This is a genomic window from Streptomyces sp. ISL-36 (genome assembly GCF_018614205.1).
Classification (GTDB): domain Bacteria; phylum Actinomycetota; class Actinomycetes; order Streptomycetales; family Streptomycetaceae; genus Streptomyces.
Genome location: NZ_JAGGOS010000007.1, coordinates 1 through 57,671 on the forward strand (window position 1 = coordinate 1; position 57,671 = coordinate 57,671).

The following is a 57,671-nucleotide window of genomic DNA, read 5'->3' on the forward strand; positions in this document are numbered from 1 at the left end:
ACCGGATTCACCGCGCCCCGGGCGCTGGCGGCGCTGGTCCGGCTGCGGTCGGCCGACAACCTCGCCCCGGCGACCGCGGCGGCCAACCGGCTGCGGGACACCGCGGGACCCGACGCCGTCGCGGGCATCGCCGAACCGCGGCGCGGACTCCCCGCCCTCGACGCCGCCTGGCACGAGGCCGCCGCGTCGGCGCGAGCAGCGATCGCCCAGCCCGCGCTCGGCCCGCTCGCCCGGTGGGCCGCCATCGGACCGTACCGGCTGCTCACCGGCCTTCCGACGGCCGAACCCGACCCCGCCGTCCGCGCCCTGCTCGCCCCTTCCCACGGCGAGCTGGCCCGTACCGCCGAGGTGTTCCTGGACCACGCGGGGCAGGCAGGGCGCACGGCGGCGGCCCTCGGCATCCACCGGCAGACGCTCTACTACCGCCTCTCACGCGTCGAACAGCTGACGGGACTCGACCTGGACGCGGGCGAGGACCGCCTGCTCCTCCACATGGCGCTCAAGGCGGCGAAACTGTAGGAGCGGCGGCGGCCGGAACCGCCACCGACGACCCTCACCGCTTGGCCGGATCCGCGCCGGAGCGGGCCCGTCGCCACAAAACCCTCCGGTAACCTGGGGCTTTCCCCCAGGAGGAGTTGCCCAGTGGAGTTCCGGCTGCTCGGAGCGGTTTCCGTCGCCACCGGGGCCGGTGAACTGCCCCTGGGCCCCGCCAAGCGGCGCAGCCTCCTCGCCGCTCTGCTGCTGAGGCCCAACCGCCCGGTGCCGGTCGACCAGTTGACGGACGCCCTGTGGGACGAGGAGCCGCCGCCGCGCGCCCGCAGCGTCGTCCAGGGCCATGTCTCGCGCCTGCGCAGCCTGCTCGCCGACGCGGACGCCGAATCGTTCGGCGTCGAGCTGGTCACCCAGGGCACGGCGTACGTCCTGCGGATGCCCGAGACGCTGCTGGACGCCCACCGCTTCGAAGAGCTGGTCACCCTCGCCCGCGACCAGGCCGCACCCGCCGACGCCGTGGCGATGTACCGGGAGGCGCTCTCGCTCTGGCAGGGGCCCGCGCTGACCGGCGCGTATCCGAGTCAGCCCCTGCAGGCCGCCGCCCACGCGCTGGAGGAACTCCGGCTCGCCACCGTCGAATTGCTCGCGACGGCCTATACGCGGCTGGGCGAGCACGCCCGGGCCGCGGCCGTGCTGCGCGCGGAGGCGGAAGCCCATCCCCTGCGCGAATCGCTGTCCGCCGCGCTCATGCGGGCGCTGCAGCGTGCCGGGCGCCGCTCGGAGGCGCTCGACTGGTTCCACCGCACCCGCCGGCTTCTCGCCGACGAACTGGGCGTCGACCCAGGGCGGGAGCTGGCGGACGCCTACGCGGTGGCACTGCGCGGGGAGGAGCACGACGCGGCGGACCCGACGGGCCGGGCCTCGACGCCGGCCACGCAGGGCCGGCGCGTCCCGCCGGACACGCACGGGCAGCCAGCCGCGCCGGGCACGCACGGGACACCGCAGGCCGCTGACGGGACACCGCAGGCCGCGCACGGGACACCTCCGGCCCCGCACGGGCCGACCCCGCTCACCGCGCACGGGCCGTCCCCGCTCCTCGCGCACGGGCAGCCCACCACCCTGCCTCCGGAGGCGGTCGATCTGCTGCCGCGCATGCCGCGCGGCTTCCACGGGCGCGCCGGCGAGCTCACCGCACTGTCCCGGGCCGCCGCCGGCGAGGCGCCCGTCTGCCTGGTCACCGGACCGGCGGGGGTGGGAAAGACGGCCCTCGTCGTCCACTGGGCGCACCGCAACCGCGCCCTGTTCCCCGGCGGCCTGCTCTACGCCGACCTGCGCGGCTTCAGCGACACGGGCGAGCCGACCCACCTCGAAGTGCTGCGCGAGTTCCTGCTGGCGCTGGGGGTCGCGCCGCGCCGGATCCCGGAGTCGACGAGCGGCGCGTCGGCGCTGTTCCGGTCGCTCGCCGCCGACCGTCAGCTCCTCGTCGTCCTGGACAACGCACGCGGCTCGGAGCAGGTCAGGGAGCTGCTGCCGGGGGGTACCCGGTGCGTCACCGTGGTCACCAGCCGGTACCGGCTGCGGGGCTTGATCGCCTCCGACGCGGCCCGTCCCGTTCCGGTGGACGTCCTCGAACCGGAGGACGGCACGGCGCTGCTGGCCGCGGTGCTGGGCAAGGAGCGGGTGCTCGCCGAGGCCGTGGCCGCCCGGCGCCTCGCCGAGCTCTGCGGCGGGCTCCCGCTCGCGCTGCGGGTGGCCGCCGCCCGACTGGCGGACCAGCCGGAGTGGTCGGTGAACGCGATGAGCGCCGAACTGTCCGACGAGTCCCGGCGTCTGAGCCTGCTGGCCGTGGAGGACACCGGCGTACGGGCGGCGCTGAGGCTCACCGTGCGCGGGCTGCCCGAGGAGATCGCTCATCACTTCGCCCATCTGGGCCGCCACCCGGGGACGCACGTCGACCGGTACACCGCGGCGGCGCTGGCCGGCACGGATCCGGCCACCGCCGAGGCCGCGCTGGACGTGCTGACCTCGGCCCATCTCGTCACCAGGACCGCGCCGGGACGCTGGACGCTGCACGATCTCGTACGGCTGTACGCGCGTGACCTGGACGCAGGGCCCGACGCGGTGCTCCGCGTCCTGGACCACACGATGGCCACCGCGCTGGCCGCGGCCGACGCCGCCGAGCCGGGCGCCGAGTCGTGCTTCTCGCTCCCCGAGGACTTCCTTCGGCCGTCGGCCCTGCGGGAGTTCACGAACCCGGAGCAGGCGATGGGGTGGTACACGGCGGAGCGGGACGACCTGGCCCTGGCGGCGGCCGCGGCGCACGCGGCCGGACTGCACAGCAGGACCTGGCGGATCGTTCTGGCCATGTGGCCGCAGATGGTGTGGCGGGTCAGGGACGGCTGGACGCCTCTGCTGGAGATGGCGCTGGAAGCGGCCCGCGCCGATGGCGACGCGCGCGCCGAGTCGCGGGTCCTGGCCCTTCTCGGCTGGGTCCTGACCGAGGAGGGCCGTACCGAGGAGGCGCTGATCCACCTGGAGGCGGCCCCGGCGCTGGCCGCCCTGGCGGGCGATCCGCGCGGCGAGGCGACGGCTCTGGTCAATCTGTCGCTCGCCCAGGCGGCTCTCGGCAGCCCGGAGGAGGCGGCCGAGGGATGCGTACGGGCGGCCGAACTGGCGCGCGGCGCCGGCGACCGGCACACCGAGCGCCTGGCCCTGCACCACCTCGCCCGTCATCACCTGGACACCAGGCAGTGGCAGCGGGCCCTCGACACCTCGCTCGCCGCTCTCGCCCTGGACAGCCCCTGGGACGCGTCGGCGGCTTCACGGGTGCTGCTGCTCACCGCGGCCGGGGAGGCGCTGCTGGGGCTGGGCGACGAGGCCGAGGGCATCCGGCGCCTGGAGGGCGCGGCGCGTGAGGCGGAGTCGTTCGGCTACGACGAGGGGACGGTACGGGCGCTCGGCGCGTTGCTGCGAGTGTCGGCGGACGTGGGGCTGCGGGCACGGTACGACACGGCGATGGTCCGGCTGATGGCCCGCACCTGAGCGGGCGCCTGAGCCCCCGGCACCTGATCCTCTCGGGTGAGCGCGCGCCTGAGCCCCCGCTCCTGAGCCTCGCGGGTGAGCCCGGGCCTGAGGCCCGCGTCCGAGCCCCCGCGCGTGAGCCTCGCGCGAGCGTGCGCTTGAGCCGCCGCACCTGAGCCTCGCGGGTGAGCCCGGGCCTGAGGCCCGCGTCCGAGCCCCCGCGCGTGAGCTTCGTGCGTCAGCGCGCCCGTGAGGCCGGAGCCCGCCTCAGGCGCTTGCCCCGCGTCGCCCCCCGTTCACCCGTTCCCTCGGTCCCGCTCCCCCATCAGGACCTTGAGCCCCTCCGTCAGGTCGTCCGCCGTCGGGGCCGTCTCGGGGTCCACCATCCACTGGATCATCACGCCCGTCGCCAGCGCCTGACAGAGCAGCCCCGCCACCCGGGCCTTCTCCGGGTCGGCCTCCGAGTCGAGACCGAGGAACACCTCGGCCATCCCCAGACGGCCCTCCCGCTGCGGCTCCTTGATCGCCTCACGGAGCTTCTCGTCGTCGTCGAGACGGGTGACGACCTCGGTCTGGAGCTTCCAGACCGGCCGGCTGGCGTCGGCCGCCGCGATGACCTGCTCCCAGACGGCGTGGAAGCGCTCGTACGGGTCGGCCGGCAGCGCCTTCCGGTCCTCGCCGCTGCCCGCCGGTCCGACCTGGTCGCCCCACTCCTCCGTCACCGCGAGGAACGCCTGCTGGAGCAGGGCCTCCTTGGAGCCGTAGTGGTAGCCGATGGAGGCGAGGTTGGTGCCCGAGGCGGCGACGATGTCGCGGGCCGTGGTGCGGGCGTACCCCTTCTCCAGGAGGCAGCGCTTGGCGCCTTCGAGCAGATCTTCACGATGTCCCATGACAGCACTGTACCCGGGTGATAGACAACCGTGTAAGACGATCGTCTATCACCCGGGTACGGGAGCTGAAAGGCGTCAGACCAGGTTGACCGAGCGGGCCGAGGCCGCGCCGATCTCCTCGGAGATCTCCGCGAGCACCGCGGCCGGGACCGTGTCGTCCACGGTGAGCACGACGAGCGCCTCGCCGCCCTCCTCGGCGCGGGCCACCTGCATGCCGGCGATGTTCAGACCGGCCTCGCCGAGGATCCGGCCGACCGTGCCGACGACACCCGGGCGGTCCTCGTAGCGCAGGACGACCATGTGGTCGGCGAGCGCGACGTCGACGTCGTAGTCGCCGACCGCGACGATCTTCTGAAGGTGCTTGGGGCCGGCCAGCGTGCCGGAGACCGCGACCTCCTCGCCGTTCGCGAGCGTGCCGCGCACGGTGACCACGTTGCGGTGGTCGGGCGACTCCGAGCTCGTCGTCAGACGGACCTCGACACCGCGCTCCTGCGCGAACAGCGGGGCGTTGACGTACGACACGGTCTCGTCGACCACGTCCTCGAACACGCCCTTGAGCGCGGAGAGTTCGAGCACCTTGACGTCGTGCTGGGTGATCTCGCCGTACACCTCGACGTCGAGCCGCGCCGCGACCTCGCCCGCCAGCGCGGTGAAGATCCGGCCGAGCTTCTCGGCGAGCGGCAGACCGGGCTTGACGTCCTCGGCGATGACACCGCCCTGGACGTTGACCGCGTCCGGGACCAGCTCGCCGGCGAGCGCGAGGCGCACCGAGCGGGCGACCGCGATACCGGCCTTCTCCTGGGCCTCGTCCGTGGACGCGCCGAGGTGCGGGGTGCAGACGACCTGGTCGAGCTCGAAGAGCGGGGAGTCCGTGCAGGGCTCCTTCGCGTACACGTCGAGGCCCGCGCCGGCGACCCGGCCCTCCTTGAGGGCGGAGAACAGCGCGGCCTCGTCGACGATCCCGCCACGGGCGGCGTTGACGATGCGGACGCTCGGCTTGACCTTGTGCAGCGCCTCGTCGCCGATGAGACCGATCGTCTCCGGGGTCTTCGGCAGGTGGACGGTGATGAAGTCGGCCACCTCCAGGAGCTCGTCCAGGGAGAGCAGCTTCACCCCCATCTGGGCGGCGCGGGCCGGCTGCACGTAGGGGTCGTACGCGACGATCTTCATGCCGAACGCGGACATCCGCTGGGCGACCAGGACACCGATGCGGCCGAGGCCGACGACGCCGAGGGTCTTCTCGCTGAGCTCGACACCCGTGTACTTCGAGCGCTTCCACTCGCCGTTCTTCAGGGCGGTGTTGGCCTGCGGGATGTTGCGGGCGGTGGCGACCAGCAGACCGCAGGCGAGCTCGGCGGCGGTGACGATGTTGGAGGTCGGGGCGTTCACGACCATCACGCCGGCCTTGGTGGCGGCGGAGACGTCGACGTTGTCGAGGCCGACACCGGCACGGGCGACGACGCGGAGCTTGTTCGCGGCGGCGATGGCCTCGGCGTCGACCTTGGTCGCGGAGCGGACCAGGATCGCGTCCACATCTGCGATGGCGGGGAGCAGCTCGGCGCGGTCGGCGCCGTTGCAGTGCCGGATCTCGAAGTCCGGGCCCAGCGCGTCGACGGTGGCGGGCGACAGCTCTTCAGCGATGAGTACGACAGGTTTCGAGCTCACGTGGGTCCTCACAAAGGCAGTGCGGACGGCCGTCCCGACGGCCGCAGGCGGTGGAGGGGGCTTGCCGCGTGAAAGCGCACGACGCTGTGGGCCAGACGCGATGTTGTTCAGAAGTGTAGTGGTGCAGGGGCGCACTTCCTGCGCCTCGTTGGAAGGATCACCCGTCCGTGGTTGGACGGGGTGTCCAACGATGTGGGACGGGGCCGGACAGACTGTCCGGCCCCGCGCCCGAAGGCTTACGCCTCCTCGTCGTTCACCCAGCTCATGAGCTTGCGGAGCTCCTTGCCGGTGGTCTCCAGGAGGTGCTTCTCGTCCTGGGTCTTGTACTCGTTGTACTTCTTCAGGCCGCCGTGGTACTCGTCCATCCAGTTCTTGGCGAACGTGCCGTCCTGGATCTCGGTGAGGACCTTCTTCATCTCGGCCTTGGTGGCGTCGGTGATGATGCGCGGGCCGGTGATGTAGTCGCCCCACTCGGCGGTCTCGGAGACCGACCAGCGCATCTTCTCCAGGCCGCCCTCGTACATGAGGTCGACGATGAGCTTCAGCTCGTGGAGGCACTCGAAGTAGGCGATCTCCGGCTGGTAGCCGGCCTCGACCAGGGTCTCGAAGCCCGCCTTCACCAGCGCAGAGGCGCCACCGCAGAGGACGGCCTGCTCACCGAACAGGTCGGTCTCGGTCTCCTCGGTGAAGGTCGTCTTGATGACGCCGGCGCGGGTGCCGCCGATGGCCTTGGCGTAGGAGAGCGCCAGGGCGAACGCGTTGCCCGTCGAGTCCTGCTCGACAGCGGCGATCGCGGGGACGCCGCGGCCCTCCTCGTACTGGCGGCGGACCAGGTGGCCCGGGCCCTTCGGGGCGACCAGGGCGACGTCCACGTTGGCCGGGGGCTTGATGAAGCCGAAGCGGACGTTGAAGCCGTGGGCGAAGAACAGCGCGTCGCCGTCCTCCAGGTTGTCCTTGATGGACTCCTCGTAGACCTGGGCCTGGATCGGGTCCGGGATGAGGATCATGATCACGGAGGCCTCGGCGGCCGCCTCGGCGGGCGTGACCACGCGCAGACCCTGCTCCTCGGCCTTGGCCTTGGACTTGGAGCCCTCGTGCAGACCGACGCGGACGTCGACACCCGAGTCACGGAGCGACAGCGCGTGGGCGTGGCCCTGGCTGCCGTAACCGATCACCGCGACCTTGCGGCCCTGGATGATGGACAGGTCGGCGTCGTCGTCGTAGAACAGCTCGGCCACTGGGAATCTCCTTGATGTGCTGGTGTTGCGTCCCACCGTACGGCGGGGAGCGGAAGGAAAGTTTTCGGGTCTCGCCAGGCGGACCACCGGACGGAACGGCGGTTGACCGCCCGGCGGCCGCGTGAGGGGTCAGGCGCTGCGGTCGAGGGCGCGCAGCGACCGGTCCGTGATGGACCGGGCACCACGCCCTATGGCGATCGTGCCGGACTGCACGAGCTCCTTGATGCCGAACTGCTCCAGCATCTTGAGCATCGCGTCCAGCTTGTCACTCGAACCGGTGGCTTCGATGGTGACCGCCTCGGGTGAGACGTCCACGGTCTTGGCGCGGAACAGCTGGACGATCTCGACGATCTGGGAGCGGGTCTCGTTGTCGGCGCGGACCTTCACCAGGACGAGCTCGCGCTGGATCGCGGCGCTGGGCTCGAGTTCGACGATCTTCAGGACGTTGACCAGCTTGTTGAGCTGCTTGGTCACCTGCTCCAGGGGCAGGTCCTCGACATTGACCACGATGGTGATGCGGGAGATGTCGGGGTGCTCGGTGACACCGACGGCGAGCGAGTCGATGTTGAAGCCGCGGCGGGAGAACAGTGCGGCGATCCGCGCGAGGATGCCGGGGGTGTTCTCCACCAGGACGGAGAGCGTGTGCCTAGTCATGTGCGTCGTTCCTCTTCCTACGGCTCTCGGTCTCAGTCGTCTTCGTTGTCGCCGAAGTCGGGGCGGACGCCCCGGGCGGCCATGACCTCGTCGTTGGAGGTGCCGGCGGCGACCATCGGCCAGACCTGGGCGTCCTCGTGGACGATGAAGTCGACGACGACCGGGCGGTCGTTGATGGCGTTGGCCTCGGCGATGACCCGGTCCAGGTCGGCCGGGTCCTCGCAGCGCAGCGCGACGCAGCCCATGGCCTCGGACAGCTTGACGAAGTCCGGGATGCGGGTGCCCTTGGAGGGCTCCAGGCCGGTGGCCTCCGGGCCGGAGTGCAGCACGGTGTTGGAGTAGCGCTGGTTGTAGAAGAGGGTCTGCCACTGGCGGACCATCCCGAGGGCACCGTTGTTGATGATGGCGACCTTGATCGGGATGTTGTTGAGCGCGCAGGTCACGAGCTCCTGGTTGGTCATCTGGAAGCAGCCGTCGCCGTCGATCGCCCAGACCGGGCGGTCCGGCATGCCGGCCTTGGCGCCCATGGCCGCCGGGACCGCGTAGCCCATCGTTCCGGCGCCGCCGGAGTTCAGCCAGGTGGCCGGCTTCTCGTAGTCGATGAAGTGGGCGGCCCACATCTGGTGCTGGCCGACGCCGGCCGCGTAGATGGTGTCGGCGGGGGCGAGCTGGCCGATGCGCTGGATGACCTGCTGCGGCGAGAGGCTGCCGTCCTCCGGCAGGTCGTAGCCGAGCGGGTAGGTCTCGCGCCAGCGGTTGAGGTCGCTCCACCAGGCGCTGTAGTCGCCCTTGTTCCCCTCGCTGTACTCCGCCTGGACGGCCTGGACCAGGTCGGCGATGACCTCGCGGGCGTCACCGACGATCGGGACGTCGGCGGCGCGGTTCTTGCCGATCTCGGCCGGGTCGATGTCGGCGTGGACGATCTTGGCGAAGGGGGCGAAGCTGTCCAGCTTGCCGGTGACGCGGTCGTCGAAGCGGGCTCCGAGGGCGACGATCAGGTCGGCCTTCTGCAGCGCGGTGACGGCGGTGACCGCACCGTGCATGCCCGGCATTCCCACGTGCAGCGGGTGGCTGTCGGGGAACGCGCCCAGCGCCATCAGGGTGGTGGTGACGGGGGCGCCGGTGAGCTCGGCGAGGACCTTCAGCTCGGTGGTGGCGCCGGCCTTGAGGACGCCGCCGCCGACGTACAGGACAGGGCGCTTGGCGGCGGTGATGAGCTTGGCGGCCTCGCGGATCTGCTTGGCGTGCGGCTTGGTCACCGGGCGGTAGCCGGGCAGGTCGGTCTGCGGCGGCCAGCTGAAGACCGTCTTCGCCTGGAGGGCGTCCTTGGCGATGTCGACCAGGACCGGGCCGGGCCGGCCGGTGGAGGCGATGTGGAACGCCTCGGCGATCGTCCGCGGGATGTCCTCGGCCTTGGTGACCAGGAAGTTGTGCTTGGTGATCGGCATCGTGATGCCGCAGATGTCCGCCTCCTGGAAGGCGTCCGTGCCGATGGCCTTGGAGGCGACCTGGCCGGTGATCGCGACCAGCGGCACGGAGTCCATGTGCGCGTCGGCGATCGGCGTGACCAGGTTGGTGGCGCCGGGGCCGGAGGTCGCCATGCACACGCCGACCTTGCCGGTGGCCTGCGCGTAGCCCGTGGCGGCGTGACCTGCGCCCTGCTCGTGGCGGACCAGGATGTGGCGGACCCGCTTGGAGTCCATCATCGGGTCGTACGCGGGGAGGATGGCGCCGCCCGGAATACCGAAGACGGTGTCGGCCCCCACTTCCTCGAGAGAACGGATGAGGGACTGCGCACCCGTGACGTGCTCGACGGTGGTGGCGGTCTGTCCGCCGCTACGGGCCCGCGGCTGCGGATGGTGCCCGGTGGCCTGCTCGGTCATCAGCATTCTCTTCTCGAAGCAGAGGGTTTTTGCGAGGGTTTGGGGGGAGCCGGTGCAACAAAAAACCCCTCGTGCCGGGAGGCAAGCGAGGGGAGCGCGTCGGGAGCGTTCAAGCCGGGCCGTCATGGCCCTGCTTCAGCCGACGCGCTTTCCAAGTACGAGAATTCGGGTGCGCATGGCACTGACCCTCCCCCCGACGCACTGTCAGTGTCAAGTGGGTGGGACAGGCGTCTCAGTATTTGAGCGGAACGGGGGACGGTTCCCGGCCGGGACCGGCACCGCCCCGGGGAGCGGGTACTCGTTCCGGACGAGCGCGCGGCGCAGCCGGTACTCGTCGAGCGGGCCCGAGAAGGCCATGCCCTGGCCGTGCGTGCACCCCATGGCGCGCAGGGCGAGGACCTGCTCGGGGACGTCCACGCCGTCGGCGACGGACTGCAGCCCGAGGTCGGAGGCGATCCGCAGCAGCCCGCTGGTGATCTTGCGCAGCCGGGCGGACTCCACCACGCCCTCGACCAGCCCTCTGTCCAGTTTCAGTACGTCGACGGGGAGCCGACGCAGCGCGTTGATCGCCGCGTAGCCGCTGCCGAAGCCGTCGAGGGCGATCCGTACCCCGAGACGTCGCAGCGCCACCAGACGCTGTTCGAGTTCGTCGAAGGAGATCCTCGGGTCGCTGTCGGCCAGCTCGATCATCAGGGATCCGGAGGGGAGGGCGTGCCGGGTCAACAGGGCCTCGACGGAACCGAGCGGCAGGGAGCGGTCGAGCAGCCGCCGGGCGGAGAGCCGGATGGAGATCGGTGTGCGATGGCCGATTCCGGCCCGTTCGGCGGCCTGCTCCACGGCCTGCTCCAGGAGCCAGCGGCCGAGCTCGGCGGTGCGCTCGCTGTCCTCGGCGACGCGCAGGAACTCGGCCGGGGTGAAGAGGATGCCCTGGGCGGAGCGCCAGCGGGCCTGGGCGGCGACGGCGGTGATCCGGCCGGTGGCGAGATCCACCACGGGCTGGTGGAGCAGGGCGAACTCTCCGTCGTGCAGCGCGCTGCGCAGCCGGGTGGCCAGCTCGGTCCTGCGGACGACCTCCGCCTGCATCTGAGGGGCGTACATCTCCACGCGGTCCTTGCCTGCGGCCTTGGCCCGGTACATGGCCAGGTCGGCGTTGCGCAGCAGGTCCCCGGCGCTGATGTCGGGCTCGGCGAAGGCGACACCGATGGAGGCGGCGACCCGGACCTCGTTCCCGCCGTCGAGGCGGTACGGCTGGGAGAGCGTGAGGCGCAGCCGGTCGGCGATCTCGTGGACCTGGCACTCGCGGGCCGAGGGGTCGCGGCCGCCGTCGCCGAGGATGAGCGCGGCGAACTCGTCACCGCCGAGGCGGGCCGCGGTGTCCCCGGCGCGTACGGAGTCCTGGAGACGGCGGGCGGCCTGGACGAGCAGCTCGTCGCCGGCCTGGTGGCCGAGCCGGTCGTTGACGCCCTTGAAGCCGTCGAGGTCGATGAAGAGCACGGCGGTGCCCGGGTCCGTGGAGCGGCGGCCGGCGAGGGCCTGGCGGACGCGCTGGGTGAACAGCGCCCGGTTGGGCAGGTCGGTGAGCGGGTCGTGCTCCGCGTTGTGCTGCAGCTGGGCCTGCAGGCGCACCCGTTCGGTGACGTCACGGCTGTTGAAGATCAGGCCGCCCTGGTGGCGGTTGACGGTGGACTCGACGTTGAGCCAGTCCCCGCGACCGGAGCGGAAGCGGCATTCGATCCGGGTCGTGGGCTCCTCCGAAGGAGAAGCGGCCAGGAACCGGCGCACTTCGTGGACCACGCCGCCGAGGTCCTCGGGGTGGATGAGGGAGGCCAGCTCGGAGCCGACCAGCTCCTCGGCCTCCCGCCCGTAGACCCCCGCGGCGGCGGGGCTCACGTAGCGGAGTATGCCGGAGGGTGCGGCGATCATGATGACGTCGCTGGAACCCTGCACCAGGGACCTGAAGTGGTTCTCCTTCTGGGCCAGTTCATGGGTGAGGGCGATGTTGTCGAGGAGCATGATGCCCTGCCGTACGACCAGGGCGAGCACGACCGTACAGCCGGTGAAGACGACCACGCGGTCCACTCTGCGTCCCTCGACGACGTTGTACAGGATGCCGAGCGTGCAGACCGCCGCGGCGAGATACGGGGTGAGCGCGGCCAGGGAGCCGGCCACCGGGCGGCTGTGGAGGCGCTGACCGCGTACGGGGACGGCTGCGTCGACGGTGCGGCGCGCGCCCCACGGGGCGTACGCGAGGAGCAGCGAGCCCGCGAACCACCCGGCGTCGAGCAGCTGGCCCGAGGTGTAGTTCTCGCGCAGCAGCGGGGAGGTGAACAGGGCGTCGCACAGGACGGTGAGGGCGAGGGCGGCGATGGCGGTGTTGATCGCGGAGCGGTTCACGTGGGAGCGACGGAAGTGCAGGGCGAGGACCATGCTGACGAGGACGATGTCGAGCAGCGGGTAGGCCAGCGAGAGCGCGGCCCGGGCGACGCTCTCACCCTGGAATTGCGCGGTGTGCGCGAGGGCGAGGCTCCATGAGAGGGTCAGCAGCGAGCCGCCGATGAGCCAGGCGTCGAGGGCGAGGCAGACCCAGCCGGCCCGGGTGACGGGCTTCTTGGCGAGGACCAGCAGGCCGACGATGGCGGGCGGCGCGAAGAGCAGGAAGAAGAGGTCGGCGACGGACGGGCTGGGCACCTCCCGGTGGAGCACGACCTCGTACCACCCCCAGACGGCGTTCCCTGCGGCGGCCATGGCGGAGGAGAAGGCGAAGAGCAGCCAGGCGGGGCGGAAGCGGCTCTCCCGGACACAGGCGTAGAGGGAGCAGGAGACGCAGGCGGCGAGGGCGGCGGCGCTGAGGCCGAAGTCCCCCATGAAGAGCGCCAGTCGCTCGGAGCCCCAGCCCAGGGCGGCTCCCGTCGCGTACGCCGCGCAGACCAGCCCGAGGACGACCTGGGCGAGGTTCGCGGTGGTTCCGGAGCCGGCGGGGCGCGGGCCGGGCGGTCCGCCCGGACCACGACCACTGCGACCACTGCGACCACTGCGACCGGCGGCCGCCGGGGCGCCGGACACCGCCGCGCCGGCCGCGCCTCCGGTGGCACCCCCGCCGCCCTTTTCGCTCGTGGTGCCCTTGACGCACTTGTCGCTCTTCTCGCTCCTGGAACGCTCGGCGCCTTCGCCGTCGGCCCTCGCGGGGTCGCGGCCGACGAGTGCCCCGGGGGCGCTCATCGGGACGTCCCCGCGCGCACCGTCGTCCTCGGGCGCCCCCTGTGCCGGAACGGGGCGTGCAAGGGTCGTCGACGACGGTCCCGCCGCGTCGGATCGTCGGTCCATCGGCCGTACTTCACCCGTCGCCCCCCTCGGACTCTGATGATCCGTCACGTCACTCCCCGGCGTCATCCTGTACTCGACGCAGCCCCCCACTTCGGGACGATACACCAGGACCGTCACTCAGGGACAGGGTTGCTGTACTCTCCGTGACGGGCCGGAAGCTCGCGGCGGGCGCACAGAGGGGCGCACGACGCGCACGGCCTGCTCAGGTGGTGTGCACCACGTTCGCCAGCCGCTCCCCCGCCGCGAACCGGGTCAGCTGTGCCGCGATCAACCGCTTGGCACGCGGCATGAACGCCGAAGTGGAACCGCCGACATGAGGGCTCACCAGGACACCGGGAGCGTGCCACAACGGGTGGCCGGGCGGCAGCGGTTCGGGATCGGTGACATCGAGCGCGGCGCCGATCCGGCCGCTCTCGACCTCCTTGAGCAGCGCGGCGGTGTCGACCACCGGGCCGCGGGCCACGTTCACCAGAAGGGCGCCGTCCTTCATCCGGGCGAGAAACCCCGCGTCGGCGAGGTGCCGGGTCTCGGGGGTGAGCGGAGTGGACAGGACGACCACGTCCGCCTGCGGCAGCAGGGCGGGCAGCTCCGACAGCGGCCGCACCGGACCGCGCTCCGTGGTGCGTGCGGAGCGCGCGACGCGTACCACCCGCGCGCATTCGAAGGGTGCGAGCCGGTCCTCGATGGCGGCGCCGATCGACCCGTACCCGACGATCAGTACGGACTTGTCGGCGAGCGCCGGATAGAAACCGGCGCGCCACTCCTCGGCGTCCTGGCCGCGGACGAAGCCGGGGATACCGCGCAGCGAGGCGAGGATCAGCGCGAGGGTGAGCTCGGCGGTGCTCGCCTCGTGGACGCCCTTGGCGTTGCACAGCTCGACTCCCGGGGGCAACCAGCCGAGTCCGGGCGTCACATGGTCGGTCCCCGCCGAGAGCGTCTGCACGGCGCGCAGCGACGTCATCGCGGCGAGCGGCTGGACGGCGATCTCCGATCCCTTCATGTACGGGACCACGTAGAAGGCGCAACGCGCCGGATCGGCGGGGAAGTCGGGACCGCCGTCCCAGAGGCGGTAGTTCAGCCCCGACGCGCCCGGCGCGGGAAGCCCTTCGATCTCGTCCGCGGGAATCGGAAGCCACACGTCAGCGGTCGTGTCATCGAGTGTCATGACCGGGAGGCTATGCGAAGAATCCGGGACGTCATTCGTTACTTTGGGGGACGGCACAGGGAGGGGTACCGGCAAGGTGGAGCGCAGGACTATCGGGGCGGCGGCGCTCGACGTGGGCGCGGTCGGCCTGGGCTGTATGCCGATGAACTGGGCCTACAGCGGTTCCCAGCAGCGCGGCGACCGCTCGCTGCGCACCGTGCACGCGGCACTGGACGCCGGGGTGAGCCTGCTCGACACCGCCGACATGTACGGGCCGTTCACCAACGAACTGCTGTTGGGGCGGGTCCTCAAGGAGCGCAGGGCCGACGTCTTCGTGTCGACGAAGTGCGGCCTGCTGGTGGGTGACCAGCATGTGGTGGCCAACGGCCGTCCCGGCTACGTGCGGCGGGCCTGCGACGCCTCGCTGCGGCGCCTGCAGACGGATGTGATCGACCTCTACCAGCTGCACCGGGCGGACCCCGAGGTGCCGGTCGAGGAGACCTGGGGCGCGATGGCCGAGCTGGTCTCGGCGGGCAAGGTGCGGGCGCTCGGGCTGTGCGCGGTGGGGGCCCGGGCGGCTCGGCGGGGCGGCGCCGATCTGTATGAGGGAACGATCCGCCAGTTGGAACGCGTCCAGCAGGTCTTCCCGGTGAGCGCGGTGGAGGCGGAGCTGTCGGTGTGGTCGCCGGAGGCGCTGGATCGGCTGCTGCCGTGGTGCGAGGCGCGGGGCGTGGGGTTCCTGGCCGCGATGCCGCTGGGGAACGGGTTCCTCACGGGGACGCTGACGCCGGGCGGCGGCTTCGAGCCGGACGACCTGCGGGCCCGCCACCCCCGCTTCACCGCCGAGATGATGGCGGCCAACCAGCCGCTGGTGGCGGGGCTGCGGCGGGTGGCGGCGCGGCACGGCGACGAGGTCACTCCGGCGCAGGTGGCGCTGGCGTGGGCGCTGCGACGCGGACCGCACGTGGTGCCGATCCCGGGGGCGAAGCGGGAGCGCTGGGCGGTGGAGAACGCGCGGGCGGCGGAGCTGGTGCTGACACCGGCGGATCTGTCCGAGATCGCGCGGCTGCCGCCGCCGCGGGGGTCGTGGGACTGAGCCCGGCGCGGCGCGGGCCGTGGACGGGAACCTGATCGGATCGGGCGGTGTACTAGAGGTGAGAGGGATGCCGCCGGAGATTCGGGAAGGGGGTCGGAGCCGTGATCCGACGTGCGGGGAGAGTCGTGTGGGGGGCTGCCGCGCTGGTGCTCGTGGCCGGGTGTTCGTCGGGGGGTGGGACCGAACCCCCGGCCGGGACGTCCTCGCCCGCCGTGTCCTCGCCGGCCGTCACCTCGCCCTCGGGCTCGGGCTCGTCCGCGGCGTCGCCCGCGGGCCCGGCGGTGCGCGTCGCCGGGACGCTCACCGGGGATCTGAGGTCGCCCTGGGGTCTGGCCGCGCTGCCCAGCGGTGATCTGCTCGTGTCCTCGCGGGACGAGCGGACGATCACCCGGGTCGACGCGGAGACGGGGAGGAAGACGCTCGTCGGAGAGGTGCCGGGGGTGGTTCCCCGGGGTGAGGGCGGCCTCATGGGCCTCGCCTGGCGGGACGGCCGGCTGTACGCGTACCTCACCGCCGAGGCCGACAACCGCATCGTCCGGATGCGGTACGGAGGCGGGGACGGCGACCGGCTGGGGCCGCCCGAGGCGGTCCTCACCGGCATCCCGAAGGGGACCGTGCACAACGGCGGGCGGATCGCGTTCGGCCCGGACGGGATGCTGTACGCGGGGACGGGCGAGCGGGGCGAGACGGGTCTCGCGCAGAGCGTGGAGTCGCTGGGCGGGAAGATTCTGCGGATGACACCGGAGGGGAAGCCAGCGCCGGGCAATCCGTTCCCGGGCTCGGTGGTCTATTCCTACGGTCACCGCAATGTGCAGGGACTGGCCTGGGACGCGGACGGACGGCTGTGGGCGGCCGAGTTCGGCCAGAACACCTGGGACGAGCTGAATCTGATCGAGCCCGGCAGGAACTACGGCTGGCCGAAGGCGGAGGGCCGCGCGGGGGTGTCCGGCTTCGTGGACCCGGTGGCCCAGTGGAGAACGTCCGAGGCCTCGCCGAGCGGGATCGCCTACGCCGAGGGCGCGATCTGGATGGCCGGTCTCAGGGGTGAGCGGCTGTGGCGCGTTCCCCTCTCGGGCGCGGAACGCTCCGGGGACCCCCAGGCGTTCCTCGTGGAGGAGCACGGCCGCCTGCGTACGGTCCTGGCGGCGGGTGACGGCCGGCTCTGGCTGACCACGAGCGAGACCGACACCCGGGGCACCCCGGAGGCGGGCGACGACAAGATCCTCCGGCTGGAGGTGAGGTAAGGGCGGCGGACACCATGTTCAACCTGGCGGAAGAGCTCTTCGCACCGGGCCGCAAGCACACCGACGACGAACGCCGGCGGCTGGCCCTGACCAGGGAGGACCCCGGTGACGGGGACCCTTCCCGGGGGCCGATAGACCTCTCCTCGGGCCGGGTGACGATCCGCGTACCGAGCGAGGAGGACCGCGAGGGCGCTACGGACTCCGGGTCCTGGCACCTACGGACTCCAGGCACTGAGCGCACCGGGGGCCTCTCCGGCTCCTAGGCGTCCTGGGGTGTCGGGTCCAGGAGGCGCAGGCGGTGGGCCAGTGCGGCGGCCTCGCCGCGGCCGGAGACGCCGAGCTTGGCGAGGATGTTGGAGACGTGGACGCTCGCCGTCTTCGGGGAGATGAAGAGCTCCTCGGCGATCTGACGGTTGGTGCGGCCGGCGGCGACCAGGCGCAGGACGTCCTGTTCCCTGGGGGTCAGGCCGAAGGCGTCGTCGCCGGACTCCGGTTCCGGGGCGTGGTCGGGGGTGGTCAGCGAGAGGCGGGCGCGGGCGGCCAGGAGTTCGACGTCCTCGCGCAGCGGCTGCGCGCGGAGGCGGACGGCGGTGGCGTGGGCCTCTCGCAGGAGCGCCGCGGCCTCGTCGCGACGGCCGCCCTCGGCCAGGAGGGCGTCGGCGAGGCGGTGGCGGGCGAGGGCGAACGGGTAGGGGCGCTCGGCCTGCTCGTAGGCGGCGACGGTCTCGGCCCAGCGGTCGACCGGTCGGCGGCCCTCGGCGCGGTCCAGCTCGGCGGAGACGTGCAGGGAGTAGGCCGCCCAGACGGGTGCGGGGGTCGCAAGTCCCCGTACACAGCGGCGGATCAGGGCGATCGACTCCGCGCGGCCCTCCTCGGCGGCGGGCAGGCCGAGGGCGTCCGCCTCGGCGGTGGCGGCGATGAGGAGCAGCGGCCAGCCGTCGCGGTGGGTGCCGGGCGGGAAGCCGGCCTCGGCGGCGGCGGCGAAGAGGGTCCGTACGTCCTGGATCCGTCCAGCGGCGGCGGCGATGCTCAGCTCGACCTGTCTCGTCGGGACGGTGTACTGCGGCATCGGGTCCGCCTCGCCGAAGTGCTCGCGTGCCGCGGCCAGCTGACGGGCGGCCGTGGTGAGCTCGCCCCGTCCGACGGCGAGTTGGGCGAGACGCAGCGCGGCGGAGCCCCGCGGCTTGGACCTGGCTCCGGCCACTTCCAGCCACTCGCAGTTCCGCTGCGCCTCGTCCCAGAGCCCGAGGGAGAGCTGCGACTCGGCCTGGTTGGCACGGACCCAGCCCTGGCTGTCGAGGAGTCCGTGGTCGCGGGTGAGCCGGATGCCGTCCTCGGCGAGGTCGACGGCCTCCTGGGAGCGGCCGAGGTTCTCCAGGACGTGGGAGAGGTTGATGTGGGCACGGGACGACTCGTGGTGGAGACCGAGGGCGCGGGTGCGGTCGCGGACCTCGTGCATGGTGGCGAGTCCGGCCTCTCGGTCGCCGGCGGAGACCTGGAGGGTGCCGAGGGTGAGGCGGGCGCTGAGCTCGATGGACTCGTCCTTGACGAGTCGGGCGTATTCGACGGCCCGTTCGGCGGCGGCGAGGCTCTCGGGGCCGGGCTTGTGCAGCATGCCCCACCCCGCGGCGACGGCGAGGATCCGGGCGTGCACCCCGGTCGGCGGGAGACCCTTGACGAGTTCCTGCGCGGTGGCGATCTCGGCCCAGCCGTCGGAGCGGCCGAGGCTGGAGACGATGCGGGAGCGCTCGGTCCAGAACCAGGCGGCCCGCAGCGGGTCGCGGTCCTCGCTCTCCTCGCTCTCGAGCAGCCGCAGCGCCATCTTGCCGATCTTCAGGGCACGTTCGCGTTCGCCGCAGAGCCGGGCGGCGTAGGCGGCCTCGGCCAGCAGGTCGAGGTAGCGCAGCGGCGTGGTCTCGGGGTCGCAGCCGCACGGAGGGTAGGCCTCGGCGTAGTCCATCGGCCGCAGCGAGTCGCGCACGTCCGCGGGTACCTCGTCCCACAGCTCCATGGCCCGTTCGAGGAGCCGCAGTTGCTCGGCGTAGGCGTAGCGCTTGCGGGTCTCGACGGAGGCGCGCAGGACGGCCGGGAGCGCCTGGGCGGGGGCGTGCGCGTGGTACCAGTAGGTGGCGAGGCGGGTGGCCCGTTCGTCGGCCCGTACGAGGGAGGGATCGGCCTCCAGGGCTTCGGCGTAGCGCCGGTTGAGGCGGGAGCGTTCGCCGGGCAGCAGGTCGTCGCTGACGGCCTCGCGGACCAGGGAGTGGCGGAAGCGGTAGCCGTCGCCGTCCGGGACGGCGAGCAGGATGTTGGCGCCGACGGCGGCCCGCAGCGCCTCGATGAGGTCGTCCTCGGAGAGCCGGGCGACGGTGGCGAGCAGTGCGTACTCGACGGTGGAGCCGCCCTCGGCGACGATTCGGGCGACCCGCTGGGCGTCCTCGGGGAGCGCCTCGACCCGGACGAGCAGCAGATCGCGCAGGGAGTCGCTGAGGGAGCCGGGGGCGCAGCCGGTCTCGTGGGAGACGACGAGCTCCTCGACGAAGAAGGCGTTGCCGTCGGAGCGGTCGAAGATCTCGTCGACGAGGGCGGCGTCGGGTTCGGCGGCGAGGATGCCGGTGAGCTGGCGGCGTACCTCGGCGCGGGTGAAGCGGGAGAGCTCGATGCGCCGGATGGTCCGCAGGCGGTCCAGTTCGGCGAGGAGCGGACGCAGCGGATGGCGGCGGTGGATGTCGTCGGCCCGGTAGGTGGCGACGACGACGATCCGGCCGCGGCGCAGGGTGCGGAAGAGGTAGGCGAGAAGGTGCCGGGTGGAGGCGTCGGCCCAGTGCAGGTCCTCCAGGACGAGCACGATCGTACGGTCGGCGGCGAGCCGCTCCAGGAGCCGTACGGTCAGCTCGAAGAGGCGGGCGGTGGAGTCCTCGTTGGAGGGTTCGTGGCTGCCGACGTCGCCGAGTTCGGGCAGCAGCCGGGCGAGCTCGCCCTCCTGGCCCTGGGCCGCGGCGGCGAGCTCGCCGGGGAGCCGGCGGCTCAGGGAGCGCAGGGCGGTGGAGAAGGGGGCGAAGGGCAGTCCGTCCGCGCCGATCTCGACGCAGCCGCCGACGGCGACGAACGCGCCGCGGTCGCAGGCGGCGTCGACGAACTCCTCGATGAGGCGCGTCTTTCCGACGCCCGCCTCTCCACCGACGAGCAGCGCCTGCGGCTCACCCGTGTGAGCGCGGGCGAGCGCGTCGGTGAGGGCGGTGAGTTCGCCGGCCCTGCCGACGAAGACGGGGCTGACTGACGTGGTCTCCACGTCGTGGAGCATCGCACAGGCGTCCACGGTGCTGCCTGTACGGGGGTCACGCGGCCCGGGCGAAGCGGCCTCGCTCGGCCCCCACCCGTCCCTCGGAATCATGGCCTGCGGACCGGCGGCCGAAGCGGCGCGAGCCCTTGGGGGCCCGGCCGGCCTCGGCGGCCTCGCGGGACAGCCGCTGGGCGGCGGCCTCGCGGAGCAGCTCGGAGTGGTGCAGGCGGTGCAGTTCGTACGCGAACATGTCGTTCTCCCTGGTGTCGGTATCGCTCCTTGCGATGCCTCCACTCTCGTCGCCCAGGGGGTGGGGCCACATCGGGCGAGTGCCGCATGTTCGGTGTACGGGGGGCCTTAGGCGGTCCTGAGGGGGTACCTAGTTCTAGGACGCCGTCGGCAGACTCAGGAACAGGTCGAAGTACATCCCCACGGAGAGGAAGAGTCCGATTCCGCCGAGGACGGCTCCGGCGACGGCCACGGCCCGGACCCAGGCGGGGCGCTGCGGGCGGGTGAGGACGACCACGGCGGTGATCAGGGCGAGGAGCGCGAAGACGCCGTTGACCAGGGCGGTGGTGTGCCAGGCGTCACCGTAGATCTCGGAGATCTGCTGGGCAGCGGTGCCGCCCTGTGCCTCGATCTGCCCGATGAGCGTCTCGCGCTCGCTGGCCACCTTCCCCGTCCAGGTCCCGGTCAGGGCCGCGAGCCCGAGGCCGGCGGAGACGACGGCCGCGGCGCCCGCTGCGACACCCGAGGCCACGGCGGGGCCGGCCCCGGCCACCTCTGCCGCGTCCTGCTCGTCGTCGGCCTCGCCGGTTTCGTCGGCCTCGTCGGCCTCGTCGCCGTCGGCCTCGTCGCCGTCGGCCACAGCGGCTCCGTCGGCGAGTTCGTCGTCGAGCAGGCCGACCGCCTCGCCCGCGGTCGTGCCGTCGATCTCGTCAGTCTTGGGATTCATGGAGCGCACGCTAGGTGGCCCCGATGAGAACGGCCTTAACTGATCGCGGTTGGTCCTGGGCCTTGTGTGTCAGCGCCCCTCGCTATCGTCCACGCCATGACCTCAAGTGATCGTCTGCTCGCCCTGATCCAGAACACCCCGGACATCCACGGGTTGCTGCGATCACCCTTCGGTTTCGACATCGGCAGGAAGGCGTACGGCGACGGCTTGAGGCTTGCCTCGGGTGCGCCGCTGGAGCCGATCGCCGGGGAGTCCGCCGGTGGGGCGTACTTCCTGTGTGCTGAGGAGGACGGCCGCCGGCCAGTGGTGTTCGCGAGTTCCGAGGGGGAGGGTGGGCTGATCGCCGATGACCTGGCGGACGCGCTGGAGATCATCATCGGGCTCGAATGGCAGGACTGCCTCAGGTTCTCCGGTGGCGGCGACGTGGAGGTCATGCAGCTCTCTGCCCAGCACCTCGAACGGTCTCTGGCCAGGGGTAATCCGGAGATCGCCACAGAACGTGCCCAGGTGGCCGCAGCCCTGTCGCTTCGTCTCGTGCCCGTCGCCGACCTCGTCCTTCGGCTGCAGGAAGCCGCCTCAAGAACCGAGCCCGACTACGTGGTGACCACCGAGGACGGGGAGGCGTACGACCCACCGTTCGGCGAGCTCTCGGAGCCTCGCCACGGGGGATGGCGCTGAACCGACCGGCCCTTGCTCGCCCGTACGACCGGCATCGGCAGCTGACGACGGTGCAACGATCAGTAGGACGTCCGCCCGGCCTTCGCCGACGTCCACTCCGGCGCGAGCACCGACCACACCTCCGCGTCCTGGCGCTGACCCCGGTAGAGGTAGCTCTCCCGCAGGACGCCGTCCTTCGTCATCCCGAGGCGCCGCGCCACGGCGATGCTGGCCCCGTTCTTCGAGGACACCCGCCACTCGACCCGGTGGATGCCGCGCTCCTCGATCGCCCAGTCGATGATCACCCGCGCGGCCCGGGTCACCAGGCCCCGGCCGACCGCCGACGGCTCCAGCCAGCAGCCGGCCTCCGCGGTGCCCTGCGCCACGTCCATCGTGCGGAACAGCACGCCGCCGACGAGCTTTCCGTCGGTCCGGATGCCGTAGATGCGGCCGGTGTCGGCCGCCGCCTTCTCCGCGTACGCCTGGAGGAAGGCGCGGGCGGAGTCCAGGTCCTGGACGGCGTCGGCCAGGAGGATGTGCTGCCCGATGTACTCCCGGCCCCGGTCCATGTGGGCGAGGAACTCCTCGGCGCGGGAAGGCTCCAGGGGCCTCAGCTCGGCGCCGTCGTCACCCAGCGATATCGCGAACATCCTTGTCGTCCTCCGCCCTTGGAACCGTCACACGCTGCCAAGGGATCTTCGCATGCGCGGCGTCCGGTTCGCCGTCCCGGCCGGCGTCCTGGGTGTCCTCGCGTGCGTCGGCCGCCGCACGGCACTCCGGGGTCTCGATGCTGATCCGCGGCAGTCGGCGGTCGAGCCAGCGCGGCAGCCACCAGTTCGCCCCGCCGAGCATGTGCATCAGGGCGGGTACGAGCAGCGTCCGCAGGACAAAGGCGTCGAGGGCGACGGCGGCGGCGAGCGCGATGCCGAACATCGCGACGACCCGGTCACCGGAGAGCACGAAGGCCAGGAAGACGGAGATCATGATGACCGCCGCGGAGTTGATCACACGGCTGGTCTCGGCGAGGCCGACCCGGACCGCCCGCCGGTTGTCGCCGGTCTCCAGCCACTCCTCGTACATCCGGCTGACCAGGAAGACCTGGTAGTCCATGGAGAGCCCGAAGAGCACCGACACCATGATCACCGGCAGGAACGGTTCGATCGGGCCGGCGCTGCCCAGCCCGAGCAGCTCGCTCCCCCACCCCCACTGGAAGACCGCGACCACGATCCCGAAGGAGGAGGCGACGGCGGCCACGTTCATGACCGCCGCCTTCAGCGGGATGCCGAGCGAGCGGAAGGCGAGCAGGAGCAGCAGACAGCCGAGCGCGACGACGACGCCCACGAAGAGCGGCAGCTTGCCCACGATGATCTCGGCGAAGTCGTCGTAGGAGGCCGTGACCCCTCCGACGTGGACGTCCAACGAGGTGCCGTGCTCGGCCGTCGGCAGGACGTCCTGCCGCAGCCGGTCGACGAGATCGCTGGTGTCCTTCGACTGCGGCGCGGAGTCCGGTACGACGATCAGGACGGCCGTGTCCCCGGAGCCGTTGTACGTGACCGGGGAGACGGACTCGACCCCTCGGGTGTTCGCCAGCTCGGCCGGCAGGTCGCCGAGTGCGAGCCGGTCGTCGGCGCCGTCGATCTGGGCGACGAGGGTGAGGGGCCCGTTCACGCCCGGCCCGAAGCCGTCGGCCAGCAGGTCGTACGCCTGTCGGGTCGTCGACGTGGCCGGGTTGTTGCCCTGGTCGGAGGTGCCGAGGTGGAGCGAGAGCGTCGGCAGGGCCAGGACCAGCATGACGACGGCGGCGACGGCGCCGAGCAGCTTGGGGTGGCGCTCGACGAAGGCGGACCAGCGGGCGGCGAAACCGGTCGGGAGCTCGGGCTGTGGACCGTGTTCGGCGAGCTGCCGCCGCTCGCGCCGGCTCAGCGCCCGCATCCCGATCAGGGAGAGCAGCGCGGGCAGCAGGGTGACGGAGGCGGCGACCGTGAGGACGACGGTGAGGGAGGCGGCGATGGCGACGCCGTTGAGGAAGCTCAGCCGCAGGATCAGCATGCCGAGGAGGGCGATGCAGACGGTCGCGCCGGCGAAGACGACGGCTCGGCCGGTGGTGGCGACGGCGATCCGCGCGGCTTCGGGGACGGGCAGCCCGCGTTTGAGGCCCTTGCGGTGTCTGGTGACGATGAACAGGGCGTAGTCGATGCCGACGCCGAGGCCGATGAGCAGGCCCAGCATGGGGGCGAAGTCGGCGACCGTCATGACGTGGCCGAGGAGCACGATCCCGGAGTAGGCGGTGCCGACGCTGACGAGGGCGGTGGCGATGGGGAGCACGGAGGCGGCGAGCGAGCCGAAGGCGAGGAAGAGGACGACGGCCGAGACGACGACGCCGACGGCTTCGGCGACATGACCGCCGGAGGCCTCGGTGAGGGCGATGGCGCTGCCGCCGAGCTCGACGCGGACGCCGTCGCCGGCGGCCGCCTTGGCCGTGTCGACGAGCGCCTGGGCCTGGCTCGGGGGGAGGTCGTCGGCCTGCTCGTGGAAGTTGACGGCGGCGTAGGCGGTGCGGCCGTCCTCGCTGATCCGTGCCTGGGCGGCCGGGCTCTCTCCGTACGGTGAGGCGACCGCGGCGATGCCGGGCAGGTCGGCGACCTCGTCGAGCATCTCGGTCATGCACTGTTCGACGGCGGTGGCTCGGACGCTGCCCCGGTCGGTGTGCCAGACGATGGTGTCGCTGTCGCCGCCGGCTCCGGGGAAGCCCTGTTCGAGGAGGGCGGTGGCGCGGCCGGACTCGGTACCAGGGGCTTCGTAGTCGTTGGAGTACGCGCTTCCGGCGACCGCCGCCGCCGTGGTGACGCCGCCGAGGGCGACGAGCCAGAGCAGAACGGCGACGAGGCGGTGCGTGACGCACCACCGTGCGATGGCTGCCAAAGGACGTGCTCCCTGGGTGGTTCGTGGATCTTTGATCGGGAACAGCCCGCAAAGAACGCATGACCTACATGAGGCCACTCTCGCAGCCTTAAGAGATCCTTTGCCCTTTTCGTGGCGTTACTCACAGCGGTGCGCGGGAGCTCAGGCCTCTCGTCCTGTGCTCCCGCGCACCGCGGCGGCGTGGCGTCCTCAGCCGGAGACGCTCGCGCGGCCGTTCTCGATGTGGCCCATCAGTCGTCGTCGGAAGCCGCCGGGAGCCGTCACCTCGATGTCGTACCAGCCGTGCGCGTCGGAGGCCGAGTGGACGACGGTACGGCTCCTGCCCGGCTTCACGGTGACCGTGCGGGTCCAGCCGTCCAGGTCGTCCTCGTCGACGTAGCCGAGCGGCCGGACGGTGAAGGTGAGCGGCGCCGTGGAGGTGTTGCCGACGGTGATGTGCAGGTCACGGTCGTGGTGGTCGATGTGCGAGGTGACGTCGGCGCCGCCCGTGGCGGGGCCCTCGAACTCGCGGCGGAAGCCGTTGGGGCCGGTGATCGTGAAGCGGTAGTGATCGCCCGTAAGGGGTACGGCCCATTCGTCCGTGCCCTTTACGTCCCGGTGCTGAGGGACGGCGTACTCGCCCGCGTACGGGTAGAGGGCGAAGTGCGCGCTCGCCCGGCCGACGTTGCTGAGGGCCACCGTGACCGTGCCGGACCCGACCTTCGCGGAGGCGTCCGGCTGGTACGGCAGGGGCCGGGCGGGGCGGCTGCCCGGCTCCTGGAGCGGCATCCGCTGCACCAGCGGCGGCTGCGGCCGCCAGCGCCCGCTGAAGGGCGGGATCGGGCCGGGCTGCTCCACCCCGGGCTGCCGGTGGGCGCGCCGGAAGTCGAAGGCGGAGGTGAGGTCGCCGGTGACGGCTCGCCGCCATGGAGTGATGTTGGGCTCCTGGATGCCGGTGAGGCGCTCCAGGAAACGGATCACGGACGTGTGGTCGAAGGTCTCGGAGCAGACGTAGCCGCCGACCGACCAGGGAGAGACGACGAGCAGGGGGACGCGGATGCCGAGGCCGGTGGGCTGGCCCTTCCAGCGCTCGTCCGTGTTGTCGGCGGGCGGCACGGGCGGCGGGACATGGTCGAAGAAGCCGTCGTTCTCGTCGTAGTTGATCAGGACGACGGTGTGGCGCCAGACGTCGGGGTGCGAGCCGAGGGCGTCGAGCACCTTGTAGACCAGGGTGGCGGAGGCGATCGGCGAGGAGGAGCCGGGATGCTCGGAGTCGATCGCGGACGGGACGAGGTACGAGACCTCGGGCAGCGAGCCGGCGGCGACGTCGGCACGGAAGGCGTCGGCGAGCTTCCCCGTCTCGACACGGCGCAGCCCGCGCTCGAAGAGCGAGCGCTCGGCGTCGCTGAGGCCGGCCACCCCGTCCTCCAGCGCGGCGAGCAGGCGGGCCCGCTCGGCGGTGTCGTCGGTGTCGCGGACGGCGGCGTAGAAGGACTCCATGAAGGTGTGCCCGCCGGTGGGGGCGAGCGCCTTGCGGGCGATCTTCTTGAAGGTGGTGAAGAACTCGATGTTGTTGTCGGTGAAGTTCTCCCACTCGGTGTACGTCTTCCAGCTCCGTCCGGCCGCTTCGAGGCGCTCGGCGTAGGTGGGCCAGGGGTAGCCGGGGTGCGTGCCCTCGGCGTACGCGGCGTTGCTGACGGCCCGGCTGCCGTCGGCCTCGTAGCCGGTCCAGCCGGACCAGAGGTGGTTGCGGTTCGGGCTCGTCGAGGTGTGGATGGACGAGTGGTAGGCGTCGCAGACGGTGAAGGTGTCGGCGAGTTCGTAGTGCAGGGGGAGGTCCTGCCGGTCGTAGTACGCCATCGTCGCCGCGGTCTTGGCCGAAACCCAGCCGTCCATCCAGCCGCCGCGCCACGCCTTGCCGCCGCCGCTCCAGGAGTGGTCGAGATCGCCGATGTACTGGAGATCCTTCTTCTGGGTCTCGGCGGCGCCCCGGATCGGGAACGGCAGCACGGTCCGGCCGAGTGCGGCGGGCTGTTCGAACACCAGCTTTCCGGAGGGGAGTTCAATGGCATTGCGGTCGCCGAATCCGCGGACGCCGCGCAGGGTGCCGAAGTAGTGGTCGAAGGACCGGTTCTCCTGCATGAGGATCACGACGTGCTTGACCGCCGACATCCCGCCGGGCGGAGGCCCCGCGGCCATCGCGGCCTGCAGCGAGGGCGGGAGCAGGGAGCCGGCCGCGGCGGCGCCGAGGGCGCCTCCGCCCAGGGCGAGGAGCCTTCTGCGGGACATCTCGGGTGACAAGACCGACCTCCAGTCGACGGCCAATGGTTCGCCTTCGAGCCATTGGGTGGTTCGAACGGGACGGTAGTGAGGGCGGATGACGGCGAGAAGACCCGGTGACGTCCTGGTGGTGAACGTCCAAGAGGACAGGCCGAAAATCCAAGCGTTTTCCGGCCATCGGCGGCGGTGCGCGATGCTGTCGGGATGAATGGCGATCGCATCAAGGTCTGGTTCCGCTTCGTGCCGCGCGAGGGCTGGCTGCCCCAGGACACGGAGGGGTTGTGGGCGACCCCGGTCGGCGCCGGCACGGCACGGGTCGACAACGTCCCGTTCCTCCAGAACGGCGTGGCCCAAGGCGACGTCGTCCGCTACACCACCGCCGCCGACGGGACGCACTGGGCCACGGAACGGCTCACAGCCTCCGGCAACTGCACCCTGCGCGTCCTCCCGGACCCCAGCGGCCCCCTCGGCCCCAGCGCCCGCGCCGTCCACGAGCGCCTCACCCCCTTCGCGCTGGGCGGCGAGTCCTTCAGCGCCGACTTCCCGCTGCTGGCGGTCAACGTCCCGGCGGACGCGCCGTTCGGGGAGATCAAGGAGCTGCTCGCGCAGGGCGAGGAGGAGGGGTGGTGGCACTGGGAGATGGGGTGCGCCACCGAGGAGTGGGCGGCGGCCTGACCTCGGGCCGGGGGGTCACCCGGCCGAAGCCCGGCGAGACCGCCGGGACACGCCCTAGGAGTTCCGGAGAAGCTCGGTGAGCAGGATGACGACGCCGGGGACGGCCTGGCCGAGGCCGCCGCGCCAGAGTTTCGGTGCGGAGACGACCAGAGTGATGCCGCCGGCGACCATGAAGGCGGCGAGGTAGACGATCAGGGTCCGGCCGACGGTCTCGTGCCCCAGGCGCAGCGCCACGAACCCGGCGATCATCCCCAGGGCGAGGAACAGGTTGTAGAAGCCGACGTTGAACCGCCAGAGCCTGACCTCGGGTGCGTCGGCCGTGCTGCCGGTGAGGAAGACCCGGACCCAGGGGCGCCGCTCGTAGAGAAAGCTCTCCAGAGGCCAGACGGAGACATGGACCGCCGCGGCGATCAGGGCGAAGACCTGGCTGACGACGTGCATGGGCACCATGGTTCCCGCACGACCGGGGCCGGGAACGGACAGCCCGCTCCCTTCACCCGCTCGCCGGAGCACGAGCCCCGACGGGGCTCCCCGCGCGTTGACCCCGAGCGTCCCCGAGCGGCAAGCTGAGCCCCTGTCAATCATGGTGCCCTGGGGGGACATTGAGCAGCACGGCACACCACATCGGCCCTGACGCGGCGCCCGACCGCTATCGCCTCCTTCGGTCCATCGGGCGGGGCGGCGAGGCCGTGCTCTATCTCGCGGAGATCGAGCTGGCCGGCGGTACGGAGCCGGTCGTCGTCAAGGTGCTCGACTCGAAGACGACGATCACGCCCGAGGTCTTCGAGCGCATCAGCCACAAGTGGAACGAGCAGGCGGAGCTGCTCCGCTTCGTCCACCGGCCCGGCGTGGTCGGCGTACGGGAGCACTTCCAGGGGCCCCCGATCCATCCGTCGGGCGCGGCCGGGACCGTCACCGGGCGGGCCCTGGTCCTCGTCATGAACCATGTCGACGGGCTCGACCTGCGGGACTGGCGTGCCGAGCGCACCCTCGCGACCGCGGCCGAGCGGCGCGAGGTGATGCGGACGCTCGAACAGCTCGCCGACGTGCTCGACTGGCTGCACTCGGGGAAGGCCACGCCGTCCGGGCGGATGGTCGTCCACGGCGATCTGTCGCCCGGCAACGTGATGGTCGACGCCCACGGGCAGGCGACCCTGGTCGACTTCGGGCTGAGCAAGCTGACCGCCGACCACCAGACCGCGGAGGTCTGGTTCACCCCCGGTTACGCGGCCCCTGAGGTCTTCGACGGGAAGCGCACTCCCGGCTCCGACCGCTACGCCTTCGGTGCCATCGCGTACTTCCTGCTGAGCGGGGAGTCCCCGCCGGCCGCGCCCGAGCAGCTGGCCGGCGCGCTCGGTGCACTGCCGCAGCTCGCGGGAGTGCCGGAGGAACAGCGGGCGCGCGTCCTGAGCATCGCCTCGGCGGACCCGGCGAAGCGGCCTCTGAGTCTGTCGGCGTGGGTGAAGGACGTGCGCCACGGCCTCGTGTCCACCACGACCTCCCGCCCGGCGACGGTCGAGGACGCGGTCCCGGCGGCCGCGGCTGTCCCGGCGGCCGCTGCGGCACCGCCGCCCTCGGTGCCGCCCGCCATGCCGCCCGGCCCGCCGGCCTCGGCCCCGCCGGTTGCCGGACCGCCTGTTGCCGGACCGCCTGTGCCCGGACCGCCGGTCATGCCACCGCCGGACGCCCCCGCTCCCGCGCCCGCGCTCGCGTGGCACGAGATGCCGCAGCCGGACCCGTCGTACCAGGAGTTGCCCACCGCCGGCATCGTGCCGGGCACGGCGGCATCCGCGCCGACGGCGCCCCCGCGCAAGCGGAAGGGGCCGCTTCTCGCGGCGGTCGGTGGTGTGGTCCTCATCGCGGTCCTCGCCGTGATCGGCGTTCAACTCCTCGGCGACCGGGGCGAGAAGAACGACGAGGGCGCGAACTCCCCCGGCGGCGGCGCCTCCTCGTCCTCCGCTCCCGCGACCGAGGAACCGACCGAAGAGCCCACCACGGACGCCCCCTCCGAGGAGCCGACGGACACGGAGTCGACGGCTCCGGAGGAGTCGGCGAGCCCGACCGACGACCCCGGCACGGTCCCGGACTCGCCCACCGCCGATCTGACGACGCTGGCTTCGGTCAGCGAGCCGGATTCCTTCAGCGTCGGCACCGCGAAGATCGACACCAAGGAGCACGGCGCGGCGCTGATCGGCGACTGCTACAACGGCGCGTACGTCGAGTACGACCTCAACCGCGAGTGGTCGTGGTTCGAGTTCACCGCCGGGATCGACGACGGATCGAACATCGAGTCCGCCCGGATCATCATCTCCGTCGACGACCAGCCCGCCCTGTTCAACGAGACCGTGGACCTGGGCAAGCCGATCACCAAGTCCCTGAAGATCCAGGGCGCCCTGCGGCTGCGGCTGAAGGTGGAGGAGACCTGCACGAGCGAGGGCAACGGGGTCATCGCCGTCCCGACCCTCAAGCGGTAGACCCGGCGGAAGCGAAGGGCGGCCCGCACCGGAGTGGTTCCGGTGCGGGCCGCCCTCGTACACATACCGGCGGAGCCGGGGATCAGCCCTCGCTGACGCCCAGCTTCTCCAGGATCAAGACCTTCACGCGCGCCGCGTCCGCCTGGCCGCGGGTCGCCTTCATGACCGCGCCGACCAGGGCGCCGACCGCCGCGACCTTGCCGCCGCGGATCTTGTCGGCGATGGCGGCGTTGGAGGCGATGGCCTCGTCGACCGCCGTGCCGAGCGCCCCCTCGTCGGAGACGACCTTGAGGCCGCGCTTCTCGACGACCTCGTCGGGGCCGCCCTCACCGGCGAGGACGCCCTCGATGACCTGACGAGCCAGCTTGTCGTTGAGATCGCCGGAGGCGACGAGCGCCGCGACCCGGGCCACCTGGGCCGGGGTGATGGGGAGCTCGTCCAGGGCGACACCCGACTCGTTGGCGGAACGGGCCAGCTCGCCCATCCACCACTTGCGGGCCGACGCGGCGTCCGCGCCCGCCTCGATCGTGGCGACGATCGGCTCGACCGCGCCCGCGTTGAGGATCGACTGCATGTCGTGCTCGGAGACGCCCCACTCCTCACGGAGACGGTTGCGGCGCACCCGCGGCAGCTCGGGCAGAGTCGCCCGCAGCTCCTCGACCCACTCCCGGGACGGGGCGACGGGGACGAGGTCGGGCTCCGGGAAGTACCGGTAGTCCTCGGCGTTGTCCTTGATCCGGCCGGAGGTGGTGGAGCCGTCGTCCTCGTGGAAGTGACGGGTCTCCTGCACGATGGTGCCGCCCGACTGGAGGACGGCCGCGTGGCGCTGGATCTCGAAGCGCGCCGCGCGCTCCACGGAGCGGAGCGAGTTGACGTTCTTCGTCTCGGAGCGGGTGCCGAAGACCTTGGTGCCGTGCGGGCGCAGCGACAGGTTCACGTCGCAGCGCATCTGGCCCTTGTCCATCCGCGCCTCGGAGACGCCCAGGGCGCGGATCAGCTCACGCAGCTCGGCGACGTACGCCTTGGCGACCTCGGGGGCACGCTCGCCGGCGCCCTCGATGGGCTTGGTGACGATCTCGATGAGCGGGATGCCGGCCCGGTTGTAGTCGAGCAGCGAGTGCGAGGCGCCGTGGATACGGCCCGTCGCGCCGCCGATGTGCGTCGACTTGCCGGTGTCCTCCTCCATGTGGGCGCGCTCGATCTCCACGCGGAAGATCTCCCCGTCCTCGAGCTGGACGTCCAGATAGCCGTTGAAGGCGATCGGCTCGTCGTACTGCGAGGTCTGGAAGTTCTTCGGCATGTCCGGATAGAAGTAGTTCTTCCGGGCGAAGCGGCACCACTCGGCGATCTCGCAGTTCAGCGCGAGACCGATCTTGATGGCGGACTCGACGCCGATCGCGTTGACGACCGGGAGCGAGCCGGGCAGGCCGAGACAGGTGGGGCAGGTCTGCGAGTTGGCGTCCGCGCCCAGCTCCGTGGAGCAGCCGCAGAACATCTTCGTCTTCGTGCCCAGCTCGACATGGACCTCCAGGCCCATGACGGGGTCGTACGCCGCGAGGGCCGCGTCGTACGACAGCAATTCGGTGACGGTCACAGTGAGACTTTCCCTCTCAGCCCAGCAGGACGTCGTCGTCGCCCAGGCGCTTCAGCTCCCGGTAGAGGATCGCCAGGCCGGTAACGATGGCGGCGGCGGACACGGCGGCGTCGACCAGCCGCAGCATGTCGCCGTCGGTGCGAGCCAGCTTCGCCTGCTTGGCGACGCTGACCGCGCCGAACGCGGTGGTGGCCAGCGACACATAGACGCCGGTCTTCGACTTCTTGAAGTTCTTGGCCTTCTTTGCCATGGCACTCACAGCGACGGAGCCTCCTCAAGCAGCGGGTGTCCCCACTTTTCCACGAAGGCGGCCTCGACCGCGGCGCCGACCTTGTACAGCCGGTCGTCCTTCATGGCGGGGGCGATGATCTGCAGCCCGACCGGCAGACCGTCCTCCGGTGCGAGACCGCAGGGCAGCGACATGGCGGCGTTGCCGGCCAGGTTGGTCGGGATCGTGCACAGGTCCGCGAGGTACATCGCCATCGGGTCGTCGGCGCGCTCGCCGATCGGGAAGGCGGTGGTGGGGGTCGTCGGGGAGACGATCACGTCCACCTGCTCGAAGGCGTTCTCGAACTCGCGGGTGATGAGCGTGCGGACCTTCTGGGCCGAGCCGTAGTACGCGTCGTAGTAGCCGGAGCTCAGCGCGTACGTACCGAGGATGATGCGGCGCTTGACCTCGTCGCCGAAGCCGGCCTCACGGGTGAGGGCGGTGACCTCCTCGGCGGACTTCGTGCCGTCGTCGCCGACCCGCAGGCCGTAGCGCATGGCGTCGAAGCGGGCCAGGTTGGAGGAGCACTCGGACGGCGCGATGAGGTAGTACGCCGAAAGGGCGAGGTCGAAGGTCGGGCAGTCCAGCTCGACGATCTCGGCGCCCAGCGACTTCAGCAGCTCGACGGACTCGTCGAAGCGCTGCACGACACCGGCCTGGTAGCCCTCGCCGCGGAACTGCTTGACGACACCGACGCGCATGCCGGCGACGGAGCCGTTGCGGGCCGCCTCGACGACCGGCGGGACCGGGGCGTCGATGGAGGTCGAGTCGAGCAGGTCGTGCCCGGCGATGGCCTCGTGCAGGAGCGCCGCGTCCAGGACCGTACGGGCGCAGGGGCCGCCCTGGTCGAGGGAGGAGGAGAAGGCCACCATGCCGAAGCGGGAGACCGCGCCGTAGGTCGGCTTGACGCCGACGGTGCCGGTGACGGCGGCGGGCTGGCGGATCGAGCCGCCGGTGTCCGTGCCGATGGCGAGGGGGGCCTCGTAGGCGGCGAGGGCGGCGGAGGAGCCACCGCCGGAGCCGCCGGGGATACGGGTCAGGTCCCAGGGGTTGCCCGTGGGGCCGTACGCGCTGTTCTCGGTGGAGGACCCCATGGCGAACTCGTCCATGTTGGTCTTGCCGAGGATGACGACGTCGGCGGCCTTGAGGTTCTTGACCAGGGTCGCGTCGTACGGCGGGATCCAGCCTTCGAGGATCTTCGAACCGACGGTGGTCGGGATGCCGACCGTGGTGAAGATGTCCTTGAGCGCGAGGGGCACCCCGGCCAGCGGGCCGAGCTTCTCGCCCTTGGCACGCTTCTCGTCCACGGCACGGGCCTGGGCGAGGGCGCCCTCGCGGTCGACGTGGAGGAAGGCGTGGACCTTCTCGTCGACGGCTTCGATACGGGCGAGGTGGGCCTCGGTGACCTCGACGGCGGTGAGCTCGCCGGAGGCGATCTTCCCGGCGATCTCCGCGGCCGTGAGCTTGATGATGGTGTCCGTCATGGTGATTAGTCCTCCCCCAGGATCTGCGGCACCTTGAAACGCTGCTGCTCCTGGGCCGGGGCGCCGGAGAGCGCCTGCTCGGGGGTGAGCGACGGACGGACCTCGTCCGCGCGCATGACGTTGGTCAGCGGCAGCGGGTGGGAGGTCGGCGGTACGTCTTGGTCGGCGACCTCGGAGACGCGGGCGACCGCGCCGATGATGTCGTCGAGCTGACCGGCGAAGTGATCGAGCTCTTCGCCCTTCAGCTCCAGACGCGCCAGCCGTGCGAGGTGGGCGACCTCCTCGCGCGTGATGCCAGGCATGCGATCCTCACGGGGTGAGTTTGATGGTGTTGGGCCCAATCCTATGGGGCCCGCCCCGCTACCCGTGAAACGGTTTGCCCCGGGGCGACCGTGCGACGGCCGCCCCGGGGGTGCGCGAGGCCCGGCGGGCCCCCGCCGGGACTACTGCGCCACCTGGCTCGACGGCTGGTCGAGGTCGATCATCGCCGCCTCCTCCGAGGGCCGGCGCCAGCCGTGCTCGCCCCGGGCCAGGAGCCAGGCCGTGGCCTCGGCGGGCGGCATCGCGGCGGCGACGAGCCAGCCCTGGACCGCGTCGCAGCCGAGGTCGCGCAGGCGCTCCCAGGTCTCGTCGTCCTCGACGCCCTCGGCGACGACGAGCAGGCCGAGCGAGTGCGCCAGGTCGAGCGTGCACCGCACGATCTCCGCGTCCTCCGCGTCGACGGCGAGCCGGGCCACGAAGGAGCGGTCGATCTTCAGCTCGCTCACCGGGAGCCGACGCAGGTGGACCAGGGAGGAGTAGCCGGTGCCGAAGTCGTCCAGGGACATCTTCACGCCGTGCCCGGTCAGGCCGGCCATGGTGTCCGCGGCCCGCTGCGGGTCCTCGAGGAGCACGTGTTCCGTTATCTCCAGCTGCAGCGCGCCGGCCGGGACGCCGTGCCGGGCGAGGCGGGCCGCCACCGCGCCGGCGAAGCCGGGGGTGTGGACGTCGCGCGGGGAGACGTTGACCGCGACAGGAACGTTCAACCCCTGCGACCGCCACTTGGCCACCTGCGCGAGCGCCGTCTCCAGGACGTACTCGGTGAGGTGCGGCATCAGTCCGGAGGACTCGGCGATCGCGATGAACTCGTCCGGAGGGACCCGGCCGCGCTCCGGGTGCACCCAGCGCACCAGGGCCTCCAGGCCGGCGACCTGCCCGTCGAAGCGGACCTTGGGCTGGTAGTGCAGTTCGACCTCGCCGGCGTCCAGCGCCCTGCGCAGGTCGCCGAGGAGCCCGAGCCGGTCGGGGGTGTTGGAGTCGCGCTTGGACTCGTACACCTCGACGCCCGTACGGTCCCGCTTCGCCTGGTACATCGCCACGTCGGCCCGGCGCAGCAGGCCCTCGGCGTCGAGTGCGTGGTCGGGGAAGACCGCGACGCCGGCGCTCGCCTCCAGGACGAGGGTGAGGCCGTCGAGGTCGAGCGGTGAGGAGAGTTCGGCGACCAGGTGGCGGGCGACCCGCTGGGCGCTGGTCGTGGAGTCGGTCGTCGGCAGCAGTACGGCGAACTCGTCGCCGCCGAGCCGTACGGCCTCCGCACCGCGCGGTACGGCGAGCTTGAGCCGCTCGGCGATCTGGAGCAGCAGGCGGTCTCCGGCGAGATGACCGAGGGTGTCGTTGACCGATCGGAAACGGTCGAGGTCGATCAGGACGAGTGCGGAACGTGCACCCTTCCCCTCGGCCTCCTCAAGTGCCGACCAGGCCCGCTGCAGGAGCCACTGCCGGTTCGGCAGCCCGGTGAGCAGGTCCTTGAGCTGCTCCTCGGCGCGGGCGCGGGCGATCCAAAGGGTGGAGTCCAGGGCGATGAGCGGGACGGCGAAGAGCGGCAGCAGCGCCGGCTGGGAGACGGCGACGACGCAGATGAGGGGCGCGATGCCGAGCAGGGCGACGGCGACGAGGCCCTGCCGGAGCAGGGCGGTGCGGGCGACGCTCGGCAGTCCGCCGCCGCGGGGCGCCAGGGCGTACCACAGCAGGAGCCGGGTGACCACGAGATAGGCGGCCGCGGCGAGCGCCACTTCCGGCACGTCCGCGATCCCCCAGTCGGGGGGCCGCCAGGGCCGCTCCACGGTCGGTACGTCTCCGAACAGGGCCAGGACCAGGGCGGCCGCGCCGATGCCGAGGACGTCCACGGCGCCGTGCAGCAGGCCTTGTCGCCAGCGGTGCCGGCGGGCCGCACCGACCAGCACGACGACGGCCATGGAGACGAGTCCGGCGGGCACCCAGCCGTAGAGCAGCAGGACGGCGAGGGTGAGGGCGGCGCCGGAGCCGGTGCCGCCCCACCAGCGGTCGCGGCCGAGCGCGACGAGGTGTCCGACGATGAGTCCCGTCAGGACGGCGAGGGACCAGCCTGCGACGCCGCCGGGGAAGAGCCCGTGGCCGGTGCTCAACGCCTGGTAGAGCCCGGCGGCGAGGACGACGGCCGCGAGGCCGACGATCGCTCCGGGCAGCCCGGAGGTGATGCCCGCGACGGCCGCGCGGCCGGGCGGCCGTGGGACCCGGGCGGAGCTCTCGGTCGGTTTCATTCCGTCCCTCTCACAGCCGGCGGTGCCGTTGCAACGCGATGGGCCGTTGTCATGCCGCCACGACCGGCGGGCCCTACGCAGCCGTGCGCGACAGACGCACGTCACAACAGTAGGCCGAGGAGAGCTCCGACGGGCAGCGCTCTCCCTCTCTTGCCCGAATGCGACCCCGCCACCCGTAACGATCTGGTATGCGCCGAACGGGTGACGTTCCAGGGCCTGCAGACGGAGGGCGGGGTTCCTATCCGGCGACCGGAACCGCTGCCTCCCGAGCGGCCTCCGGACCCTGTTCGAGCAGTACGGCGAAGCCTTCCTCGTCCAGAACCGGAACCTTCAGCTGCATCGCCTTGTCGTACTTGGAGCCCGGATTGTCGCCGACGACCACGAAGTCGGTCTTCTTCGAAACGGAACCGGTCACCTTCGCTCCGAGGCTCTGGAGCGACTCTTTTGCGCCATCCCTGGTGAAGTTCTGCAGGGTGCCGGTCACCACGACCGTCAGACCCTCCAGCGGCCGTGGCCCCTGGTCCTCCCCGGCGCCTTCCTCCTCCAGACGGACCCCGGCCTCGCGCCACTTGCGCACGATCTCGCGGTGCCACTCCTCGGCGAACCACTGCTTCACCGCGGTCGCGATGATCCCGCCGACACCCTCGACGGCCGCCAGCTCCTCCTCGCTCGCCTGCTCGATCCGCTCCAGGGAGCGGAACTCACGGGCCAGGGCCTGGGCCGCGACCGGCCCCACATGACGGATCGACAGACCGTTGATGAACCGGGCCAGCGGGCGCGTCTTGGCGTCCTCGATGTTCTTCAGCATCGCCAGGGCGTTCTTCTTCGGCTCGCCCTTCTGGTTGGCGAAGACGGTGACGATCTTCTCCTCGCCCGTCTTCGGGTCCCGCTTGGGCAGCCCGCTGTCCGGGTCCAGGACGTATGCCTTGATGGGCAGCAGTTGCTCGATCGTCAGGTCGAACAGATCGCCCTCGTCGACCAGCGGCGGCTCGGCGGGCTCGAGCGGCCGGGTCAGCGCCGCCGCGGCCACCGCACCGAAGTTCTCGATGTCCAGGCTCTCGCGGCCGGCCAGGTAGAAGAGACGTTCACGCAGCTGCGCCGGGCAGGTCCGCGCGTTGGGGCAGCGCAGATCGATGTCCCCCGCCTTCATGGCCTTGAGCGGCGTCCCGCACTCGGGACACTCGGCCGGCATCACGAACTCCCGCTCCGTGCCGTCCCGCAGGTCGGCGACCGGGCCGAGGATCTCCGGGATGACGTCACCCGCCTTGCGCAGCACGACCGTGTCCCCGATCAGCACGCCCTTGGCCTTCACCACCTCCTGGTTGTGGAGGGTGGCGAACTCGACCTCGGAGCCCGCGACCGTGACCGGCTCCACCTGCGCGTACGGCGTGACACGACCGGTCCGGCCGACACCGACCTTGATGTCGACCAGCTTGGTGTTGACCTCCTCCGGGGCGTACTTCCAGGCGATCGCCCAGCGCGGGGCGCGCGCGGTGGAGCCGAGCCGGCCCTGGAGCGGGATCTCGTCCAGCTTGACGACGACCCCGTCGATCTCGTGCTCCACGGAGTGCCGGTGCTCGCCGAAGTACGCGATGAATGCGCGTACCTCGTCGAGGGAGTCGAGCACCTTGTTGTGCCGGGCGGTCGGCAGACCCCACTCGCGCAGCAGGTCGTACGCCTGTGAGAGACGGGTGATGTCGAAGCCCTCACGGGCGCCGATGCCGTGGACCACCATGTGCAGCGGGCGGGTCGCGGTGACCTTGGGGTCCTTCTGGCGCAGCGAACCGGCCGCCGCGTTGCGCGGGTTGGCGAAGGGCTTGTCCCCGGCTTCGACCAGGCGGGCGTTGAGCCCCTCGAAGGCCTCCATCGGGAAATAGACCTCACCGCGGATCTCGACCAGATCCGGGATCCGGTCTCCGCGCAGCCGGTCCGGGATGTCCGCGATCGTCCGGACGTTGGGCGTGATGTCCTCGCCCGTCCGCCCGTCGCCGCGGGTGGCGGCCCGGGTCAGCCGCCCGCGCTCGTACGTGAGGTTCACGGCGAGGCCGTCGACCTTCAGCTCGCACAGGAAGTGATGGTCGGCGGAGCCCACGTCACGGGCGATCCGCTCCGCCCACGCGGCCAGTTCGAGGTCGTCGAAGGCGTTGTCGAGGGAGAGCATGCGCTCGCGGTGCTCGACGGAGGTGAATTCGGTCTCGTACTGACCCGCGACCTTCTGGGTCGGCGAGTCCGGCGTGCGCAGCTCCGGGTACTCCTCCTCCAGCGCCTCAAGGGAGCGCAGGAGCGTGTCGAACTCGGCGTCGCTGATGACCGGCTGGTCCTTCACGTAGTACCGGAAGCGGTGCTCCTCGATCCGCTCGGCCAGCTCGGCGTGCTTCTCCCGTGCCTCGGCGGGCAGGGCCCCCTGTTCGACTGCCACCGTTCTCGTCCTCCCGTTACCTACAGACCAACACGTCGACCCGTCACTCAGGGTTGTCCGCGAGCGAGCGCGCCGCCCGGGCGCAGTGGGCGAGCGCCGCGCGGGCGTAGGCGGGCGAAGCGCCCGCGAGCCCGCACGTCGGGGTGATCACGACGGACTCGGCGAGAGTCCCCGGATTCAGCCCCAGCCTGCGCCACAGCGTCCTGACACCCATGACGCTACCGCCCGGGTCGGACAATGGGGCGTCGGCGGAGGGCACCACGCCCGCGAAGAGGATGGTGCCGGACTCCACGGCCTCACCGATCGAGTCCTCGTCACGTTCGGTGAGCAGCGAGAAGTCGAACGAGACACCGGCGACCCCGGCCCTGCGCAGGAGCGCGAACGGTACGTCGGGGGCGCAGGAGTGCACGACGACCGGGCCGTCGTGGACCGCCGACACCTCGCGCAGGGCGCTCTCCACGACCTGCCGGTCGACGGCGCGGTGGGTGCGGTAGCCGCTGGCGGTACGGACGTGTCCGCGCAGGACGGCCGTCAGGGAGGGCTCGTCGAGCTGGAGGACGACGCGGGCGCCGGGGACCCTCTTGCGGAGCTCGGCGAGGTGGTCGCGCAGCCCCTCGGCGAGGGAGCCCGCCAGGTCCCGGCAGGCGCCGAGGTCCCCCAGGGCCGCCTCGCCGCCGCGCAGTTCCAGGGCGGCGGCGAGCGTCCAGGGGCCCACCGCCTGGACCTTGAGCGGCCCTCGGTAGCCCTGGGTGAACTCCTCCAGGGCGTCGAGGTCCTCGCCGAGCCAGGACCGGGCGCGCCGGGTGTCCCGGCCGGGCCGGTCGCTGACCCGCCAGCCGCTCGGCTCCACGTGCGCGTACATCTCGACGAGCATCCCGATGGTCCGCCCGATCATGTCCGCGCCGGGACCTCGGGCCGGAAGCTCCGGGAGGAAGGGGAAGCCCTCGAAGGAGCCGGTGGCGGTCCTGGCGGCCTCCCGGGCGTCCCCGCCCGGCAGGGAGCCGACGCCGGTCGCGGGGCCCCAGGCGAAGGGCGCGTTCTCGGTGCTGTGCTCGGCGCTGTGCTCGGCGTTCTTCTCGTCGTTCGTCTCGCTCACCCGGGAAGCGTACGCGGCGCTACCGTCCCGGACGGACCGTCAGGTCGTTGATCTCCGCGTCGCGCGGCAGGTCGATCGCCGTGAGGATCGCCGTCGCGACCGACTCGGGGTCGATCCACCGTGACGCGTCGTACTCCTTGCCCTCCTGCTGGTGGACCTTCGCCTGCATGGGGCTCGCGGTCCGCCCGGGGTAGACGGAGGTGACCCGGACGCCGTTGCCGTGCTCCTCCTGGCGCAGGGAGTCGGCGAGCGCCTTCAGTCCGTGCTTGGAGGCGGCGTAGGCGCTCCACTCGGCGTGGGCGTTGAGCCCGGCGCCCGAGTTGACGAAGACCACATGGCCGTGGGAGACGCGCAGCTGCGGCAGGAAGTGCCGGGTCAGCTCGGCGGGCGCGACGAGGTTGACGTTCAGCTGGTGGCGCCAGGTCTTCGGCGTGAGCTCACCGACCGGGCCGAGGTCGACGACGCCCGCGATGTGCAGGAGGGAGTCGACCCGCTCCGGCAGGCTCTGGTGCGAGAACGCCCAGGAGAGCCGGTCGGGGTCGGCGAGATCGCCGACGAGCGTCCGGGACCCGGGGAACTCCGCCGCCAGCTCCTTGGCACGGCCGGCGTCGCGCGCGTGCAGCACGAGTTCGTCCCCGCGCGCGTGGAGACGGCGGGCGACGGCGGCACCGATGCCGGAACCCGCCCCGGTGATCACATGAGTAGCCATGGAAGCCATGGTCCCATCTGGGTCAGGATGAGGCAGCGGGGGCGGGCGTCTCGGCGGACCAGAATTCGGAGCGGACGTTGGGCGTGGGGATCTGGCCGAGGGGGTAGGCGGGGGCGTTGGGCTTGCTGGTGGGCTCGGCGACCTCGGACTCGTCGACGCACGGGGTGATGACGTCGAAGAACGCCTGCCCCTTGTACCCGACACTGATGGCGAGCTGGAATCCGTCGGACGACCTGGCGAAGATGGCCGGCATCTCCCGGTCCTGGTTCACGCCGGTGATCTCGTAGCCGCTCTTCTTCCAGAACCGCTCGATCACTCCGAGGAAATTGCCGCGCCGCTGCTCGGAGATGACGGTCGTGACGGTACGGCGCCGCGTCACCGTACAACTGCCGGCAGTGGTCGTGGCGTGGTCCCACTGGACCTCCGGTACGACCGCGCTCAGCGTCGCGTCCAGCATCGCGTCCGCACGGTCCGCCGCATCCTGCATGTTCATGTCCGCCGTTGCTCCTCCACCGCCCAGAATTCCACACGCCGCGAGTACCACGCCCGCCAGGATGACGGGGACGGCAACCCGGGCCGCCCGTCCCAGTCGCTTCATCGGTGCTCCTCCGTAGTGATCTTGTCGGGTTTCCCGGCGACGATCCTGGCGATGTTGTTCGCGGACTCTGGGTCCAGTTCCGGCGTGAAGTACTGGGAGTGGGCGTCGAAGCCGCCGCCCTCCAGCACCATTCGGGGCCCGTCATCCACCTTGAAGCGGCGGGCCCCGAAGGCCTCGCTGGCCGGGTCCTTGCCGAAGTACACGTCGTCGTTCCCCCAGTCGAGGAGGTCACGGGCGACCAGCACGCCCGTCGGACCTCCCATCAGCATGCCGAGCGCGGACTCGTCCTTCGACGGCAGGTGCGTGACCGGGTCGTTGTCGGCCGCGCCGACGAAGACGTGGTCCCTGCCCACCCCGAGGCCCTGCGCCTTGTCGACGCCGACGCCGGGGCTTCCGAGCAGGATGACGTCGTCCACGCCTGGTACCCCGCCGGACCGCTGGGCGGCCGTGCCGACGGTGAGCGAACCGTAGGAATGCCCGATCGCCGTCACATGGGGGTCCTTTATCCCGGGTACAGCGGCGACTGCCCGTTGCCGCCGAGGCCCGGCGGTTCCAGGGGGAGGCGCGAGCTGCCCTGGACCTTGCTGCCGGGAGCCTCCTTCTTCGCCCCGGTGAGGTCCTCGACCTCAGCGGCCGGATAGCTCACGGAGCCGTCCTCATGGACGGAGAAATTCAGGGCGGCGGCGTCCTCCAGGGCCTGCTTCAACTGGCGCTGCGGCTCCGCCAGGTCGGCGGCGAGGGCGTTGAGGGCCGTGCGGATCAGGCCGCACTCGGTCTGCAGGTACTGGTAGTTGCGGCTCAGTCGCTGGAGCCTGCCGAGGGCCGCATCGGCCGACTCGCTCTCCTGGGTCTCGCGGAGCTTCGCAGACATGGCCCGGTCGACGCGTACACGATCGGATTCGGAGCGGCCCGAGACCTCGTGCCACGTGTCGCCCGCGTCCTCGAACTCGGACGGCTTGAGGTCCCGGAGCTGCTGCCACGTGAGGGCGGTCGCCGTCACTTCGCACCCGCCTTGTCGCCGGAGCTGTCGACGGCCTTGAACGACTTCTCGATCGCGACCTCGGTCTCGCCCATCTCCTTGGCGACCTTGAGCAGGGTCCCTTCGAGCTGGTCGCACTCGTCCCGCACGGCCGCGAGGCGGTCCTCCCAGGACTTCAGCACGCTCGTGAGGGACGCGACGGAAGCGAAGCCGGCCGCACCGGCGGAGACGCCCTCGTGTCCCGGGCGCAGGGCGGCCCGGCTCTTCTCGGTGCTGGTGCGCAGTTCGCCGGAGGTCCCGGAGGCGCTGGTCCAGGGGCCGCCGCTGTGCTTCAGGTTCCCGGCGCCTGTTCCGGACCCGCCCTGGGAAGCGGTGGAGGCGAGAGTCATACGGGCCCCGCCGACGATCACCGCCTCCTCCTGAGGCCTGAACAACTCCTGCCAACGCTCCGAATAGGACACGAGCGTCCTCCCCCGTTCTTCCCCGCTTGCACTCATGCGCCGCGATCACGCCCCGCGAGATTAACGCAGCTCAGACAGGCGTACGCGAACGCGAACGGATCAGCACGAGAGCAGGGGCCTGCTCTGTAGCAGGAGCCTTGGACCGGCACAAGAGCGGAGCGGCTCACCTGTCGCCCGGGCGGGCCCGTTCGCGAACTCAGCGGATGCCGACCGACTCCTCCAGGTAGGCCAGCGCCGCCACCCCGTCCTCCGCGAAGAAGACGAGGTCGGTGAGGGGCAGCGGCAGGAAGCCCTCGGCCTCCATCCGGCGGAACTGGGTCTTCAGGCCGTCGTAGAAACCGGCCGAGTTCAGCAGCACCACCGGCTTGGTGTGCTTGCCGTGCTTCCGCAGCTCCAGGACCTCGGTGGCCTCGTCGAGCGTGCCGGTGCCGCCGACCATGATGACGATCGCGTCGGCCTTGGCGAGCAGCAGCGCCTTCCGCTCGGCGAGGTCCCCGGCGAAGATCATCTCGTCCGCGTCCTGCCTTGCCTTCGCGGCGAGGAAGTCGACCGAGACGCCGACGAGCCGGCCGCCCGCCTCCTGGACGCCGTCGGCGACGACCTTCATCAGGCCGACGTCCGAGCCGCCCCAGACCAGGGTGTGACCGGCCTTTCCGAGGAGCTCGGCGAACTCACGGGCCGGGCCGGTGTAGCGCTCGTCGAGGTCGGCGGCGGAGAGGAAGACGCAGATGTTCATGGGCTCCACCGTAGGCCACGGCGGCGCCGGGCAAGATCCTCCGGGAAATACCGTCGGGCGCCGATGAGTTCCGGGAGCGGCTCCGGTCGTAAGAGGCATGGACGAGGCGAACAGCACGCTGAGCAGGGTCCGGGGACGGGTCGTGTCGGGGGACGGGACGCGGATCGCGTACGAGCGGCGCGGCGAGGGGCCGCCGGTGATCCTGGTGAGCGGGGCCCTGTGCACCGCCGAGAGCGAGCGGCCGCTGGCCGAGCTCCTCGCGCCGCACTTCTCGGTGGTGACGTACGACCGGCGGGGGCGCGGCGGGAGCGGCGACACCCGGCCGTACACCGTGGAGCGGGAGATCGACGATCTGGCGGCGCTGCTCGACGAGGTGGGCGGCCGGGCGGGGGTGCACGGCATGTCGTCGGGCGGGGCGCTGGCGCTGGCCGCGGCGGGGGCCGGACTGAGCATCGGGCAGCTGTCGGTCTACGAGCCGCCGTTCTCGGCGGAGCCGGGGGCGCGGGAGACGTACGCGGCGCGCCGCCACCGCCTGACCGGACTGCTCGACCGGGGGGAGCGGGGGGCGGCCCTGGAACTGTTCCTGGCCGACGCTGCGGCGCCGGAGGCGCTGGCCGGGATGCGCGGCTCGGCGGCATGGCCGGCCCTGGAGGCGGTGGCGCACACCCTCGCGTACGACCAGGCGGTCCTGGGCGACGGCACGGTGCCGGCCGAGCGGCTCGCGGGGATCCACGCGCGCGTGCTGGTGGTCGACGGCGGCGCGAGCCCGGCGTGGACGCGCCGCGCGGCGCAGCTCGTCTCGACGGCCCTCCCCCGGGGTCGCCACCGCACGCTGACGGGCCAGACGCACGCGGTGGCGCCGCACGTCCTGGCGCCGGTCCTGGACGCCTTCTTCGCCGATGAGTGAGGCGGGCGGAGGGAGAGGGCACGTCTGAGCCGTCCGTCCCGCCTGGGACGGGAGCCGACCGCCCCGAGCCGGCCCGCCCCGGACGCGTCAGACGGAGGCGGCCGTGCGCCGGGCCGTCGTCGCGATCGTCGCCGAGCCGACCACGCGCGTGCCGTCGTACAGCACGATCGCCTGCCCCGGGGCCACGCCCCGGACGGGCTCGTCGAAGCTCACCCGCAGCTCGCCTCCGACCAGCTCGGCCGTCACGTCGGTCTCGCCGCCGTGGGCGCGCAGCTGGGCGGTGTAGCGGCCGGCACCCTCGGGGGCCGTCCCGCACCAGCGGGGCTTGATGGCGGTCAGGGCGGTGACGTCGAGCGCCTCCACCGGGCCGACCGTGACCGTGTTGTTCACCGGGGAGATGTCCAGGACGTAGCGCGGCTTGCCGTCCGGCGCCGGGTGGCCGATCCGCAGGCCCTTGCGCTGTCCGATGGTGAAGCCGTACGCACCCTCGTGGGTGCCCACCCTCGTACCGGACTCGTCGACGATGTCGCCCTCCGCGCGGCCGAGGCGCGAGGCCAGGAAGCCCTGGGTGTCGCCGTCGGCGATGAAGCAGATGTCGTGGCTGTCGGGCTTCTTCGCCACCGCGAGACCGCGCCGCTCCGCCTCCGCCCGGATCTCGTCCTTGGTGGTGAGGGTGTCGCCCAGCGGGAACATCGCGTGGGCGAGCTGCTTCTCGTCCAGGACGCCGAGGACGTACGACTGGTCCTTGGCCATGTCCGAGGCCCGGTGCAGCTCGCGCGAGCCGTCCTCGTTCAGGACGACCGTGGCGTAGTGACCGGTGCAGACCGCGTCGAAGCCGAGCGCCAGCGCCTTGTCGAGCAGCGCCGCGAACTTGATCTTCTCGTTGCAGCGCAGACACGGGTTGGGGGTGCGGCCCGCTTCGTACTCCGCGACGAAGTCGTCGACGACGTCCTCGCGGAACCGCTCGGCGAGGTCCCAGACGTAGAAGGGGATGCCGATGACGTCCGCCGCGCGGCGGGCGTCGCGGGAGTCCTCGATGGTGCAGCAGCCGCGGGCGCCGGTGCGGAAGGACTGCGGGTTCGCGGAGAGCGCGAGGTGCACCCCGGTGACGTCGTGCCCGGCTTCGGCGGCTCGGGCGGCGGCGACGGCGGAGTCCACGCCGCCCGACATGGCGGCAAGGACACGGAGAGTCTTAGTCATAGCCCTACCAGGGTACGGGGCCGGGGAACCAAGACCCCGCGCGGATGCGTTCAGGCTGACATGGGGAGCGAGAAGAAGCGGGGGGTGGGGCGGCGAGCCGTCCTGCTCGGCGGCGGCGCGGCGGTCGTGGGTACGGCGGTGCTGGCCCGGGACGAGCTGGGACGCGCCTGGTGGCGGCTGCCGGGCACGGAGCGGAAGCGGGTCGAGGGCGAGCTCGACCACAAGGGCGCCGACTGGAGCGCCGCGGCCCGTGCGAACTGGCGGCGGGCCGACCGGCCGGACGACTACACGATCGACCGGGTGGTGATCCATGTCGTCCAGGGCAGTTACGCGACCGCGCTGAAGGTCTTCCGGAACCCCGGGCACGGGGCGGCCACCCACTACGTCGTCCGCAAGGACGGTCATGTGGCGCAGATGATCCGTGAACTCGACGTGGCGTTCCACGCCGGGAACCGTGACATGAACGAGCGGAGCGTCGGCATCGAGCACGAGGGCTTCGTCGACCGGCCGCAGGACTTCACGGCGGCCATGTACGAGAGCTCGGCGCGGCTGACGGCGGGGATATGCGCCCGGTACGCGATTCCGCTCGACCGGGAGCACATCATCGGGCACGTGGAGGTCGAGGGCACCGACCACACCGACCCCGGCCCGCACTGGGACTGGCCGCGCTACATCAAGCTCGTACGGGAGGCGGCCACGAAGCTCACGTGAGACCGGCGGTCCGGGCGCGTTCGACGGCCGGACCGATCGCGCCGGCGACGGCGACCACGTCCTCCTTGGTGGAGGTGTGGCCGAGGGTGAAGCGCAGGGTGCCCCGGGCGAGGTCCGGGGCGGTGCCGGTGGCGAGCAGGACGTGGCTGGGCTGGGCGACACCGGCCGTGCAGGCGGAGCCGGTGGAGCACTCGATGCCCTGGGCGTCGAGCAGCAGGAGCAGGGAGTCGCCCTCGCAGCCGGGGAAGCTGAAGTGGGCGTTGGCGGGGAGCCGGTCCACCGGGTCCCCGCCGAGGACGGCGTCGGGGACGGCCGCGTGCACGGCCGCGACGAGGTCGTCGCGGAGCCCGCCGATCTCGCGGGCGAACTCGGCGCGCCGCTCGTCGGCGAGCTGTCCGGCCACGGCGAAGGCGGCGATGGCCGGTACGTCGAGGGTGCCCGAGCGGACATGGCGCTCCTGGCCCCCGCCGTGCAGGACGGGCACGGGGCTGTACTCGCGGCCCAGGAGCAGCGCGCCGATGCCGTACGGGCCGCCGATCTTGTGGCCGGAGACGGTCATGGCGGCGAGGCCGGACGCGGCGAAGTCGACCGGGATCTGACCGAGGGCCTGGACCGCGTCGGCGTGCAGCGGAACATCGAACTCGCGCGCCACATCGGCGAGTTCACGGACCGGCATGACCGTCCCGATCTCGTTGTTCGCCCACATGACGGTGACGAGCGCGACGGTCTGGGGCTCGCGGGCGATGGCCTCCCGCAGGGCGTCGGGGTGGACGCGGCCGTACCGGTCGACGGGGAGGTACTCGACGGTGGCGCCCTCGTGGGTGGCGAGCCAGTCGACGGCGTCCAGTACGGCGTGGTGCTCGACAGGGCTGGCCAGGACCCGTGTACGGGCGGGGTCGGCGTCGCGTCGGGCCCAGTACAGGCCCTTGACGGCGAGGTTGTCGGCCTCGGTGCCGCCGGAGGTGAAGACGACCTCGCTGGGCCGGCCCCCCAGGGCGGCAGCGAGGGTCTCCCGCGCCTCCTCGACGGCCCGGCGCGCGCGCCGCCCGGCGGCGTGCAGGGAGGAGGCGTTGCCGGTGACGGCGAGCTGGGCGGTCATCGCCTCGATCGCCTCGGGGAGCATCGGCGTGGTCGCGGCGTGGTCGAGGTAAGCCATGGTGCTCTGATTCTACGAGCCCGGTCCCGCGCCTCGGCGCGTGGCCGGTTTGCACCACCGGCGGGGGGCGGGGCCGGTCAGCCGCGGGGGGCCCGAGCCAGTTGGCGGGACTGGGCGACGAGCCGGTCCGCGCTGTCCCAGACCTCGGCGTCCTCCTCCAGAAAACCGCCGGCGAGGTTGCGGGTGGTGATGGAGACCCGCAGCGGGCCGGGGGCCGGGCGGCAGCGGACGTGGGTGGTGAGCTCGACGGTCGGGGTCCAGCCCTTGAGTCCGAGTTCGAAGGAGGTCGGCGGCAGCGCGTCGACGGTGAGGAGCAGGGAGAGCGCGTCGGGCTCGCGGCCGTCGGCCAGGTCGAACCAGCCGCGCATCTCGCCCTTGCCCGAGGGCGCGCCGATCGCCCAGCCGACGGTGGCGGGGTCGAGCTTGATGTCGAGCCGCTCGGTGATGGCCGAGGATCCGGGGATCTGCGGCGTGGGACCGTCGGAGGGACCGAAGCAGTTCTCGATGGGCGCGATGGCCGGGGGCCGCGCGGAGGTGCGGACGTCGTCCGGGAGCGCGTCGAGGTCACCGTACGAGGCGAGGACGCGGATGCGTTCGACCTCGGTGCCGTCCTCGGCGTACTGGAAGAGGGACGCCTGTCCGGTGGAGAGGGTGCGGCCGGTGCGGACGGTCTCGGTACGGATCACCGCGGGGCCGGGCACGGACGGCGTGAGGTAGTGCGCCGAGATCGTGAACGGGTCGGGGTGCGGGAGGTGGTCGCCGAGGGCGCGGCCGAGCAGGGCGAGGAGGTAGCCGCCGTTGACGGCGTGGATGATCGTCCAGCCGGCGGAGAGTTCGGCGTCGTACACGCCGGGGGCGCGGAGGGTGACAGCGGTGTCGCGGTCGAACTCACTCGTCTTCGCGCTCGTCGCCACGCTCTTCGACGCGGCCGTCTCGATGCTCGTGCTCATGGTTCCGACGGTACAGCAGCACGCTACTGAGCGGTAGCTTTTTCGGGCTCCTCGCGGGCGGAGGAACGCCGGTTCCACGCGCGGGGCGCGCGCCAGTGGAAACGCATGGCGAGGAGCCGCAGGAGGAAGGTCGTGATGACGGCGGCGCCACTGGTGTAGGCGTTGACCACGTCGAAGCGGATGCTGAGCACGACCATCGTGGCGCCGACGATGGCGGGCACGGCGTACAGGTCGCGGTCCCAGCGGAGCAGCGACGGGACCTCGTTGGCGAGCACATCGCGCAGCACACCGCCGCCGACGGCGGTCGCGAGACCGAGCGCGGCGGAGGAGGTGAGGCCGAGGCCGTAGTCGTACGCCTTGATGGTGCCGCTGACGCAGAAGAGGCCGAGGCCGGCGGCGTCGAAGACGTTGACGGCGGTCTGTGTGCGCTCGACCTCGGGGTGGAGGAAGAAGACGAGGACGGTGGCGACGAGCGGCGTGAGGAAATAGCCGAGATCCGTGAAGGCGGCGGGGGGTACGGCGCCGATGATCAGGTCGCGGAAGAGGCCGCCGCCGAGGGCGGTGACCTCGGCGAGGACGGCGATGCCGAAGACGTCGAAGTTCTTGCGCACGGCGAGGAGGGCGCCGGAGATGGCGAAGACGAAGATGCCGACGAGGTCGAGGGCGTGTTGTACGGAGGGACTGAACAGATCGTGGAGCACGGCGACCATTGTGACGGGTGGGGCGGGGCGGCCGCCGTGCGCCGCCCGTGGAGCGAAAGGGCCCCGCGCGCCGTGCGGCGCGCGGGGCCCTTTCTCGCTACTTCTGCGGCGCGTCGCCCTCGGCGCCGGCACCGGCGCCGGCGCCCTTCGCAGGCGCGTCCGCCTTCGCGGGGGTCTCGGCCACCGAGGTCTCCGCAGCGGCGTCGGACCCCGAAGAAGCCTCGGACTCCGCGGAAGCGTCGGACTCCGAAGAGGCCTCGGACTCCGCGGAAGCGTCGGACCCCGAAGAAGCCTCGGACTCCGCGCGGGCCTCCTTCGCGACAGCTTCCGCCTTCGCCGGGGCCGCCGGGGCCTCCTTCGCGACAGCTTCCGCCTTCGCCGGGGCCGCCGGGGAGGCGAGGTCCACCGACTCCCGCGCCGACGGGACCGTCACGCCCTCCGCGTTCTCCGGGTGGTGGCAGGCGACCCGCTGGCCCGGGCGGAGTTCCAGGAGCGGGGGCTCCTGGGTCTTGCAGATGTCCGTCGCCTTCCAGCAGCGGGTGTGGAAGCGGCAGCCCGGCGGCGGGGCGATCGGCGAGGGGACATCGCCCTTGAGCAGGATCCGCTCGCTCTTGGCTCCACGGCGTCGCGGGTCCGGCACCGGGACCGCCGACATCAGGGCCCTGGTGTACGGGTGCATCGGCGACTCGTACAGGGACTTGCGGTCCGCGAGCTCCACGATCTTGCCGAGGTACATGACCGCGATCCGGTCCGAGACGTGCCGGATGACCGACAGGTCGTGGGCGATGATCACGTAGGTGAGGCCCAGCTCCTCCTGGAGGTCGTCGAGGAGGTTCACCACTTGCGCCTGGATGGAGACGTCCAGGGCCGAGACGGGCTCGTCCGCCACCACCAGCTTCGGCTTCAGGGCGAGCGCCCGCGCGATGCCGATGCGCTGGCGCTGGCCGCCCGAGAACTCGTGCGGATAGCGGTTGTAGTGCTCCGGGTTCAGGCCGACCAGGCCGAGGAGGCGCTGGACCTCCTGCTTGACGCCGCCCTCGGGCTCCACGCCCTGCAGCTTGAACGGCGCCGACACGATCGCACCGACCGTGTGCCTCGGGTTCAGCGAGCCGTACGGGTCCTGGAAGATCATCTGGATGTCCCGGCGCAGCGGGCGCATGCCGCCCACGCCGAGGTGCGAGATGTCCGTGCCCTGGAACTCGACCTTGCCGCCGGTCGGTTCGAGGAGCCGGGTGATCAGCCGGCCCATCGTCGACTTGCCGCAGCCCGACTCACCGACCACGCCGAGGGTCTCGCCCGGCAGCACCTCGAAGTCGATGCCGTCGACGGCCTTGACCGCCCCGACCTGGCGCTGCAGCAGCCCCTTCTTGATGGGGAAGTGCTTGACCAGGCCGTTGACCTTGAGCAGGGGCTCGGGCGAAGTCGCCGTCGCCGTGGTCGTCTTGGTCGTCTTGTCGTCGCTCACAGCTTCGGCGCAATCTCTTCGGTCCAGATCCGGGTCCGCTCCTCCTGCGACATGTGGCAGGCGGAGTAGTGACGACCGTGGCCCTCAGCACTCGCCGCCTGCTGCAGCTCGGGGCGCTGGGTGCGCGTGATGCCGCCCTTGGGCACATCCGCGTACGGGCATCGCGGGTTGAAGGCACAGCCGCTGGGGACGTTGATCAGGCTGGGCGGGTTGCCCTTGACCGGGATGAGCCGGTCGGTCTGCTCCCGGTCGATCCGCGGCATCGAACCGAGCAGGCCCCAGGTGTACGGGTGCTGCGGCTCGTAGAAGACCGATTCGGCGGGGCCGCGCTCCACGCACCGGCCGCCGTACATCACGAGGATGTCGTCGGCGAGCTCGGCGACGACACCGAGGTCGTGGGTGATGATGATGACCGCGGAGCCGAACTCCTTCTGCAGATCCCGCATCAGGTCGAGGATCTGCGCCTGGACGGTCACGTCGAGCGCGGTGGTCGGCTCGTCCGCGATGAGCAGCTCGGGGTTGTTGACCAGTGCCATCGCGATCATGGCGCGCTGGCGCATACCGCCGGAGAACTCGTGCGGGTAGTTGTCGAACCGCTTGGCCGGCTCGGGGATGCCGACCCGGTCGAGGAGTTCGACGGCCCGCTTGCGCGCGGTCTTCTTGTCCACGGGGTGGTGGACCCGGTACGCCTCCACGATCTGGTGGCCGACCGTGTAGTACGGGTGCATCGCGGACAGCGGGTCCTGGAAGATCATCGCCATCTCCCGGCCGCGCAGCTTGCGCACGGTCTCGGGGTCGGCCGTCAGCAGCTCCTGGCCGTCGAGCCAGATCTCGCCGGAGATCCGGGCCTTCTGCCGGCCGTACTGGCCGACGGTGTGCAGGCCCATGATGCCGAGCGAGGTCACCGACTTGCCGGAGCCGGACTCGCCCACGATGCCGAGGGTCTTGCCTTTCTCCAGCTGGAAGGAGAGGCCGTCGACGGACTTGACCAGGCCGTCGTCGGTGGGGAAGTGGATCTTCAGGTCGCGTACGTCGAGGAAGGCGTCGGACGGGGCGGACTTCCCGGTCGCGACCGGTTCCCCCACCGCTGCTCCGGTCTTCAGAAGCTTGTCCGTCATGCGAGCCTCACTCGGGGGTCGATCACCGCGTACAGAAGGTCCACCACGAGGTTCGCGATGACGACACAGGACGCGGTGATGAGCGTGACCGCCAGGATCAGCGGCAGGTCGCGCTCGCTCACTCCCTTGATGGCCATCCAGCCGAGGCCCTGGAGGTTGAACGCGGTCTCGGTCAGGATGGCGCCGCCGACGAGGGCGCCGAGGTCCATACCGAAAATGGTCAGGATGGGGGTCATCGTGGAGCGCATGGCGTGCTTGCTGAGTACGACCCGCTCCGGCAGGCCCTTGGCCCGGGCCGTACGGATGTAGTCCTCGCCGAGGACCTCCAGCATGGTGGCGCGGGTGAGCCGCGCGTACATCGCCGCGTAGAGGAAGGCGAGGGTGACCCAGGGCAGCAGCAGGCCGCCGAACCAGCCGCCGAAGGATTCGCCGATCGGCACGTACGAGGCGTTGAGCCAGCCCAGTTGGGTGCGGAAGATCAGCATGGACAGCATGGCGGTGAAGAAGATCGGGAGCGAGACACCGGCGAGCGCGGTCATCATCGCGACCCGGTCGACCGCCGTGCCCCGCTTGAGCGCGGAGATCACACCGGTGGAGACGCCCATGACCAGCCACAGCACCGCGGCGCCGATGACCATGGAGATGGTGACGGGGAAGGCGTCGACCAGCATCGACGAGACTTCCTGCTCGGTACGGAACGAGTATCCGAAGCAGGGGGCCGCGCAGTGGATGGTGCTGCCGCCGCCCGTGTAGTCGCGGCCGACGAAGATTCCGGAGACGAAGTGCCAGAACTGAACCAGGATCGGCTCGTCCAGGCCCAGCTTCTGACGGATGCCCTCGATAGCGGCAGGGTCCGCCTGCTTGCCGACGAACATCGCGGCAGGATCGCTGCCGGTCATCTTGGGGATGAGGAAGAAGATGCTGAGCGTCACCAGGGTGACGACCATCAGCATCACTACGACGGCGAAGAGCCGTCGGACGATATATGCAAGCATGCGGTCGGCCGGCCGGTGGCCGGGGATCCCGATCGGGTTCCCCGGCCACCGGACAGGCCATCACCTGCCCTTCGGACCTAGCGGCGGGTGGTGCGCCGGTGGAGCGAGTTGATGGACACTCGACTTACTCGACTTACTTGACGACGCCGAGCGACGCGTAGTCGTAGCGGCCGTTGTAGGCGTCGGCCGTGTAGACGTTGGTCAGTCGCGAGGAGCGCCAGATGATGTTCTTCTCGTGGGTGAAGGGCAGGTAGACCGCGGCCTCGGAGACCTTGGTGTTGATCTGCTTGTAGATCTCGCCGGCCTTGACCGGGTCGGTCTCCTTCAGCGCGTCGTCGAAGAGCTTGTTGATCGCCGGGTCGTTGAGCTCCGAGAAGTTGTTGTTACCGCTCTGGAGGATGTAGCGACCGTCGACCAGCGGCTGCAGGAAGCCCTGACCCGACGGGAAGTCGGCGCCCCAGCCCATGATGATGATGCCGTAGCCCTTCTCCTTGACCACCTTCGGCGAACCGATGATGCCGGAGGTCTGGGCGCCGTCGAACTGGTCGATCTGGGCGTCGATGCCGACGGCCTTCAGCGACTGCTGGAGGGACTCGGCGGTCGCGATCTCGACCTTCTTGTTGTTGCGGACCGCGATGGTGGTCTTGAAGCCGTTCGGCTTACCGCACTTCTTCAGGGCCTCCTTCGCCTTGGCGATGTCCGGCGCGCCGGCGAGCTTGCCGTACGGGTCGGCCTTCGGGTCGGCACCCTTGATCGCCGGCGGCAGCATGTTGGTGGCGATGTCGCCACCGGCCTGCGGGCCACCACGGGCGGTCTGCAGCGACTTGGAGTCGGCCGCGTAGATGATCGCCTTGCGGCACTCGACGTTGTCGATGACCGTCTGCGGGAAGACCGCGTACCGGATGAAGCCGGTCTGCGGGTTGTCCGCGTTCTCCTTGTGCTGCTGGAGCACCTTGGCACGGGCGGCCGAACCGACGCCGGTGGCGTTGATGTCGAGGTCGTACTCGCCCTCGATCAGACGGTTGTCCATGTCGTCGGCGTTGGTGGTGAACTTGATGCTGATCTTGTCCGGCAGCGCCTTGCGGATGGTGTCCGTCTTGGCGTCCCACTTGTCGTTGCGGACGAGCAGCATCGACTTGTTGGGGGTGTACTGCTGCCACTTGTACGGGCCGGAGGAGAAGGGCTTCAGGCCGTACTGGGCCTTGGTGTCCTTGTCCTGGCGGACCGGCGAGGCGGCGGGCATGGCCAGCATCTGCAGGAAGTCACCGTTGGCGACCGGCAGCTTGAAGATGATGGTCTTGTCGTCCGGGGTCTCGATCGCCTTCAGGCCGAGCTTGTCCGGGGTGGTGTCCTTGTACGGACCCTTGTACTCGCCCTTGGGGTCGAGGACCTGCTGCAGGTAGATCGGGCCGCCGGAGATGACGTCCTGGGCCCAGATGCGCTCGATGCCGTACTTGATGTCCTTGGAGGTGATCGGCTTGCCGTCCTCCCAGGTCACCCCGTCCTTCAGCGTGAAGGTGTAGGTCAGGCCGTCGGGCGAGACCTTGCCGGTGTCGGTGGCGAGGTCGGAGACCAGCTCGGTGGAGGCGGCGCCCGGCTCGGCCTTGAACGAGACCAGCTGACGCGTGTAGAAGCGCATGTAGTCCCACACGAAGCCGTAGTAACCGCGCTGCGGGTCCCACGAGTCGGCTTCCTGCGAGCCGATGAACTTCAGCTCGCCGCCCTTCTTGTCGGAGGGGTTGGCGACCTTGTTCACGGCGGCGTTGAAGCCGGCCGCGCCGCCCTTGCCCTTGCCGCCACCGTCGCCGTTGCCGCCACAGGCGGTGGTGACGACCATCGTCGCCGCGGCGAGCAGCGCGCCCGCGGCGATTCTGCGTCGCGAAGAGCTCTTCAGTGTCATGGTCTCGCAACCTCCGGAATAGTGGCGGCCGTCAGGACGGTCCACCGTTGTTGATTGCCTCCTGTCACCAGCGGCAGGGGCGGGTCTGTTACGGGAAGGGCGGTCAGCGGGAGCCCTTCGGGTCCAGCGCGTCCCGCACGCCGTCGCCGAAGAGGTTGAACGCCAGAACGGTGATGAAGATCGCGAGGCCGGGGATCACCATGAACAGGGGGTCCGCTTCGTAGGTGGCGATGGCCGTCGACAGCATCTGGCCCCAGGAAGCGGTGGGAGGCTTCACACCCGCGCCGAGGAAGCTGAGCGCCGCTTCGGTGAGGATGTTGGTGGGGATCATCAGCGTCGCGTAGACGGTGATGGGCGCGACCAGGTTGGGCAGCAGCTCCCGGCGCAGGATGTAGAGGCGGCCGGCGCCCAGGCTGCGGGCGGCCTCGACGTACTCGCGCTCGCGCAGCGACAGCGTCTGGCCACGGACGATACGGCCCACGTACGGCCAGCCGAAGAAGCCGATCACGACCACCAGCGCGCCGATGCGGACTCCCGAACCCGAGATGCCGAGCAGCTCGTTGGGGAGCACGGAGACCAGGGCGATGGTGAAGAGCAGCTGCGGGAAGGCGAGCATGACGTCCATGACCCGGCTGAGCGCCGCGTCGATCCAGCCGCCGAAGTAGCCGGCGATGATGCCGAGGACGGTGCCGAGGAGGACCGCGAAGACCGCCGCGAGGAAGGCCACGAGCAGCGAGATCCGGGCGCCGTAGACGATACGGCTGAAGACGTCACGGCCGTTGACGGGCTCGACGCCGAAGAGGAAGTCGGAGCTGATGCCGCCCCAGGAGCCGACCGGGGTGCCGAAGAGCGGGTCGATCTGGTCCTCGTGGAACTCGTCCGGCGGATGCCCGAGCAGGCCGACGATCACCGGGGCGAAGATCGCAACCAGGACCAGGAAGAGCACGATGGCGCCGCCCGCCAGGGCCAGCTTGTCGCGCTTGAGCCGGGTCCACGCGATCTGCCCGGGCGAGCGGCCCTGGATCACTTTGGCGGGGCCTTCGGGCACGTCGTCGACGGCCGTGGTCGACTCGGCCGCACTCGTCTCGTGCAGTGGTGCCGTCATCGTGGTGAGGACCCCTCTCGGCCGCCGGTAGCCGGCCCTTGCCCGCCGCGGGTAGCGGCTTGGTGGAACAACTGCGGGGCACTGGCCAGGAAAGCCGAACGCCCGGTGTTCCGGGGAGTCTTCAATGTGTTCGCGATCACCCGCCAGACCTCACGGTGAATGTTTGCTCAACCGTGATGCGGTCCGCCTGCTTCCGTTATCCGGACGTCGTGATCGTCTGAGCGGACCATCTCACCCGCTATTCGACCAGAACGGACATCCGGCTCAACTCCTGCCGTCCGGGAGTGAATCGAGGGGACGGAACGGACGAATCAGTACGTGCGGGGCACGGCCGGAGGGTAGCCGTAGCCGGGAGCCTGCGCGGCCGGGGCCGCGTGCGCGTCACGGTCGTAGAACGGCCGCGCGTTGGCCCGCAGCCACATCGCCACCGGGTCGTACGCGTCCGACATGGCGACCGTCGAGACGGGCAGGCCGTCGGGGACCGCGGAGATCGACTGCCGCATCATGGCCCGCACGGCGTCGACCGAGGCCGCCGAGGTGTCGTAGAGGTCGAGACCGATGGCGAGGTACGGGGAGCCGAGCGCCGGCTGCACCCAGGCACGGCGCAGCGCCCGTACGGACGGGGTGCGGTGCGCGTTCTGGGTCAGCAGGGCATAGAACTGCGGGATCTCCAGGGCGGGCTCGGAGAGCCGCAGGGGTCCGGCGGGCATCCGGTCCAGTCCGGTGGCGATCCGGCGGAGGTCGGCCCAGGGGATGCCGACGCCGCCGCCGGCGTCGTGCGGGTTGAGCCAGATCCCCCACCGGTCGGGGTAGAGCGCGCGGGCGATGTCGAGGCCGGTGACCACCTCGTGCGCGCGGTTCCAGCCGGAGGCGGCGAGCTCCTGGGCGGAGGTGACGCAGGGCGCGTAGCCGAGGCCGTCGACCTCCATGTTTCCGTACTGGGCGTCCGGCGAGCCGGGCCCGCCCTGCCAGAGCAGCATCCACAGACGACCGTCGGCGAGGGCGTGCAGAAGCTGCTCGTACGCGTCGTAGCGTCCGGGTGCCACCTGGCGCAGCATGTGCTCGACCTGTCCGGCCGCAGCGGTGCCTGACGCGCTCACCCTGGGTCCCGCCCCTCTTCCGTCCACCGAATCAGCTTAATTACGCGGAGGCCCGCTGGTAGAAGGGGCGCACCTTCTCCAGCATCCAGTCGCCGACCGGGTCCTGCGCAACGTCCAGGAGGATGAGATTGACCGGCCAGGCCACCTCGACGCGGCCCAGGGCACGCCCGAGGGCGTCGAGCGGCGCATTGCGGTCGGCGCCGTCCCAGGTGACGAGCTGGACGCCGACGAAGAGGGCCGGCTCGGTGCCCTCGACGCTGGCGAGGGCGCGGCGGGCGGTGACGACGACGCCGGTGGCCTCGAACTCGGCGGCGGCGGCGGAGAGGAAGTCGACGGGGTCGTCCTGCCAGTCCGGCTCGAAGAGGCGGACCCGGCCGCCGCTCGCGGGGCCGTCCAGCGGGGTGCGGCCGACCCGGCAGAGCTCGGCGACGGCGGGCGGGGGCAGCGGGGCGCCGACGGTGCCGCCCGGGTTCACGGCGATGCCGAGCTGCGGGGGCAGGCCGCGGGCGAAGTCGCGGGCGGGCGCGACGGTGAAGGACATATGGCTGCCGACGCAGGCCAGGAACTGCTGCTCGGAGCTGAAGACGGGGACGTAGGGGAGGCCGTCGATCTCCAGGGTGGGCAGGTCGAGGTCGGTGCTGTCGGGCCCGCCGCCGTTGGGCAGGGGCACCCAGACGGGGCTCCGTCCGAGCACCTCGACGAGCCGGCCCCCGGCAGCGGGGTTGCCGAGCGAGGCGGCCAGCACCTCTTCGAGCTCATTGCCCGGCCACATGACGTCCACGGTTCTCGGTTCCCCTTCTCGCGCGCCCTGGTCACGGCGCCCTCCGGGCAGAACCCTAACGCCGCCCTGACACCGTCGTGGCCAAAAGCGTACGGAGCGCGTTCCTCCGTATATGCGATCCGCGCCACTCGGAGCGTCGCCGGCGCGTCGCCGGTGCTCGCCGGTGCTCGCCGGTGCGTCGCTCGGCAGGAGTCCGAGCCACTCGGAGCGTCGCCGGCGCGTCGGTCGGCGGGCCTCGGGGTCAGGCCGCGTCGCGGAAGCCGATCGTCCGGAGCGCGCCGGCCGCGTCCCGGTCGAGCAGGGTCGCCGAGGCGCAGCCCTGGGGAAGGCGGCCGGACTCGACGGAGCGCAGCAGCCGGCCGACCGCCCGGCGGTGCCGGGCGAAGGCGTAGCCGGACACGCCGCGGCCCCGCTCCCGCTGCCCCGCGCGGGCCGTGGCGGGGGTGACGTCGAGCAGGATCAGGTGCAGGGCGCTGCCCCGGCGGCGGGCCTCGCGCGCGAGCCAGTTCCGCACCCAGGACTGTGTGCCGCAGTCGTGGACGATCACGCTCCGCCCGGAGCGCAGGGCGCGGCGCAGCCCGGCGTAGTGGGCGATCCGGGCGAGCGGGCGGTAGACGGCGTACGGCAGGAAGCGGGGCAGGCGGGCCTCCCAGCGCTCGCGGGCGTCCTGCGAGTCGATGCCCAGGCCTTCGGCCGCTCGGCGCATCAGCGTCGACTTGCCGCTGCCGGGCAGCCCGGAGACGACCACGAGGTCGCCGGAGGCGAAGGAGAGCGCGCGGGGGCCCCGGCCGCCCCGCTCGCGCAGGT

The 57,671-nt window shown here is 71.6% G+C and carries 47 protein-coding genes and 1 pseudogene (1 of these 48 running past the window's edge); 10 read left to right on the top strand and 38 right to left on the bottom strand.

Going from position 1 to position 57,671, the window contains the following annotated elements; genetic code table 11:
* Both J7E93_RS01020 and J7E93_RS01025 read left to right on the top strand, forming a co-directional pair.
* A partial coding sequence (locus tag J7E93_RS01020) for a CdaR family transcriptional regulator (protein ID WP_215065227.1) occupies positions 1–519 on the top strand: 519 nt, incomplete at its 5' end.
* A 123-nt stretch (positions 520–642) separates the two neighbouring features.
* Positions 643–3,534, top strand: a complete 2,892-nt coding sequence (locus J7E93_RS01025; RefSeq protein ID WP_215065229.1) for a BTAD domain-containing putative transcriptional regulator — start codon at positions 643–645, stop codon at positions 3,532–3,534.
* 275 nt (positions 3,535–3,809) lie between these two features.
* On the opposite strand, the gene J7E93_RS01030 is transcribed toward J7E93_RS01025, so the two are convergent.
* The 7 genes from J7E93_RS01030 to J7E93_RS01060 form a co-directional block, all read right to left on the bottom strand.
* Positions 3,810–4,403 carry a TetR/AcrR family transcriptional regulator gene (locus J7E93_RS01030; RefSeq protein ID WP_215065231.1) on the bottom strand — a complete coding sequence of 198 codons (594 nt, stop codon included), beginning with the start codon at positions 4,401–4,403 and terminating at the stop codon, positions 3,810–3,812.
* A gap of 75 nt (positions 4,404–4,478) precedes the next feature.
* Complete coding sequence (serA, locus tag J7E93_RS01035; protein ID WP_215065233.1) at positions 4,479–6,068, bottom strand: phosphoglycerate dehydrogenase; 1,590 nt, start codon at positions 6,066–6,068, stop codon at positions 4,479–4,481.
* Between the two features lie 236 nt (positions 6,069–6,304).
* Positions 6,305–7,306 (bottom strand): ketol-acid reductoisomerase, encoded by a 1,002-nt coding sequence (gene ilvC / locus J7E93_RS01040; RefSeq protein ID WP_215065235.1) that lies wholly within the window; start codon positions 7,304–7,306, stop codon positions 6,305–6,307.
* Positions 7,307–7,435: 129 nt separating this feature from the next.
* A complete protein-coding gene (gene ilvN, locus J7E93_RS01045; protein WP_215065241.1) occupies positions 7,436–7,960 on the bottom strand; it encodes an acetolactate synthase small subunit in 525 nt (174 codons plus the stop codon).
* Positions 7,961–7,992: 32 nt separating this feature from the next.
* Positions 7,993–9,843 (bottom strand): acetolactate synthase large subunit, encoded by a 1,851-nt coding sequence (locus J7E93_RS01050; RefSeq protein ID WP_215065243.1) that lies wholly within the window; start codon positions 9,841–9,843, stop codon positions 7,993–7,995.
* A gap of 210 nt (positions 9,844–10,053) precedes the next feature.
* On the bottom strand, positions 10,054–12,906 hold the full coding sequence (locus tag J7E93_RS01055; protein WP_215065327.1) for an EAL domain-containing protein: 2,853 nt from the start codon (positions 12,904–12,906) through the stop codon (positions 10,054–10,056).
* Positions 12,907–13,369: 463 nt separating this feature from the next.
* Entirely contained in the window at positions 13,370–14,332 is a 963-nt protein-coding gene (locus J7E93_RS01060; protein WP_215065245.1) for a 2-hydroxyacid dehydrogenase, read from the bottom strand.
* Between the two features lie 76 nt (positions 14,333–14,408).
* Here J7E93_RS01060 and J7E93_RS01065 point away from each other — a divergent pair, with 76 nt between their 5' ends.
* The 3 genes from J7E93_RS01065 to J7E93_RS01075 all read left to right on the top strand — a co-directional run bounded on the left by J7E93_RS01065 (position 14,409) and on the right by J7E93_RS01075 (position 16,914).
* On the top strand, positions 14,409–15,407 hold the full coding sequence (locus J7E93_RS01065) for an aldo/keto reductase (RefSeq protein WP_215065247.1): 999 nt from the start codon (positions 14,409–14,411) through the stop codon (positions 15,405–15,407).
* 101 nt (positions 15,408–15,508) lie between these two features.
* A complete protein-coding gene (locus J7E93_RS01070) occupies positions 15,509–16,651 on the top strand; it encodes a sorbosone dehydrogenase family protein (RefSeq protein ID WP_374105344.1) in 1,143 nt (380 codons plus the stop codon).
* A gap of 14 nt (positions 16,652–16,665) precedes the next feature.
* A complete protein-coding gene (locus tag J7E93_RS01075; protein WP_215065335.1) occupies positions 16,666–16,914 on the top strand; it encodes a DUF6191 domain-containing protein in 249 nt (82 codons plus the stop codon).
* Here J7E93_RS01075 and J7E93_RS01080 read toward each other — a convergent pair.
* The 3 genes from J7E93_RS01080 to J7E93_RS36635 form a co-directional block, all read right to left on the bottom strand.
* Positions 16,911–19,952, bottom strand: a complete 3,042-nt coding sequence (locus tag J7E93_RS01080; protein ID WP_215065331.1) for a helix-turn-helix transcriptional regulator — start codon at positions 19,950–19,952, stop codon at positions 16,911–16,913. The two genes, J7E93_RS01075 and J7E93_RS01080, sit on opposite strands and share 4 nt — an antisense overlap.
* A gap of 34 nt (positions 19,953–19,986) precedes the next feature.
* Positions 19,987–20,181, bottom strand: a complete 195-nt coding sequence (locus J7E93_RS01085) for a hypothetical protein (protein ID WP_215065249.1) — start codon at positions 20,179–20,181, stop codon at positions 19,987–19,989.
* A 135-nt stretch (positions 20,182–20,316) separates the two neighbouring features.
* The gene (locus tag J7E93_RS36635; RefSeq protein WP_251065859.1) at positions 20,317–20,886 is read right to left on the bottom strand and encodes a hypothetical protein; all 570 of its coding nucleotides are present in this window, start codon (positions 20,884–20,886) and stop codon (positions 20,317–20,319) included.
* A 96-nt stretch (positions 20,887–20,982) separates the two neighbouring features.
* Here J7E93_RS36635 and J7E93_RS01095 point away from each other — a divergent pair, with 96 nt between their 5' ends.
* On the top strand, positions 20,983–21,564 hold the full coding sequence (locus J7E93_RS01095; protein WP_215065251.1) for a hypothetical protein: 582 nt from the start codon (positions 20,983–20,985) through the stop codon (positions 21,562–21,564).
* A 59-nt stretch (positions 21,565–21,623) separates the two neighbouring features.
* On the opposite strand, the gene J7E93_RS01100 is transcribed toward J7E93_RS01095, so the two are convergent.
* The 3 genes from J7E93_RS01100 to J7E93_RS01110 form a co-directional block, all read right to left on the bottom strand.
* Positions 21,624–22,193, bottom strand: a complete 570-nt coding sequence (locus J7E93_RS01100; RefSeq protein WP_215065253.1) for a GNAT family N-acetyltransferase — start codon at positions 22,191–22,193, stop codon at positions 21,624–21,626.
* A complete protein-coding gene (locus tag J7E93_RS01105; protein ID WP_215065254.1) occupies positions 22,171–24,465 on the bottom strand; it encodes an MMPL family transporter in 2,295 nt (764 codons plus the stop codon). The genes J7E93_RS01100 and J7E93_RS01105 overlap by 23 nt, the downstream gene beginning before the upstream one ends.
* A 189-nt stretch (positions 24,466–24,654) precedes the next feature.
* Positions 24,655–26,733: a phosphocholine-specific phospholipase C gene (locus tag J7E93_RS01110; protein WP_374105345.1), complete on the bottom strand. Its 2,079-nt coding sequence runs from the start codon at positions 26,731–26,733 to the stop codon at positions 24,655–24,657.
* Between the two features lie 195 nt (positions 26,734–26,928).
* On the opposite strand from J7E93_RS01110, the gene J7E93_RS01115 reads away from it, so the two are divergent.
* Positions 26,929–27,399, top strand: a complete 471-nt coding sequence (locus J7E93_RS01115) for a DUF4265 domain-containing protein (RefSeq protein ID WP_215065258.1) — start codon at positions 26,929–26,931, stop codon at positions 27,397–27,399.
* A 54-nt stretch (positions 27,400–27,453) separates the two neighbouring features.
* Here J7E93_RS01115 and J7E93_RS01120 read toward each other — a convergent pair whose 3' ends face one another.
* Positions 27,454–27,840 carry a DUF1304 domain-containing protein gene (locus J7E93_RS01120; RefSeq protein ID WP_215065260.1) on the bottom strand — a complete coding sequence of 129 codons (387 nt, stop codon included), beginning with the start codon at positions 27,838–27,840 and terminating at the stop codon, positions 27,454–27,456.
* Positions 27,841–28,001: 161 nt separating this feature from the next.
* Here J7E93_RS01120 and J7E93_RS01125 point away from each other — a divergent pair, with 161 nt between their 5' ends.
* The gene (locus tag J7E93_RS01125; protein WP_215065262.1) at positions 28,002–29,873 is read left to right on the top strand and encodes a protein kinase; all 1,872 of its coding nucleotides are present in this window, start codon (positions 28,002–28,004) and stop codon (positions 29,871–29,873) included.
* Between the two features lie 82 nt (positions 29,874–29,955).
* Here J7E93_RS01125 and gatB read toward each other — a convergent pair whose 3' ends face one another.
* The 12 genes and pseudogenes from gatB to J7E93_RS01185 form a co-directional block, all read right to left on the bottom strand.
* Positions 29,956–31,467, bottom strand: coding sequence for an Asp-tRNA(Asn)/Glu-tRNA(Gln) amidotransferase subunit GatB (gatB, locus tag J7E93_RS01130; protein ID WP_215065264.1), 1,512 nt, complete (start codon positions 31,465–31,467; stop codon positions 29,956–29,958).
* Between the two features lie 16 nt (positions 31,468–31,483).
* The gene (locus J7E93_RS01135; RefSeq protein ID WP_215065332.1) at positions 31,484–31,717 is read right to left on the bottom strand and encodes a hypothetical protein; all 234 of its coding nucleotides are present in this window, start codon (positions 31,715–31,717) and stop codon (positions 31,484–31,486) included.
* A gap of 5 nt (positions 31,718–31,722) precedes the next feature.
* Entirely contained in the window at positions 31,723–33,219 is a 1,497-nt protein-coding gene (gene gatA, locus J7E93_RS01140) for an Asp-tRNA(Asn)/Glu-tRNA(Gln) amidotransferase subunit GatA (RefSeq protein WP_215065266.1), read from the bottom strand.
* A 5-nt stretch (positions 33,220–33,224) separates the two neighbouring features.
* Positions 33,225–33,521 carry an Asp-tRNA(Asn)/Glu-tRNA(Gln) amidotransferase subunit GatC gene (gene gatC / locus J7E93_RS01145; RefSeq protein ID WP_015036350.1) on the bottom strand — a complete coding sequence of 99 codons (297 nt, stop codon included), beginning with the start codon at positions 33,519–33,521 and terminating at the stop codon, positions 33,225–33,227.
* A gap of 141 nt (positions 33,522–33,662) precedes the next feature.
* The gene (locus J7E93_RS01150; protein ID WP_215065269.1) at positions 33,663–35,777 is read right to left on the bottom strand and encodes a bifunctional diguanylate cyclase/phosphodiesterase; all 2,115 of its coding nucleotides are present in this window, start codon (positions 35,775–35,777) and stop codon (positions 33,663–33,665) included.
* A 238-nt stretch (positions 35,778–36,015) separates the two neighbouring features.
* Positions 36,016–38,196, bottom strand: a complete 2,181-nt coding sequence (gene ligA, locus J7E93_RS01155) for an NAD-dependent DNA ligase LigA (protein WP_215065271.1) — start codon at positions 38,194–38,196, stop codon at positions 36,016–36,018.
* Positions 38,197–38,239: 43 nt separating this feature from the next.
* Positions 38,240–39,292: a methionine synthase gene (locus J7E93_RS01160; protein ID WP_215065272.1), complete on the bottom strand. Its 1,053-nt coding sequence runs from the start codon at positions 39,290–39,292 to the stop codon at positions 38,240–38,242.
* Positions 39,293–39,311: 19 nt separating this feature from the next.
* Complete coding sequence (locus J7E93_RS01165) at positions 39,312–40,010, bottom strand: SDR family oxidoreductase (protein WP_215065279.1); 699 nt, start codon at positions 40,008–40,010, stop codon at positions 39,312–39,314.
* A 13-nt stretch (positions 40,011–40,023) separates the two neighbouring features.
* Positions 40,024–40,494: a hypothetical protein gene (locus J7E93_RS01170; protein ID WP_251065860.1), complete on the bottom strand. Its 471-nt coding sequence runs from the start codon at positions 40,492–40,494 to the stop codon at positions 40,024–40,026.
* A 101-nt stretch (positions 40,495–40,595) separates the two neighbouring features.
* A pseudogene (locus J7E93_RS38260) lies at positions 40,596–41,599 on the bottom strand (alpha/beta hydrolase).
* Positions 41,596–42,039, bottom strand: coding sequence for a hypothetical protein (locus tag J7E93_RS01180; RefSeq protein WP_215065283.1), 444 nt, complete (start codon positions 42,037–42,039; stop codon positions 41,596–41,598). The pseudogene J7E93_RS38260 and the gene J7E93_RS01180 overlap by 4 nt, the downstream one beginning before the upstream one ends.
* 196 nt (positions 42,040–42,235) lie before the next feature.
* Complete coding sequence (locus J7E93_RS01185) at positions 42,236–42,775, bottom strand: TIGR00730 family Rossman fold protein (protein WP_215065285.1); 540 nt, start codon at positions 42,773–42,775, stop codon at positions 42,236–42,238.
* 97 nt (positions 42,776–42,872) lie between these two features.
* On the opposite strand from J7E93_RS01185, the gene J7E93_RS01190 reads away from it, so the two are divergent.
* A complete protein-coding gene (locus J7E93_RS01190) occupies positions 42,873–43,682 on the top strand; it encodes an alpha/beta fold hydrolase (protein ID WP_215065287.1) in 810 nt (269 codons plus the stop codon).
* An 87-nt stretch (positions 43,683–43,769) separates the two neighbouring features.
* Here J7E93_RS01190 and mnmA read toward each other — a convergent pair whose 3' ends face one another.
* Positions 43,770–44,882 (bottom strand): tRNA 2-thiouridine(34) synthase MnmA, encoded by a 1,113-nt coding sequence (mnmA, locus tag J7E93_RS01195; protein WP_215065289.1) that lies wholly within the window; start codon positions 44,880–44,882, stop codon positions 43,770–43,772.
* Positions 44,883–44,942: 60 nt separating this feature from the next.
* On the opposite strand from mnmA, the gene J7E93_RS01200 reads away from it, so the two are divergent.
* Positions 44,943–45,593, top strand: coding sequence for an N-acetylmuramoyl-L-alanine amidase (locus J7E93_RS01200; protein WP_215065291.1), 651 nt, complete (start codon positions 44,943–44,945; stop codon positions 45,591–45,593).
* Here the strand turns inward: J7E93_RS01200 and J7E93_RS01205 are convergent.
* From J7E93_RS01205 to J7E93_RS01255, 11 genes are all read right to left on the bottom strand, one after another.
* Entirely contained in the window at positions 45,586–46,749 is a 1,164-nt protein-coding gene (locus tag J7E93_RS01205; RefSeq protein ID WP_215065293.1) for a cysteine desulfurase family protein, read from the bottom strand. The genes J7E93_RS01200 and J7E93_RS01205 overlap by 8 nt on opposite strands.
* 77 nt (positions 46,750–46,826) lie before the next feature.
* A complete protein-coding gene (locus J7E93_RS01210; protein WP_215065294.1) occupies positions 46,827–47,699 on the bottom strand; it encodes a thioesterase family protein in 873 nt (290 codons plus the stop codon).
* Between the two features lie 23 nt (positions 47,700–47,722).
* Positions 47,723–48,400, bottom strand: coding sequence for a trimeric intracellular cation channel family protein (locus J7E93_RS01215; protein WP_215065295.1), 678 nt, complete (start codon positions 48,398–48,400; stop codon positions 47,723–47,725).
* A 97-nt stretch (positions 48,401–48,497) separates the two neighbouring features.
* Positions 48,498–49,865, bottom strand: coding sequence for an ABC transporter ATP-binding protein (locus J7E93_RS01220; RefSeq protein WP_215065297.1), 1,368 nt, complete (start codon positions 49,863–49,865; stop codon positions 48,498–48,500).
* The gene (locus J7E93_RS01225) at positions 49,862–50,983 is read right to left on the bottom strand and encodes an ABC transporter ATP-binding protein (RefSeq protein WP_215065299.1); all 1,122 of its coding nucleotides are present in this window, start codon (positions 50,981–50,983) and stop codon (positions 49,862–49,864) included. The genes J7E93_RS01220 and J7E93_RS01225 overlap by 4 nt, the downstream gene beginning before the upstream one ends.
* Positions 50,980–51,978, bottom strand: a complete 999-nt coding sequence (locus J7E93_RS01230; RefSeq protein ID WP_215065300.1) for an ABC transporter permease — start codon at positions 51,976–51,978, stop codon at positions 50,980–50,982. The genes J7E93_RS01225 and J7E93_RS01230 overlap by 4 nt, the downstream gene beginning before the upstream one ends.
* Positions 51,979–52,111: 133 nt before the next feature.
* The gene (locus tag J7E93_RS01235; protein ID WP_215065302.1) at positions 52,112–53,878 is read right to left on the bottom strand and encodes an ABC transporter substrate-binding protein; all 1,767 of its coding nucleotides are present in this window, start codon (positions 53,876–53,878) and stop codon (positions 52,112–52,114) included.
* 103 nt (positions 53,879–53,981) lie between these two features.
* Entirely contained in the window at positions 53,982–54,983 is a 1,002-nt protein-coding gene (locus J7E93_RS01240) for an ABC transporter permease (protein ID WP_215065304.1), read from the bottom strand.
* Positions 54,984–55,294: 311 nt separating this feature from the next.
* Positions 55,295–56,083: an enhanced serine sensitivity protein SseB C-terminal domain-containing protein gene (locus tag J7E93_RS01245; protein WP_215065306.1), complete on the bottom strand. Its 789-nt coding sequence runs from the start codon at positions 56,081–56,083 to the stop codon at positions 55,295–55,297.
* A gap of 40 nt (positions 56,084–56,123) precedes the next feature.
* Positions 56,124–56,855, bottom strand: coding sequence for an enhanced serine sensitivity protein SseB (locus J7E93_RS01250; RefSeq protein ID WP_215065333.1), 732 nt, complete (start codon positions 56,853–56,855; stop codon positions 56,124–56,126).
* A gap of 250 nt (positions 56,856–57,105) precedes the next feature.
* Positions 57,106–57,671, bottom strand: the 3' portion of a protein-coding gene (locus J7E93_RS01255) for an AAA family ATPase (RefSeq protein WP_215065308.1). Its footprint extends 106 nt past the window's final position; the window shows 566 of its 672 coding nt (coding positions 107–672); the start codon falls outside the window, past its right edge; the stop codon is at positions 57,106–57,108.

Bases quoted from the DNA above. Each gene is read 5' to 3' on its own strand.
- J7E93_RS01250 (WP_215065333.1), bottom strand. From the start codon at position 56,855: ATGTGGCCGGGCAATGAGCTCGAAGAGGTGCTGGCCGCCTCGCTCGGC.
- J7E93_RS01120 (WP_215065260.1), bottom strand. From the start codon at position 27,840: ATGCACGTCGTCAGCCAGGTCTTCGCCCTGATCGCCGCGGCGGTCCAT.
- J7E93_RS01240 (WP_215065304.1), bottom strand. From the start codon at position 54,983: ATGACGGCACCACTGCACGAGACGAGTGCGGCCGAGTCGACCACGGCC.
- J7E93_RS01050 (WP_215065243.1), bottom strand. From the start codon at position 9,843: ATGACCGAGCAGGCCACCGGGCACCATCCGCAGCCGCGGGCCCGTAGC.
- J7E93_RS01060 (WP_215065245.1), bottom strand. From the start codon at position 14,332: ATGACACTCGATGACACGACCGCTGACGTGTGGCTTCCGATTCCCGCG.
- J7E93_RS01170 (WP_251065860.1), bottom strand. From the start codon at position 40,494: ATGAACATGCAGGATGCGGCGGACCGTGCGGACGCGATGCTGGACGCG.
- J7E93_RS01200 (WP_215065291.1), top strand. From the start codon at position 44,943: ATGGGGAGCGAGAAGAAGCGGGGGGTGGGGCGGCGAGCCGTCCTGCTC.
- J7E93_RS01110 (WP_374105345.1), bottom strand. From the start codon at position 26,733: ATGTCCCGCAGAAGGCTCCTCGCCCTGGGCGGAGGCGCCCTCGGCGCC.
- J7E93_RS01165 (WP_215065279.1), bottom strand. From the start codon at position 40,010: ATGGCTTCCATGGCTACTCATGTGATCACCGGGGCGGGTTCCGGCATC.
- J7E93_RS01115 (WP_215065258.1), top strand. From the start codon at position 26,929: ATGAATGGCGATCGCATCAAGGTCTGGTTCCGCTTCGTGCCGCGCGAG.
- J7E93_RS01085 (WP_215065249.1), bottom strand. From the start codon at position 20,181: ATGTTCGCGTACGAACTGCACCGCCTGCACCACTCCGAGCTGCTCCGC.
- J7E93_RS01150 (WP_215065269.1), bottom strand. From the start codon at position 35,777: ATGAAACCGACCGAGAGCTCCGCCCGGGTCCCACGGCCGCCCGGCCGC.
- J7E93_RS01080 (WP_215065331.1), bottom strand. From the start codon at position 19,952: ATGCTCCACGACGTGGAGACCACGTCAGTCAGCCCCGTCTTCGTCGGC.
- J7E93_RS01205 (WP_215065293.1), bottom strand. From the start codon at position 46,749: ATGGCTTACCTCGACCACGCCGCGACCACGCCGATGCTCCCCGAGGCG.
- mnmA (WP_215065289.1), bottom strand. From the start codon at position 44,882: ATGACTAAGACTCTCCGTGTCCTTGCCGCCATGTCGGGCGGCGTGGAC.
- J7E93_RS01225 (WP_215065299.1), bottom strand. From the start codon at position 50,983: ATGACGGACAAGCTTCTGAAGACCGGAGCAGCGGTGGGGGAACCGGTC.
- J7E93_RS36635 (WP_251065859.1), bottom strand. From the start codon at position 20,886: ATGAATCCCAAGACTGACGAGATCGACGGCACGACCGCGGGCGAGGCG.
- J7E93_RS01135 (WP_215065332.1), bottom strand. From the start codon at position 31,717: ATGGCAAAGAAGGCCAAGAACTTCAAGAAGTCGAAGACCGGCGTCTAT.
- J7E93_RS01190 (WP_215065287.1), top strand. From the start codon at position 42,873: ATGGACGAGGCGAACAGCACGCTGAGCAGGGTCCGGGGACGGGTCGTG.
- gatA (WP_215065266.1), bottom strand. From the start codon at position 33,219: ATGACGGACACCATCATCAAGCTCACGGCCGCGGAGATCGCCGGGAAG.
- gatC (WP_015036350.1), bottom strand. From the start codon at position 33,521: ATGCCTGGCATCACGCGCGAGGAGGTCGCCCACCTCGCACGGCTGGCG.
- J7E93_RS01235 (WP_215065302.1), bottom strand. From the start codon at position 53,878: ATGACACTGAAGAGCTCTTCGCGACGCAGAATCGCCGCGGGCGCGCTG.
- J7E93_RS01230 (WP_215065300.1), bottom strand. From the start codon at position 51,978: ATGCTTGCATATATCGTCCGACGGCTCTTCGCCGTCGTAGTGATGCTG.
- J7E93_RS01030 (WP_215065231.1), bottom strand. From the start codon at position 4,403: ATGGGACATCGTGAAGATCTGCTCGAAGGCGCCAAGCGCTGCCTCCTG.
- J7E93_RS01210 (WP_215065294.1), bottom strand. From the start codon at position 47,699: ATGAGCACGAGCATCGAGACGGCCGCGTCGAAGAGCGTGGCGACGAGC.
- J7E93_RS01100 (WP_215065253.1), bottom strand. From the start codon at position 22,193: ATGTTCGCGATATCGCTGGGTGACGACGGCGCCGAGCTGAGGCCCCTG.
- J7E93_RS01075 (WP_215065335.1), top strand. From the start codon at position 16,666: ATGTTCAACCTGGCGGAAGAGCTCTTCGCACCGGGCCGCAAGCACACC.
- J7E93_RS01185 (WP_215065285.1), bottom strand. From the start codon at position 42,775: ATGAACATCTGCGTCTTCCTCTCCGCCGCCGACCTCGACGAGCGCTAC.
- J7E93_RS01095 (WP_215065251.1), top strand. From the start codon at position 20,983: ATGACCTCAAGTGATCGTCTGCTCGCCCTGATCCAGAACACCCCGGAC.
- ilvN (WP_215065241.1), bottom strand. From the start codon at position 7,960: ATGACTAGGCACACGCTCTCCGTCCTGGTGGAGAACACCCCCGGCATC.